General features: G+C 72.5%; 51 protein-coding genes and 1 pseudogene (2 of these 52 cut by a window edge). 16 read left to right on the top strand and 36 right to left on the bottom strand.

All coding sequences use genetic code 11. The annotated features are described in order from the left end of the window. Nucleotides 1-453: pseudogene (locus IEZ08_RS07205) on the top strand (Clp protease N-terminal domain-containing protein) (its annotated part extends 190 nt beyond the left edge of the window); the annotation flags it as partial. Between the two features lie 102 nt (nt 454-555). Here IEZ08_RS07205 and IEZ08_RS07210 read toward each other — a convergent pair. Next, nucleotides 556-1,590: a GNAT family N-acetyltransferase gene (locus IEZ08_RS07210; protein WP_068924147.1), complete on the bottom strand. Its 1,035-nt coding sequence runs from the start codon at nt 1,588-1,590 to the stop codon at nt 556-558. A 167-nt stretch (nt 1,591-1,757) separates the two neighbouring features. On the opposite strand from IEZ08_RS07210, the gene IEZ08_RS07215 reads away from it, so the two are divergent. Both IEZ08_RS07215 and IEZ08_RS07220 read left to right on the top strand, forming a co-directional pair. Further along, on the top strand, nt 1,758-3,158 hold the full coding sequence (locus tag IEZ08_RS07215) for an NAD(P)/FAD-dependent oxidoreductase (RefSeq protein WP_068924148.1): 1,401 nt from the start codon (nt 1,758-1,760) through the stop codon (nt 3,156-3,158). A 62-nt stretch (nt 3,159-3,220) separates the two neighbouring features. Beyond that, the gene (locus tag IEZ08_RS07220; RefSeq protein WP_229802963.1) at nt 3,221-4,846 is read left to right on the top strand and encodes an amidohydrolase; all 1,626 of its coding nucleotides are present in this window, start codon (nt 3,221-3,223) and stop codon (nt 4,844-4,846) included. Nucleotides 4,847-5,214: 368 nt separating this feature from the next. Here IEZ08_RS07220 and IEZ08_RS07225 read toward each other — a convergent pair whose 3' ends face one another. The 3 genes from IEZ08_RS07225 to IEZ08_RS07235 form a co-directional block, all read right to left on the bottom strand. After that, nucleotides 5,215-5,607, bottom strand: coding sequence for a spore germination protein GerW family protein (locus IEZ08_RS07225; protein ID WP_229802964.1), 393 nt, complete (start codon nt 5,605-5,607; stop codon nt 5,215-5,217). Nucleotides 5,608-5,722: 115 nt separating this feature from the next. After that, nucleotides 5,723-6,178: a hypothetical protein gene (locus tag IEZ08_RS07230; protein WP_068924149.1), complete on the bottom strand. Its 456-nt coding sequence runs from the start codon at nt 6,176-6,178 to the stop codon at nt 5,723-5,725. Nucleotide 6,179: 1 nt separating this feature from the next. Then, nucleotides 6,180-8,831 (bottom strand): molybdopterin oxidoreductase family protein, encoded by a 2,652-nt coding sequence (locus IEZ08_RS07235; protein ID WP_189241877.1) that lies wholly within the window; start codon nt 8,829-8,831, stop codon nt 6,180-6,182. A gap of 163 nt (nt 8,832-8,994) precedes the next feature. On the opposite strand from IEZ08_RS07235, the gene IEZ08_RS07240 reads away from it, so the two are divergent. Continuing rightward, nucleotides 8,995-9,192 carry a DUF2795 domain-containing protein gene (locus IEZ08_RS07240; protein ID WP_068924150.1) on the top strand — a complete coding sequence of 66 codons (198 nt, stop codon included), beginning with the start codon at nt 8,995-8,997 and terminating at the stop codon, nt 9,190-9,192. A 139-nt stretch (nt 9,193-9,331) separates the two neighbouring features. Here the strand turns inward: IEZ08_RS07240 and IEZ08_RS07245 are convergent, their stop codons facing one another. Both IEZ08_RS07245 and IEZ08_RS07250 read right to left on the bottom strand, forming a co-directional pair. Continuing rightward, nucleotides 9,332-10,450, bottom strand: coding sequence for a winged helix DNA-binding domain-containing protein (locus IEZ08_RS07245; protein ID WP_141704105.1), 1,119 nt, complete (start codon nt 10,448-10,450; stop codon nt 9,332-9,334). A 93-nt stretch (nt 10,451-10,543) separates the two neighbouring features. After that, on the bottom strand, nt 10,544-11,716 hold the full coding sequence (locus IEZ08_RS07250) for an FAD-dependent monooxygenase (RefSeq protein WP_068924152.1): 1,173 nt from the start codon (nt 11,714-11,716) through the stop codon (nt 10,544-10,546). Between the two features lie 92 nt (nt 11,717-11,808). On the opposite strand from IEZ08_RS07250, the gene IEZ08_RS07255 reads away from it, so the two are divergent. Both IEZ08_RS07255 and IEZ08_RS07260 read left to right on the top strand, forming a co-directional pair. Next, a complete protein-coding gene (locus IEZ08_RS07255) occupies nt 11,809-12,570 on the top strand; it encodes a TetR/AcrR family transcriptional regulator (RefSeq protein ID WP_068924153.1) in 762 nt (253 codons plus the stop codon). Beyond that, nucleotides 12,567-13,001, top strand: coding sequence for a protein-tyrosine phosphatase family protein (locus tag IEZ08_RS07260; protein WP_068924154.1), 435 nt, complete (start codon nt 12,567-12,569; stop codon nt 12,999-13,001). The genes IEZ08_RS07255 and IEZ08_RS07260 overlap by 4 nt, the downstream gene beginning before the upstream one ends. Nucleotides 13,002-13,111: 110 nt before the next feature. Here the strand turns inward: IEZ08_RS07260 and IEZ08_RS07265 are convergent, their stop codons facing one another. The 5 genes from IEZ08_RS07265 to IEZ08_RS07285 all read right to left on the bottom strand — a co-directional run bounded on the left by IEZ08_RS07265 (nt 13,112) and on the right by IEZ08_RS07285 (nt 18,300). Continuing rightward, nucleotides 13,112-13,498, bottom strand: a complete 387-nt coding sequence (locus tag IEZ08_RS07265) for a RidA family protein (protein ID WP_068924155.1) — start codon at nt 13,496-13,498, stop codon at nt 13,112-13,114. A gap of 188 nt (nt 13,499-13,686) precedes the next feature. After that, nucleotides 13,687-14,508 (bottom strand): NBR1-Ig-like domain-containing protein, encoded by an 822-nt coding sequence (locus tag IEZ08_RS07270; RefSeq protein WP_176728533.1) that lies wholly within the window; start codon nt 14,506-14,508, stop codon nt 13,687-13,689. Nucleotides 14,509-14,790: 282 nt separating this feature from the next. Further along, a complete protein-coding gene (locus tag IEZ08_RS07275; protein ID WP_141704107.1) occupies nt 14,791-15,132 on the bottom strand; it encodes a hypothetical protein in 342 nt (113 codons plus the stop codon). Nucleotides 15,133-15,277: 145 nt separating this feature from the next. Continuing rightward, nucleotides 15,278-15,625 carry a hypothetical protein gene (locus IEZ08_RS07280; RefSeq protein ID WP_068924157.1) on the bottom strand — a complete coding sequence of 116 codons (348 nt, stop codon included), beginning with the start codon at nt 15,623-15,625 and terminating at the stop codon, nt 15,278-15,280. A gap of 203 nt (nt 15,626-15,828) precedes the next feature. Beyond that, nucleotides 15,829-18,300 (bottom strand): ATP-binding protein, encoded by a 2,472-nt coding sequence (locus tag IEZ08_RS07285; protein WP_189241879.1) that lies wholly within the window; start codon nt 18,298-18,300, stop codon nt 15,829-15,831. A 286-nt stretch (nt 18,301-18,586) separates the two neighbouring features. Here IEZ08_RS07285 and IEZ08_RS07290 point away from each other — a divergent pair, with 286 nt between their 5' ends. The 3 genes from IEZ08_RS07290 (at nt 18,587) to IEZ08_RS07300 (ending at nt 22,317) form a co-directional block, all read left to right on the top strand. Further along, a complete protein-coding gene (locus tag IEZ08_RS07290) occupies nt 18,587-18,952 on the top strand; it encodes a DsrE family protein (protein WP_068924159.1) in 366 nt (121 codons plus the stop codon). Nucleotides 18,953-19,056: 104 nt separating this feature from the next. Next, entirely contained in the window at nt 19,057-21,042 is a 1,986-nt protein-coding gene (locus IEZ08_RS07295) for a hypothetical protein (protein WP_229802965.1), read from the top strand. 120 nt (nt 21,043-21,162) lie between these two features. Next, nucleotides 21,163-22,317 (top strand): ADP-ribosylglycohydrolase family protein, encoded by a 1,155-nt coding sequence (locus tag IEZ08_RS07300; protein ID WP_068924161.1) that lies wholly within the window; start codon nt 21,163-21,165, stop codon nt 22,315-22,317. Nucleotides 22,318-22,346: 29 nt separating this feature from the next. Here the strand turns inward: IEZ08_RS07300 and IEZ08_RS07305 are convergent, their stop codons facing one another. After that, complete coding sequence (locus IEZ08_RS07305) at nt 22,347-23,399, bottom strand: zinc-binding dehydrogenase (protein ID WP_068924162.1); 1,053 nt, start codon at nt 23,397-23,399, stop codon at nt 22,347-22,349. Nucleotides 23,400-23,672: 273 nt separating this feature from the next. Here IEZ08_RS07305 and IEZ08_RS07310 point away from each other — a divergent pair, with 273 nt between their 5' ends. Beyond that, a complete protein-coding gene (locus IEZ08_RS07310) occupies nt 23,673-23,924 on the top strand; it encodes a hypothetical protein (RefSeq protein ID WP_068924163.1) in 252 nt (83 codons plus the stop codon). Nucleotides 23,925-23,977: 53 nt separating this feature from the next. Here IEZ08_RS07310 and IEZ08_RS07315 read toward each other — a convergent pair whose 3' ends face one another. Beyond that, the gene (locus tag IEZ08_RS07315; RefSeq protein WP_068924164.1) at nt 23,978-24,184 is read right to left on the bottom strand and encodes an EF-hand domain-containing protein; all 207 of its coding nucleotides are present in this window, start codon (nt 24,182-24,184) and stop codon (nt 23,978-23,980) included. Between the two features lie 210 nt (nt 24,185-24,394). Between IEZ08_RS07315 and IEZ08_RS07320 the strand changes: the two genes are divergently transcribed. The 3 genes from IEZ08_RS07320 (at nt 24,395) to IEZ08_RS07330 (ending at nt 27,808) form a co-directional block, all read left to right on the top strand. Continuing rightward, a complete protein-coding gene (locus IEZ08_RS07320) occupies nt 24,395-25,933 on the top strand; it encodes an N-acyl-D-amino-acid deacylase family protein (RefSeq protein ID WP_189241880.1) in 1,539 nt (512 codons plus the stop codon). Further along, the gene (locus tag IEZ08_RS07325) at nt 25,930-26,721 is read left to right on the top strand and encodes an IclR family transcriptional regulator (protein WP_068924166.1); all 792 of its coding nucleotides are present in this window, start codon (nt 25,930-25,932) and stop codon (nt 26,719-26,721) included. The genes IEZ08_RS07320 and IEZ08_RS07325 overlap by 4 nt, the downstream gene beginning before the upstream one ends. Nucleotides 26,722-26,800: 79 nt before the next feature. Continuing rightward, nucleotides 26,801-27,808: a sugar kinase gene (locus IEZ08_RS07330; RefSeq protein ID WP_189241881.1), complete on the top strand. Its 1,008-nt coding sequence runs from the start codon at nt 26,801-26,803 to the stop codon at nt 27,806-27,808. Nucleotides 27,809-27,944: 136 nt separating this feature from the next. Here IEZ08_RS07330 and IEZ08_RS07335 read toward each other — a convergent pair whose 3' ends face one another. From IEZ08_RS07335 to gap, 5 genes are all read right to left on the bottom strand, one after another. After that, nucleotides 27,945-28,292 carry an RNA polymerase-binding protein RbpA gene (locus IEZ08_RS07335; RefSeq protein ID WP_084780255.1) on the bottom strand — a complete coding sequence of 116 codons (348 nt, stop codon included), beginning with the start codon at nt 28,290-28,292 and terminating at the stop codon, nt 27,945-27,947. A 96-nt stretch (nt 28,293-28,388) separates the two neighbouring features. Beyond that, complete coding sequence (gene secG, locus IEZ08_RS07340) at nt 28,389-28,619, bottom strand: preprotein translocase subunit SecG (RefSeq protein ID WP_068924168.1); 231 nt, start codon at nt 28,617-28,619, stop codon at nt 28,389-28,391. 139 nt (nt 28,620-28,758) lie between these two features. After that, nucleotides 28,759-29,544, bottom strand: a complete 786-nt coding sequence (gene tpiA / locus IEZ08_RS39370; protein WP_068924169.1) for a triose-phosphate isomerase — start codon at nt 29,542-29,544, stop codon at nt 28,759-28,761. Nucleotides 29,545-29,547: 3 nt separating this feature from the next. Continuing rightward, nucleotides 29,548-30,735: a phosphoglycerate kinase gene (locus IEZ08_RS39375; RefSeq protein ID WP_068924170.1), complete on the bottom strand. Its 1,188-nt coding sequence runs from the start codon at nt 30,733-30,735 to the stop codon at nt 29,548-29,550. Then, nucleotides 30,735-31,739 (bottom strand): type I glyceraldehyde-3-phosphate dehydrogenase, encoded by a 1,005-nt coding sequence (gap, locus tag IEZ08_RS07350; RefSeq protein ID WP_189241882.1) that lies wholly within the window; start codon nt 31,737-31,739, stop codon nt 30,735-30,737. The genes IEZ08_RS39375 and gap overlap by 1 nt, the downstream gene beginning before the upstream one ends. 269 nt (nt 31,740-32,008) lie before the next feature. Here gap and IEZ08_RS07355 point away from each other — a divergent pair, with 269 nt between their 5' ends. Then, complete coding sequence (locus IEZ08_RS07355) at nt 32,009-32,512, top strand: hypothetical protein (protein WP_068924172.1); 504 nt, start codon at nt 32,009-32,011, stop codon at nt 32,510-32,512. Nucleotides 32,513-32,608: 96 nt separating this feature from the next. Here IEZ08_RS07355 and whiA read toward each other — a convergent pair whose 3' ends face one another. From whiA to uvrA, 7 genes are all read right to left on the bottom strand, one after another. Further along, entirely contained in the window at nt 32,609-33,589 is a 981-nt protein-coding gene (gene whiA / locus IEZ08_RS07360; protein ID WP_068924173.1) for a DNA-binding protein WhiA, read from the bottom strand. 92 nt (nt 33,590-33,681) lie between these two features. Continuing rightward, on the bottom strand, nt 33,682-34,668 hold the full coding sequence (locus IEZ08_RS07365) for a gluconeogenesis factor YvcK family protein (protein ID WP_189241899.1): 987 nt from the start codon (nt 34,666-34,668) through the stop codon (nt 33,682-33,684). A gap of 20 nt (nt 34,669-34,688) precedes the next feature. Beyond that, nucleotides 34,689-35,561, bottom strand: coding sequence for an RNase adapter RapZ (gene rapZ, locus IEZ08_RS07370; protein WP_068924174.1), 873 nt, complete (start codon nt 35,559-35,561; stop codon nt 34,689-34,691). A 64-nt stretch (nt 35,562-35,625) separates the two neighbouring features. Continuing rightward, nucleotides 35,626-37,587, bottom strand: a complete 1,962-nt coding sequence (gene uvrC / locus IEZ08_RS07375; RefSeq protein ID WP_189241883.1) for an excinuclease ABC subunit UvrC — start codon at nt 37,585-37,587, stop codon at nt 35,626-35,628. Between the two features lie 114 nt (nt 37,588-37,701). Further along, nucleotides 37,702-38,169, bottom strand: coding sequence for a Rieske (2Fe-2S) protein (locus IEZ08_RS07380; RefSeq protein WP_068924176.1), 468 nt, complete (start codon nt 38,167-38,169; stop codon nt 37,702-37,704). 183 nt (nt 38,170-38,352) lie between these two features. After that, on the bottom strand, nt 38,353-38,793 hold the full coding sequence (locus tag IEZ08_RS07385; protein WP_189241884.1) for a Rieske (2Fe-2S) protein: 441 nt from the start codon (nt 38,791-38,793) through the stop codon (nt 38,353-38,355). A 118-nt stretch (nt 38,794-38,911) separates the two neighbouring features. Next, nucleotides 38,912-41,752: an excinuclease ABC subunit UvrA gene (gene uvrA / locus IEZ08_RS07390; protein ID WP_068924177.1), complete on the bottom strand. Its 2,841-nt coding sequence runs from the start codon at nt 41,750-41,752 to the stop codon at nt 38,912-38,914. 384 nt (nt 41,753-42,136) lie between these two features. Here uvrA and IEZ08_RS07395 point away from each other — a divergent pair, with 384 nt between their 5' ends. Together IEZ08_RS07395 and IEZ08_RS07400 are read left to right on the top strand one after the other, a co-directional pair. Next, entirely contained in the window at nt 42,137-42,940 is an 804-nt protein-coding gene (locus tag IEZ08_RS07395; protein ID WP_189241885.1) for a maleylpyruvate isomerase family mycothiol-dependent enzyme, read from the top strand. Beyond that, entirely contained in the window at nt 42,937-43,578 is a 642-nt protein-coding gene (locus IEZ08_RS07400; RefSeq protein ID WP_068924179.1) for an MBL fold metallo-hydrolase, read from the top strand. The genes IEZ08_RS07395 and IEZ08_RS07400 overlap by 4 nt, the downstream gene beginning before the upstream one ends. Before the next feature lie 136 nt (nt 43,579-43,714). Here IEZ08_RS07400 and pssA read toward each other — a convergent pair whose 3' ends face one another. The 11 genes from pssA to IEZ08_RS07455 form a co-directional block, all read right to left on the bottom strand. Beyond that, complete coding sequence (pssA, locus tag IEZ08_RS07405; protein WP_068924180.1) at nt 43,715-44,545, bottom strand: CDP-diacylglycerol--serine O-phosphatidyltransferase; 831 nt, start codon at nt 44,543-44,545, stop codon at nt 43,715-43,717. Further along, entirely contained in the window at nt 44,532-45,179 is a 648-nt protein-coding gene (locus IEZ08_RS07410; protein WP_068924181.1) for a phosphatidylserine decarboxylase, read from the bottom strand. Before IEZ08_RS07410 ends, pssA begins: the two co-directional genes overlap by 14 nt. Before the next feature lie 128 nt (nt 45,180-45,307). Then, nucleotides 45,308-46,297, bottom strand: a complete 990-nt coding sequence (locus IEZ08_RS07415; RefSeq protein ID WP_068924182.1) for a TerC family protein — start codon at nt 46,295-46,297, stop codon at nt 45,308-45,310. 254 nt (nt 46,298-46,551) lie between these two features. Then, nucleotides 46,552-47,787: a glycosyltransferase family 4 protein gene (locus IEZ08_RS07420; protein ID WP_068928900.1), complete on the bottom strand. Its 1,236-nt coding sequence runs from the start codon at nt 47,785-47,787 to the stop codon at nt 46,552-46,554. A 76-nt stretch (nt 47,788-47,863) separates the two neighbouring features. Continuing rightward, nucleotides 47,864-49,636: a murein biosynthesis integral membrane protein MurJ gene (murJ, locus tag IEZ08_RS07425; RefSeq protein WP_189241886.1), complete on the bottom strand. Its 1,773-nt coding sequence runs from the start codon at nt 49,634-49,636 to the stop codon at nt 47,864-47,866. Next, nucleotides 49,636-50,499 (bottom strand): hypothetical protein, encoded by an 864-nt coding sequence (locus tag IEZ08_RS07430; protein WP_189241887.1) that lies wholly within the window; start codon nt 50,497-50,499, stop codon nt 49,636-49,638. Before IEZ08_RS07430 ends, murJ begins: the two co-directional genes overlap by 1 nt. A 5-nt stretch (nt 50,500-50,504) precedes the next feature. Continuing rightward, nucleotides 50,505-51,530 (bottom strand): copper transporter, encoded by a 1,026-nt coding sequence (locus IEZ08_RS07435; protein WP_189241888.1) that lies wholly within the window; start codon nt 51,528-51,530, stop codon nt 50,505-50,507. Continuing rightward, entirely contained in the window at nt 51,527-52,729 is a 1,203-nt protein-coding gene (gene steA / locus IEZ08_RS07440; protein ID WP_068928901.1) for a putative cytokinetic ring protein SteA, read from the bottom strand. The genes IEZ08_RS07435 and steA overlap by 4 nt, the downstream gene beginning before the upstream one ends. A gap of 103 nt (nt 52,730-52,832) precedes the next feature. Continuing rightward, complete coding sequence (recN, locus tag IEZ08_RS07445; RefSeq protein ID WP_068924184.1) at nt 52,833-54,542, bottom strand: DNA repair protein RecN; 1,710 nt, start codon at nt 54,540-54,542, stop codon at nt 52,833-52,835. Between the two features lie 136 nt (nt 54,543-54,678). After that, entirely contained in the window at nt 54,679-55,584 is a 906-nt protein-coding gene (locus IEZ08_RS07450) for an NAD kinase (RefSeq protein ID WP_068924185.1), read from the bottom strand. Between the two features lie 26 nt (nt 55,585-55,610). Further along, on the bottom strand, nt 55,611-56,303 hold the 3' portion of the coding sequence (locus IEZ08_RS07455; protein WP_068924186.1) for a TlyA family RNA methyltransferase. 126 nt of this gene lie beyond the right edge of the window; the window shows 693 of its 819 coding nt (coding positions 127-819); its start codon lies beyond the right edge, outside the window — the gene reads right to left on this strand; the stop codon is at nt 55,611-55,613.

The following is a 56,303-nucleotide window of genomic DNA, read 5'->3' on the forward strand; positions in this document are numbered from 1 at the left end:
AGGAGATCATCGGCCAGGGGTCCAGCCCGCCGGGCGACCACATCCCGTTCACCCCGCGCGCCAAGAAGGTGCTGGAGCTGTCGTTGCGGGAGGCGCTCCACCTGCACCACACCTACATCGGCACCGAGCACATCCTGCTCGGCCTGGTCCGCGAGGAGGAGGGCGTCGCGGCCCAGGTGCTCACCCGGCAGGGGGTGGGGCTGGAGGCCGTACGGGCCCAGGTGATCGACCTGCTCCGGAGCGAGCGCCGGGAGCGGGCCTCGGCCGGGCAGGAGGCGTTCGTCTCCGTGAGGTCGTCGCTCGCCACGCGGCTGGAGCGGATCCAGGAGAGCCTGGACCGGATCGAGCGGCGCCTGGACGCCATGGGCGCCCCGCCGGACCCGGGCGCGCCGGGTGAGGACCCTCCGGAGAAGGAGTGATCCCGGAAGTACCCGCACCGGAGTGCCCGAGGGCCCGGAGGATTCCGGAACGAGGGTCTCCGGAAACGAGCGAAACGAGTGATCCGCCGATCCGGGAGCCCCTGAGCTCTCCCGGATCGGCGGAGCGAGTGATGGGTCAGCTCGGGGACGCCGCCGCCATCACGCCTATCGCCAGCCTGGCTTCCACCACGCCGGGGTCCTCGGTGTAGCTCAGGGTCGCGCCGAGCGAGAGCAGCAGTCTGCGCATGCGCGCGTTGTCCGAGAGCAGGGTCGCCTTCACCTCGGCGAAGCCCAGGTCGCGGGCCTCGGCGATGATCATCCTGGCCAGCGCCGTGCCCAGCCCCATGCCCTGCCAGCGGTCCTCGACGAGGAAGGCCATCTCGGCGATCCCCGGGTCGGGGGTGAACATCAGGTTGGCCAGCGCGATCACCTGCCCGTCGTACCCGGCGACCAGGGAGTGGCCGCGGGTGCGGTCGCAGAGCCGGTCGAAGACGCGGTCCGGCAGCGCGGGCATCGACGTGAAGTAGCGGAAGCGGCGGGTCCCGGGTGAGCAGCGGTCGTGCAGATCGCGCACGGCCTCGCGGTAGAGCCGGGTGAGCGGCCTGACCTGCGTCTCGGTGCCGTCGGGCAGTTTGACCGCGCGCTCGGTGGAGCCCGCCGGGTCGGCCGGGGGCTGCGCCAGCCGGACGAACGAGGCGGCCCGGGCGGCCTCGGTCAGCGTGAAGGGCAGCTCGGCCCGGCGCAGCCGGATCGCCCGGCGGGGGGCGACGGGCACGGTCAGCAGGGTCGGGTCGGGCAGGTCGCTCATGTCGGAACCGTAGACCCAGCGGGCGTCGTCGGCGCGCAGCAGCTCCTTCAGAAGCTCGGGCAGCCGCCAGGGCGTGGTCCGCAGCCGGGAGGCGAGCAGCAGGACGCGGGTGGGCTCGTCGGTCAGCTCGTGCGCGGTGGCCGGGACGACCTGCACCCGGCGCCCGCCGGCCGCCTCCAGCGCCTCGCGTACGGCCTCCGGGCCGGCCGGGATCTCCGCGACGAACTCGTCCACGGTGCCGTCGGTGTCCGGCTGGACACTCAGGCCGAGGATGTTGCCGCCCTTCTCAGCGAGCGCGGCGGCCAGCGACGCCAGCCGTCCCGGTCGCTCGTCCACCGTCGTACGAATCCTGAGGAATCCCATCAGAACGCTCCCTCCGTCACGGACAAACCTGCCAGGACGCTGTTACAGCACCGCTACGTGAGGATGAGGCCGCCGTTACGTCCGCAAAGATCACTCATGACGCGGTTGTACAACGGTTTTCGTGGGACACTATGGCCGAATTGACGGATATAGCAGGATATGTGGGCATGAGTACGCGTGTTCCCCTGTCCGACGGCTTTGTTAACGGAGACGTCTCCTTCTGGTTCCGCTCGTCCGGCCTCCCCCCGGCGGGCGTCCCCCTCGACGGCGATCTCGAGACCGATGTGGTGATCGTCGGCGCCGGGTACACCGGCCTGTGGACCGCGTACTACCTGAAGAAGGCCGCCCCGGCCCTGCGCGTCGTGGTGCTGGAGAAGGAGTTCGCCGGGTACGGCGCGTCCGGGCGCAACGGCGGCTGGCTGGTCGGCGAGCTGGCCGGGACCCCCGAGCGCTACGCGAAGACCCACGGGGTGGAGGCGGCCAGGCGTTTCCAGCGGGTGATGTTCGAGGCGATCGACGAGGTCGTCGCCGTCGCCGGAAACGAGGGGATCGACGCCGACATCGTCAAGGGCGGCGTCACCACGGTCGCCACCAACGCCGCCCAGGACCGGCGGCTGCGCGGGGTGGTGTCCCACGCCCGCCGCTGGGGCTGGACCGAGGACGACCTGCGGCTGCTGGAGCCCGCCGAGCGGGAGGAGCGCCTGCGGGTCAGCGGGGCGGTGAACGCGGCCTGGAGCCCGCACTGCGCCCGGGTCCAGCCGGCCAAGCTGGTGCGGGGGCTGGCGGAGGCCGTACGGAAGCTGGGGGTGGAGATCTACGAGCGGACCCCGGTCACCGAGATCGCCCCGCGCACGGCGCGCACGCCGTACGGAACGGTCCGGGCGGAGCACGTCATCCGCGCCACCGAGGGCTTCACCGCCGGGCTGCGGCAGTACCACCGCGCCTGGCTCCCGATGAACAGCTCCATGATCGTCACCGAGCCGCTGGGCGAGCTGTGGGACGCCATCGGCTGGGAGGGCTGCGAGCTGCTGGGCGACATGGCCCACTACTACATGTACGCCCAGCGGACCGCCGACGGCCGCATCGCCTTCGGCGGTCGCGGCAAGCCCTACCTGTACGGCTCCCGCCTGGACGACCGGGGCCGCACGCACGAGTGGACGATCGAGGCGCTGTGGGACCTGCTGACCGGGATGTTCCCGGCGGCCCGGGAGTCCCGGGTCGCGCACGCGTGGTCCGGGGTGCTGGGCGTGCCGCGCGACTGGTGCGCCACCGTGCACCTGGACCCCGCCACCGGGATCGGCTGGGCGGGCGGCTACACCGGCCACGGGGTGACCACCGCCAACCTCGCCGGCCGTACCCTGCGCGACCTGATCCTGGGCGAGGACACCGAGCTGACCTCGCTGCCCTGGGTGGGCAGGAAGGTGCGCAACTGGGAGGTCGAGCCGCTGCGCTGGATCGGCGTGCACACCATGTACGACCTGTACCGCCGGGCCGACGCCCGGGAGAGGGCCGGACTCGGCCGCACCTCGGTGCTGGCCCGGCTGGCCGACTCCATCACCGGCCGCTGATCGGCCATCGGACTCAGACATCGGGCTCAGATACCGGGCTCAGATACCGGACAATGGAGACTATGACCATGGGCATGACGGACCTGCTGTTCCGCGGCGGACGGGCGTTCCTGGCCGCCGGCGCCTTCGCCGAGGCCGTACTGGTCCGCGACGGCCGGATCGCCGCCGCCGGCGCCGAGGCCGACGTGGCACGGCTGGCCGCCCCCGGCTGCGAGACCGTGGACCTGAACGGCGGCCTGCTGATCCCGGGCGTCACCGACGCCCACATGCACCCGGTCCAGGCCGGGCTGGAGCGGGCCAAGTGCGACCTGTCGGAGGTCTACGGGCTGGACGCGTACATCGCGAGAATCCACGAGTACGCGGCATCCCACCCGGGCCACGAGTGGATCGACGGCGGCGGCTGGGACATGTCCGCCTTCCCCGGCGGCCTCCCGCACCGCTCCCAGCTCGACTCCCTCGACCGGCCCGTCTACCTGATCCAGCGCGACCACCACGCCGCCTGGGTCAACACCCGGGCCCTGGAGCTCGCCGGGATCACCCGGGACACCCCGGACCCGGCCGACGGCCGGATCGAGCGCGACGCCGACGGCACCCCGAGCGGGGTGCTGCACGAGGGCGCGATGGACCTGGTGGGCCTGCTCACCCCGCGCCCGACCGAGCGGGACCTGATGGACGCGCTGATGGACGCCCAGCGGCACCTGTTCTCCCTGGGCATCACCGGCTGGCAGGACGCCATCGTCGGCTCCTACGCGGGCTCGGACGACCAGCTGCCCACCTACGTCGCGGCGGCGGCCTCGGGGAGGCTGAAGGCCCGGGTCGTGGGCGCGCTCTGGTGGGACCGGGCGCGCGGCGCCGAGCAGATCCCCGAGCTGATCGAACGCCGGAAGTCCGCCGAAGGACTGGAGACCTTCCGCGCCACCTCGGTCAAGATCATGCAGGACGGCATCACCGAGAACTTCACCGCCGCGGTGATCGAGCCCTACTGCCGCTGCGGCGGGACCGGGCTGTCCTATGTGGACCCCGTCCTGCTGAAGGAGTACGTCGCCGAGCTGGACCGCCACGGTTTCCAGGTGCACTTCCACGCCATCGGCGAGCGGGCCGTCCGCGAGACGCTCGACAGCCTGGAGGGCACCGACCCCGCCAACCGGCACCACATCGCGCACCTGCAGATCGTCGAGCCGTCCGACGTGCCGCGCTTCGCCCGGCTCGGAGTGACCGCCAACCTGCAGCCGCTGTGGGCCACCCACCACGCCCAGATGGACGAGCTGACCATCCCGTTCCTGGGCGAGGAGCGCTCGGCGTGGCAGTACCCGTTCGCGGACCTGCTGCGGGCGGGCACCCGCTTCTGCGCGGGCAGCGACTGGCCGGTGTCGAACGCCGACCCGATCCAGGGCATGCACGTCGCGGTCAACCGCACCGAACCGGGCGGTTCCGTGCACGCGGACTACCCGACGGCCCAGACGCCGTTCCTGCCGGGACAGCGCCTGGACCTGGACACGGCGCTGACGGCGTACACCGCCGGTTCCGCCTGGATCAACCACGACGACGAGGCGGGCGCCATCGCCGCCGGCAACCGCGCCGACCTCGTCGTCCTGGACCGCGACCCGTTCGCCGAGCCGCAGGCCGACATCTGGCGGGCGAAGGTCGCCATGACCTTCGTCGGCGGGGAGCCGGTCTACCAGGCGTGACGGCGAAGGTGCCGGCGAACATCGAGACGACCATCGCCGGCGCCGTGGAGGAGCAGAGCGCCACCACCGGGGAGATGAGCCGCAACGTCGCGGAGGCGGCCGCCGGCTCCGCCGACATCGCGTACACGATCGGCGAGGTCACCGGAGCGGTGCAGGCCACCACCGCCGGCAGCGGCGCGACCGAGCAGGCCGCCCGGGAGCTGTCCGTCCTTGCGGGCGAGTTCGAGTCGCTGGTGGGGCGCTTCCGGTTCTGCTCTGTGAGTCCCCTTCCCCGATCTGCCTCATGCCCGGGGAAGGGGGACTCGCGGAATCTCCCGGTGCGGGACGCGGATCCGCGGGACCGACCCGGCCCTCCCGGCCCGCCCGGCTCAGCCGCGCCGCCTCCTGCGCCTGCGGAGGGTCATCCGCACGATCGCGCGGGCGGTGAGCAGCAGCACGATGCCCACGATCTGGCCGCCCAGGACGATCCGGTTGACGTCGACCGCGGGCTGCCAGCGGACGTCGCCGTCCTTGATGACGAACACCCCGGCCGGGGTCGCGCTGAAGCCGTACCCTCCGCCGGACCCCTCCCCGGGGCGTTCGCCGCCCTCCTGCTTGCCCCTGCCGCCTCCCCCGCCGCTGGCGACCTTGGCGACCGGGACGACCGTCACTCCCTCACGGGTGATCGGCTCACCGAAGACGCGGCTGACCACGGCGTCGTCCTTCGCCTTGTCGATCACGTCCATGATGTCCATCGCGACTCCCTCGGGTGTCTCCGGCATGGTGTCCCCCTCCGCTGCACACGCTAACCAACGGTTCACCCGCCGGACAGACGTGCGCGGAACAAAAGATCGAACAGGCGGGCCGGCAGGACATGTCAGCGGGCCGCGACGCGGGTCAGGCCACGACCAGCGCCTGCGGGGCCGCCTGCTTCATCCGGCTGCTCAGCCACTCCATCTGCGTGGCGGTCTCGCCCTCGCAGCGGCCGACGACCTCCAGCAGCCCGGTGTCCCTGGCGCCCTGCGCGGCCTGCCCGATCAGCGTCCAGGCCATGTCGCACTCGGCGGCCATCAGGTACAGGTCGTGCAGGTCGCGCAGGAGGCCGATGGGGCCCGAGCGGGTCCCGGAGAAGAGCGCGGAGTGCAGCCGCTCCGGCTCGTCCACGGCCTCCTCGGAGTAGCGCCGGACGAACGGGTCCAGCAGCCGGACGTGCTCGGTGCACTGCGCGGCCAGCCGCTCGCAGACGTGGTGGATGTCGGGCTCGTCGGCGTGGGCCCGTCCCACCTCGCAGAACGCGCCGGCCAGCTCGTTCTGGGAACGGTGCAGCAGCCCCAGGTAGTGGGCCAGATGCATGTCAGTCCTCCTCGAACCACCGTGTCGCCTGGGATCTCTCCGATGTCTCGGACCGGCTCCGGGTCCAGGGCCGTTCCCCGGCCGCTCCCGGGCCTTCCCACGGCCCGGACCGGTCCGCCCGCTCCGCGTGCCCGTCCGCCTCGATCCACTCCCGCGCCTCGGCCTGCGGCCCGCCGGCCGTGACGGGCACCCGCGGATCGTGCGGGGAGGCGGCGCCGGTGGTGGGCGCGCTGGAGAGCGTGCCCCCCGCGTCGGCCGCCTTGCTCACCCGGACCGCCGAGATCTTGTAGTACGGCTGCTTGGACACCGGGTCCCAGCCGGTGGCGGTCAGCTCGTTGGCGGCGCGCGGCGTCCCGTCCCCCGGGCCGGAGCCGTCGCGGTCCCAGTAGCCGTAGTGGAACGGGACGAACACCACGCCCGGCCGCGTCCCGCACACCCGTGCCCTGGCCTCCAGCGCCCCGCGGGGTGACTCGACGCGCACCACGTCGCCCTCGGCCACACCCAGCGCGGAGGCGTCACCCGGGCTGAGCTCCACCCAGGGGTCCGGCGCGGCGGCGTTCAGCTGGGCGGCCCGGCCGGTCTTGGTGCGGGTGTGGAAGTGGTAGACGGTGCGGCCGGTGGTCAGCAGCATCGGGTGGTCCCCGCCCGCGGTCTCGGGCGGCGGCTGGTACGGCGCCGCGTGCAGGAAGGCCCGTCCCCGGGGCTCCCCGGCGCGGTACTGCTCCTCGGTGCGCCCGGCACCGGTGAGCAGGTCGTGGCCGTAGGTCTCGCAGTAGTCCGGGTCGGTGTTGAACCGCCCCCCGGCGTACAGGCGCTCGGTCCCGCGCGGCGATCCCGGGGTGCAGGGCCACTGGACGCCGCCGCGGCGCAGCATGCCGTAGGTGATGCCGGTGTAGTCGCACGGGCGCCCCGCCGAGCAGGCCTTCCACGCCTCGAACGCCGACTCCGGGTCGTGCCATTTGATCAGCGGCGCGCCGTCCTTGTCGCGGAAGTCCATCCGGCGCGCGTAGTCGAGGAAGATGTCCAGGTCGGAGCGGGCCTGTCCGGGCGGGTCGACCGCCTTCTCGGAGAGGTGGACCGTACGGTCGGCGTTGGTGAAGGTCCCCCGCTTCTCCCCCCAGGTGGCGGCGGGCAGGACCACGTCGGCCAGCTGGGCGGTCTCGGTCGGGAAGATGTCCTGGACGACCACGAACAGGTCCTCCTTGGCCAGGGTGCGGCGGATCCGGGCCAGGTCCGGCAGGGAGACCGCCGGGTTGGTCGCCGAGATCCACAGCAGCTTGACCGAGCCCTGCTCGGCGTAGCGGAAGATCTGCATGGCGTGGGTCGGCGGCGCCCAGTGCGGGATGACCGAGGGCTCGACGTTCCACAGCTCGGCCAGCTGGCGGATGTGTTCGGGGTTGTCCCAGTTGCGCAGGCCCGGCAGGTCGCCGTCGGCCCCGGCCTCGCGGGTGTTCTGCGCGGTGGGCTGGCCGTTCATCTGCAGCACGCCCGCGCCCGGGCGGCCGATCATGCCGCGCAGCAGGTGGATGTTGTTGACCTGGCAGGCCGCGGCGGTCGCCTGGTGCGACTGGTAGAAGCCCTGCAGCACGGTCGAGAGCAGCCGATCGCAGGATCCGAGGATCTCCACGGCCTGCTCGATCCGGCTCGCGGGCACGTCGCAGATCTCCGCCGCCCACCGGGGCGTGCAGTCCGCCACGGTCCGCCGGAGCTCCTCGAAGCCGGTCGTGCGGGAGCGGACGTACCTCTCGTCGTACCGGCCCTCGCCGATCAGCACGTGGAGCAGGGCGTTCATCAGCGCCATGTTCGTGCCGGGCCGTACGGCCAGGTGCACGTCGGCCTCCCGCGCCACCGGCGTCTCCCGCGGATCGACGACGATCATCGCCGGCGGCCTCGGCCCGCGGCGGCGGTCGAGCATGCGCGCCCACAGCACGGTCTGCGTCTCGGCCGCGTTGTGCCCCCACAGCGCGATCGCGTCGCAGTGGTCGACGTCGGTGTAGGAGCCGGGCTGCCCGTCGGTGCCGAAGCTCAGTTTGAGCGCGGCGGCGGCCGTCGCCGTGCACAGGCGGGTGTTGCCGTCCATGTGGGGCGTGCCGATGCCCGCCTTGCCGATCACGCCGAGCGTGTAGTACTCCTCCAGGAGCAGCTGGCCGCTGGTGTAGAAGGCGAAGTTCCCCCACCCGCCCGGCCCGTCGAGCAGCGCCTTGGAGCGCGTCACGATCAGGTCCATCGCGGTGTCCCAGTCGGTCTCGGCCAGTTCCCCGCCGCGGCCCCGGATCAGGGGGCGGGTCAGCCGGTCGGGGCTGTTGTTCGCCTGCCAGCCGTACAGGTCCTTGGGACCGAGCCGCCCGTGGTTGACCCGGTCGGCGGCCCGGCCGCGCACGCCCACGATGCGGCCGCCGGAGACGGCGATGTCCATCGCGTCGCCGTTGGAGTGCAGGATCGACGCCGACGGCACCCAGGCGTCGACGTCGTCCTCGGTGACCCCCTCGGCCAGGAAGGTGTCCACCCGAACCGGCCAGGGGCTGCGGCGGCCGAGATCGCCGGGCAGGATGTCCCTGAGGCGGCCGGGCAGGGCCGCGGCGAACCGTTCCACGGCGGCGGGCGGGCCGTACGGCGTGCGGCTCCCCCACGGGTCGGCGATCCGGTCCGGCATGTCGGCTGCTCCTTCCCGGCGGGCTTCCCCACAGATCTCCCGCGGGCTTCCCGGCGCGTGTACGGCGCCGACCGGCGGCCTACCCTGCCGGGATTCCTTCACACGCGCCCGGTGGATAGGTCGCGACGAGGCGGGTATGCGGGCCGCCGGGAGGAAAACAACCATGGCCAAGACACTGAATCCGATAGAGCTCCAGAAGCACCTGTCCGGCGTCGACTACCCGGCCAGCCGCGACGAGCTGGTGGACACGGCCCGCGAGCAGGGCGCCGACGAGGACATCATCAGGGCGCTGGAGAGCATTCCCGACCGGGAGTACGACGGCCCCAACGCCGTCAGCAAGGCCGCCGCCGGGAACGGCTAACGGAAGATCGCACGGTGTGCCGCGCGGGGCCGGGCCCCGCGCGGCCTTCCCGTGTGCCGGCCACCGTCGCGCCGACGGGGCGAGGACTCCTTGCGCGTCCTCGCGCAAGGCCTGTGCCGGTTCCGGCGCGGGGCACGGGTCAGGAGTCTTCGACGCGCACGCCGAGGGCGGCGGCCTCCGGTTCCAGGAAGCGCAGGAGTTCCTCGCCCTCCGACGTCAGGGCGGAGACCGCCTGCTTCGGGAGCGGCTCGAAGGCGGTCATCCGCAGGACGGCGGCCCCGCGCTTGAGCTCCGTCCGCCAGGTGCCGCGCACCCGGCCGTCCCAGAGGAACGTGGCGCGCACCCGCAGGTTCTTGGTGGTGACCTGCCCGCGGTACTCCTCGTCCATCAGGCGGGTACGGTCGGCGTGCGCGAGGACGAGGTTGTCGAAGTCGGGCAGGAAGCGCGCGGGGGCGGGGACGTCCTCGTCCGGGCGTGGGGCGTCGGGCAGGTCGAACAGCTCCCGGCCCTTCTCGTCGCGGAAGACGGCCAGCTTCGGGCGCAGGCCGTCCAGTACGGCGCGCAGCCCCTTCAGACCCGACCAGGTCTGCGCGTCGGCGGCGGTGGCCGGGCCGTAGGCCGCCAGGTAGCGCAGCACCAGTTCCTCCACTTCCTGCAGTTCCTTCACCGGATCACCCGTCGGCTCCCCGTTCTCCTTCCCCAGCCAGCTCTCCGCCAGGGTGAAGTCCGCCGCCTGGGGGAAGGACCAGCGGTCCTCGGTCGGGACCATGACCAGCGGCAGCCGGGTCCGTACGGCATAACCCAGCGCCCGGTCGTCGGCCTCGGGGAACCTCTCCTGGAGCAGGGCGCGCAGCGCGGTGAAGTCACGCGGTCCCTGCGCGAGGATCTCGCGGGCGACCGGGAGGAGCGCCTCCAGGTCCAGCCCGGCGGTCAGCGAGCCGCGCCCGCTCAGGGCGGAGGCGAGCACGGGGTCCAGCGCGGGGCGGAACCTCGTGTAGTCGGCCGCGCTCACCAGGTGCAGCGTGGCCCGCATCATCATGGCCCGGACGACGGACCGGTCGTGCGCCGCCCGGTGCAGGTCCTCCCGGCGAAAGCCCTCGACCCGGGTCCACAGCCCGGTGAAAGGGTGCCTGGCCTCCTGCGCCTGCATGCCGGCGAGCCGTTCCACCGCGGTCACGACGTCGGTCTTCTCCCGGGCGAGCAACATCTGCCGGGCCAGCGTCGCGCGGTTGAGCCGCCGTGCCGTCAAGGTCTCCATGCGATCCATCATGTCGGTCGTACCTGACAGCCGACGGCAGGTATGACGGGCGGGACCGTGCGTTCCATCCCGCGAGACCACGCCTCGGGAACGTCACGTCCCCGGGTGGGAGGGGGCCGGTGACCCGCCGAGGGCGTTTCTCAGCCGTACGGCGGCGGCCACCGCGGGCCACAGGCGGGTGGCCAGGTTCCGCGTCAGGATGCCGCCTCGTGTCGCGGGGACCATGAGTGCCGCGGCCCGCCCGATGTTCCGCTGCTTGGGGTCCACCAGGCGCCGGTGCGCGGCCTCGTACCGGCGGAAGGCCGTCCGCGGGTCGTCCGGGGCGGCGGCCAGTTCCCCGGCGAGGGTGAACGCCCCCGCCATGGCCAGGGTGGAGCCGTCCCCGAACAGCGACACGCAGGATGCGGCGTCGCCGAGGAGCGCGACCCGGCCGTTCCACCAGCGGGGCAGGCGCACCTGGCTGACCGAGTCGAAGTAGAGCTCCTCGGCGGCGCGCACGCGTTCCAGCAGCTCGGGCGCCCGCCAGGACACGCCGGCGAATGCCCTGGTCAGCAGCCGTTTGTGCTGGTCGGTGTCGCGGTGGTCGAAGCCGGGCTCGGCCGCGCTGCGGTAGAGGAAGAAGGCGATGTCACCGCCGGGCGAGGGGCTGACGGCGACCGCCCTGCCGGGTGTGTTGTGCATGAGGACGTCGCGTCCGGCCCCGTGCCCGCCGCCGATCGGGGCCGTCGCGACGTAGAGGCCCATGTGCCGGACGAGCCCGTTCTCCTGCCCGAACGCCAGCCGCCGCGTCGTCGAGTGCAGGCCGTCGGCCCCGATCACCAGACCGAAACGGCGCGGCCCGGCGCGCTCGAAGGTGACCTCGACCCCCTGCCCGTCCTGGTCGAGTGTCGCGACGGAGTCGCCGAAGAGGTACTCGGCACGGTCGCGGCCCGCCTCGTACAGGATCGAGGCGAGGTCGCCGCGCGGCAGTTCGACCTCGCCGGCCCGCTGCGCGGCGCGCATGTCCATCCGGCCGAGGCGCCTGCCCGCCGCGTCGACGAAGGCGAGTCCCGTCGTGCCGGTGGCGGTCTCGCGCAGCCGGGGCAGGACGCCCATCCGCCGGGCGACCTCCACCGCGGGCCCTCTGACGTCCACCGGGTTCCCGCTGGAACGCTGTCTCGCGGCACGTTCGACGACGGTGACGTGGAAGCCGTACTCGGCCAGCCAGTAGGCCAGCACGGGCCCGCCGACGCCGGCTCCGGAGATCAGCACTGTCCGCTCGCTCATACGACACCCCTCGCTAACCGGATGATTTTCCTCCGCTTATGTACGCTATCCTAAGCGGAGGGAAATCGTCCAGTTGTCCGATCGAGGTGCCAGTGGGTAAGGAGAAGTCCCAGGAGACGGCGGGACTGCGCGCCGACGCGCGGCGCAACCGGGATCTGATCGTCGCGGCCGCCCGGCGGCTCCTCCTGGAGCAGGGCGCCGACGTGCCGATGGAGGAGGTGGCGCGCCGGGCGGGCGTCGGGATCGGTACCCTGTACCGCCGCTTCCCCGACCGGGACGCCCTGCTGCACGCCGTCGGCGAGGAGAGCCTCCGCCGCCTGCTGGATCTGGCGGAGACCGCCTGGCGCGAGGAGCCCGACGCCTGGCACGCGCTCCGCCGCTTCCTGCGCACCAGCGGCGAGCTGCGGCTGGGCGCCCTGCCGGCGAAACTCGAACCGCACCTGTTCCAGCGCCTCCGGACCGGCCGCGACCTGCACGAGCTACGGCAGAGGGTGATCGCTCTCGTCCTGCGGATGACCGAGCGGGCACAGGCGGACGGCGCGCTGCGCGCCGACATCGGCCCCGGCGACATCGCCCTGCTGATGACGCTGAACGTCTACACGCCACCGGGCGCTCCCGACGAGCAGGCGATGGCCCGCGTGATGGAGATCATGCTGGATGGCCTGCGCGCCGGCCCGGCGGCTCCGGCGCCCCCCCTTCCAGGAGCCCCGTTCACCGGCGACGACCTGCGCCGCCACACCGCCGTGGCACCCACCGCGGAACCCACCGCGGAACCCGCCGCCGAGCCCGATCCCTCGCCCGAGAGCGAACATCATCGCGGGCCGTCCGGCGGAAACATAGATTGCCCACCATGAGCAGCACCTGGGATCCGCAGGCGCCGGGCGTAGTGCGCCTGCCGTCGGGCCGCCTCGTCCGCGGACGCGGCCTGGCGCGCCCCCTGCCGGACGGCCCCGAACCGGAGTTCGCCCTCTACCTGCTCGGCCGCCCGCCGGAGGCCGTCACCTGGACGGCCCGCTGGGTCCGGTGGCCGGACTTCCGCCTCCCGGCGGACCGGGCCGACGCGGCCGACGCGCTGCGCGAGGCGTGGCGGCGGGCCGAGGCCGAACGGGTCGAGGTCGCCTGCGCGGGCGGGAAGGGCCGTACCGGCACGGCGCTGGCCTGCCTGGCGGTCCTCGACGGCGTCCCGGCCGCGCAGGCCGTGCGCTACGTCCGGGAGCACTACGACCCCCGGGCGGTGGAGACGCCCTGGCAGAAGCGGTACGTCCGCCGCTTCCCTCCCGCCTGAGACCCGAGGCCCACGGCGCAGAGCGGCGGCCCGAGGCGCCGGGCGAAGAGCGGCGGCCCGCACGATTCGGCCGCGCCGGCCGGGCCTGAGCGACCGGCCGGCCCCGGCGCTCAGGCCGCCGCCACCACCTCGATCTCCACCAGCCAATCGTCCGCGAGCGTCTGCGCCACGATGGCCGTCGTGGGCACCCGCCGCCCGCCCAGGGCCGCCACCCGGGCCGCGGCGTTCGCTCCGGCGTAGGAGGGATCACGCAGGTAACTCGTGAGCCGCACGATGTTGTCCGTGCTCATCCCCGCCTCCGCGAGGATCGCCCGGAGATTCCCCCAGATGAGCTCCAGCTGCCCTTCGAGCGTCGCCGCCGGGACAGCGCCGCAATCCAGTCCCATGGTCCCCGCGACGAACAGGAACCGGGACGGACTCCGTACCTCGATCGCGTGCACGTAGTCATCGGTGGCGGCGTAGACACCCTCGGCAGGGTTGTGAACGATCATCTCCATGGGGTCACCTTCACCCCCCCGCAGGGCCCGCCTCAAGCGCCAATCCGGCGCGATTGGCCCTCACCGCGACGACGGGATCCCCGACATCAGGTTCGGATGAGGTTTCGCCGGGGAGGGGGTCCAGGTTCACCGTCCGGTGTCTCCGAAACGCGCCGGTCTGCTCCCGGGCGAACTCACGAGGTCCCGCGTCATTCCACGCTGACGTCCAGGAAGATCGGTTTCTTCCCGGCGAACAGCGGGGTCCCGTCCTCACTGGTCATCTTCCAGAAGATCTTGCATCTGGCCGGAGCGGCGGCGGCGCGGACGCGCACCGCTATGTCGACCGCCTGACCGGGGGCGGTCGACTCGATCGCGACCCGCTCGGGGGCGCGGCACGGCGTGTCGTTGATCCGGGTGAGATACCGTCCCTCCCAGGGGACGGTCCCGGCGTTGCGGATCCGCCACACCTTGGTGAAGTGCGTCTTCCTGCGCACCGTGCTGCCGTCCGGGTAGGTGACGTCCCCCTCGAAGACCGAGTCGTCACGCGGCTCCGCCCATGTCGACGATTCGTGCGGCGCGGCCCGCTCCCCCGCGCTCTCGCCGTCGAACGGCGAGAACAGGGTGACCAGCGCGCCGGCGCCGCCCGCGAGGACGGCGGACACCATGCTCAGGATGACCGGCCTGCCGACGCGGAACGGCCGCGCGGCCGGGGCGGGCCCGTTCCCCACCGGCTCGTTCCCGGCCGGGACGCTCTCCGCCGTGGAGGAGATCGGCTGGCTCTCGCTCCTGGCCTGCTCCCAGTACGCCCGCCACTCCCGCTCGGTCTCCCGCTCGTCCCGCCCCAGCCGGCCGACCGCGAGGACCCGGACGAACTCCCACGTCGTCTCCCAGCTCGGGAGCGTCTGCCCCCGGGCGGCCGCCGCCAGCGACGACTTCGAGGCCGCCGCTCCCAGCCGGGAGGACATCTCCGCGAAAGACGGGTCGCCCGCGCGCTCCTTGAGCTCCCAGAGCCGGTGCGCGAGCAGCGCCACCGGGCCGGACTCCGGATCGGGCCGGGCGGGCCGCCGTCCCCGGCGTGGCCCCGGCTTCTCCGGGAGCGAATCTGGTGACCTGTGCACATCCGGTGACTCCGGCATCCCCCACCCGTTCCGGTCGGCACCGCCATCCGTCCGCACCTGCGGATCCGGCGCGACCATCTGCGGCAACACGCTTCCGAACCGGATAGATTACCGGAAGTCATCGGGATGTTGATCAATACGGCGGAGGGGTACGGCGCACGCCGCGCCGTACCCCTCAGGACCGATCGCGCGGGATCAGGCGCGGCCCCCGTCGGTGATGGACACGATCGAGGCGGTCTGGAACTTCTTGTGACCCTTCCCGTCGGCCCCGACGACCGCCGTGTACGACTTGGTGGTCCAGCCCAGACTGTACTTGATCTTCAGCTTGCGCTTGTTGTCGCACCGGTTGTGCCAGTACACCGTCACGGAGGTGTTGCCGTCCCCCCACGACCAGGCGAAGCAGCCGGCGACGCCGCGGTGGACGTCCGCCGACGCGGGGGCCGCGACGCCGACGCCGAGACCGGCGGCGGTGAGGGAGGCGGCCACGACGACGGCGACGCGGGTGCGCAGGTTCGTCCCGCGAGAACGCACAGACATGAAGGTCTCCTTATCCGGTGAAGGTGGTCGTCCGAAGTGATCATCCGAAGTGATCGTCCGAATGCGGTCGGCTGCATGCGCCCGCCGTACCGGGACGGCGCAGCGGCCCGTCCGGCCGGCCGGCGGATTCACGCCGGCGCAGGCGCTAGCAGCTGGCGGGCAGCGTCACCTTGTTGGGCATGCTGTGATCGATCTTCTTGCTGCCCTTGCTCTTGGCGCCGACGGTGAAGCACTTGTAGAAGATCGTGCCGTTCTCCCGGACGAACTGCAGCTTGACGGCCCGCTTCTGGTTGCAGTGGTTGTTGTAGTACACGGTGGTGGTCACGTTGCCGTCGCCCCAGGAGACGTTGATCTTCTCTCCGCGGGGCGACGCGCACGCGGCGGACTTGCGGTGGACGTCGGCAGAGGTCTGCGCGGTTCCGGCGAGGGCGGCGGACGGGACGCACAGCACGGCGAGAGCGGCCGCGGCGGGCACCAGTTTCTTGTAGTTCATGTGGCTTCCTTCGTTTTCTGACATGGCTCCGCCAGCCGATGACTGGCATGGGGGAGGGCGCGGTCGCGGCGGGGAGCCGCGGGCGCCGGGATCTCCGCCAGCTTGCCCGCCGTCCCCCGTCCAGCCAAGAGATCTCTGTCCAGAGCTGCGGCTTTGGACATTGGACAAATGGGAAGCCGCCCCGGACCTCGCCGGGAACCAGGTCAGTCGTTCTGGAGGAGGCCCATCCCGGGCGGGAACCCGGCGCTCTCCGCCTGCCCGGCCGGGGACGCGCGGTACCCGGCGGCGAAGGCGGAGTCGAAGCCCTCCGGCCCGAGCCTGTCGCGCAGCGCGGCGGGCAGCCCGAGATCGGGGACCAGGACGTCCCGGGACGCGGGGTCGAGCCGCTCGGCGGCGCCGAGCAGGGCGGCGGCGCGCTCGAAACGGCCGGTCGCGTGATCGGCCCCGGCGAGCAGGCGCAGGCCGAGCGCGGTGATGCGCACGTCACCGAGGCCGACGGCGATCCGGGTGCCCTCGGTGAAGTGCCGCCACGCGCCTTCGTGGTCGCCGTGGGCGGACGCGGCGCGGCCCAGGCCGAGCAGGCAGCGGACCGCGCAGCGCAGGTCGCCGATCCGCCGGAACTCGGCGAGCAGGCCGATGAGGCGGGCCCGCGTGATGACGTGCTCCCCCCGGTGCTGGTCGAAGGTGGCCTGGTGGAGCTCCGCGTGCAGCCGTTCGTGGTCGTTGCCGCCGGTCCGGGCCAGGTGCGCGGATTCGGCCAGCCAGCCGGGCACGTCGTCCAGGCGGGTCCGGCTCTCGATCGCCCGGATGGCCATCTGGTTGAGGCAGTTGGCGCGCTTGACGTGGTCGCCGAGGCGGCCGAACAGCTCCGCGGCGTGGGCCAGCCGGGCCATGGTGGCGTCGACGTCCCCGGCGAACACGTAGCCGGACAGCGCCATGGCGCGGTGCCAGTCGTCGCCCAGCCGAGCGAAGGTCTCCGCCGCCCGGGTCAGGTGCCCGGGCGAGTCCGCGCGCCGCTCGCCGTACCGCATCGTCCAGCCGAGGGCGAGCAGCGCGAGCGCCCGGTCGTGGTCGGTGCCGCCGGCCGCCATCCGGTACGCCCGCTCGGCGCACTCCCGCGCGCGTTCCGCGTCCTGGTAGCACAGCACGACGGCACAGGCGATCGCGGCCCGGAAACCCAGGTCACCGTCCGGCAGGGGCCGTTGGAGCAGCCTGTCGAGCCAGTCGAATATCTCGCCGTTGCACCCGACGTCCTCCCACGCCGTACCGATGCCGGCGATGAACTCCCAGGCCGCCGTGGTGTCGTCCCGGTCGAGGGCCCAGCGCAGCGCGGCTCTCAGGTCCGCCGAGCGGTGGTCGATCCAGCGCAGCGCGGCGGCCTGGTTCCGGCCGCGCAGGTCCGGCGCTCCGGCCACGGCACGGCGCAGATGGTGGCGGGCGTGCTGCTCACGCGCCGTCTCCGCGGCGCCGCGCGCGAGCAGCCGCCGGTACGCGAACTGCCGGACGCTGTCCAGCAGGCGGTATTCGGTGGTCTCGTCCCGGCGCCGGGAGGAGACCAGCGACCGGTCCAGCAGCCGGGAGAAGATCCGGATCAGGTCGGCCGAGTCCAGCGGCGGGTAGGCGAGGACCTGGGCCGCGGTGTCGTAGTCGAACGCGCCCGGGAACACCGAGCAACGCTCCAGCAGCAGCCGTTCGTCCTCGCCCAGCAGCTCGTAGCTCCAGGTGAGGGCCTCCTCCAGGGTACGGTGCCGGTTCGGGGAGCCGCGCGCCCCGTCGGTCAGCAGGGTGAAGCGGTCGTCCAGCCGGGTCAGCAGCTCGGCGGGCGTGAAGAACCGGGTCCGGGCGGCGGCGAGTTCGATGGCCAGCGGCAGCCCGTCCAGCCGGTCGCAGATCATCGCGACCTGCCGGGCGTTGCCGGCGGTGATCTCGAAGCCCGGTGAGGCCGTGGCCGCCCGGTCGGCGAAGAGCCGGCCGGCGCCGGAGTCCAGCACGGCGGCCGGGCCGCCGAGTTCGGCGGGCAGCGGCAGCGGCGGGATCTCGTAGACGACCTCCCCCGCCAGGTGCAGCGCCTCGTGGCTGGTGGCCAGCACGTGCAGGTGATCGGTGACGGCCAGCAGATCGGCCAGGAGCGCCGCCGCGGGGCCGGTCACGTGCTCGCAGTTGTCCACCACGAGCCAGTGCCGGCCCTCGGCGAGGGTCTCGCGGATCAGGGCGCGCAGCCGGGGTTCTTCTCCCGCGACCCTCAGGGCGTCGGCGAACGCCCGTTCCACCGGGTCGCCGGGGGCCACGGGTGCGAGATCGACCAGGACGGCCGGGGGCAGCGTGGTCACCGTGTGGGCCAGGTGCAGCGCCAGGCGGGTCTTGCCGGTGCCGGCGGGGCCGGTCAGCGTCACCAGCCGGTGCGTCCCGAGCAGCCGGCGCAGGTCGCCGATCTCGCGGGTCCGGCCCACGAACGACGACAGCGGCCTGGGCAGGACGCCGCGGGGCTCGCGACCGGCGCGGAAGCGGGCCGCCGCGTCGACCAGGGCCAGCCGGTTGCTCCCGCCGAGCTTGCGCAGCAGCGACGACACGTGGCTCTCCACGGTCCGTTCCGACAGCCGCAGCCTGGCGGCGATCTCCTGGTTCTGCAGGCGGTCGCCCACCAGCCACAGGACCTCCACCTCACGCGGTGTCACGCCGGACTACCGCAGATCGGGGAAAACGTCCGAGCCCATGAACCCGAGTATGTCGCCATCCGGACGGATGTACATGTCCGGTACTGAGCGTGTTCTCCGTAGGAGATTTCCGTACTGAGCACGGATGTGAGGGACATACGGCGCGCGATGGAATGACGGCGTTCGTCACAGGGCTTCCCGCACGCCGGAAACACATGATCCGCAACGGACCGGCGTGCACCTGTGACGCGGGCGACGTGCTTGGCACGTTCCACGGAATCCGGCGAAACGAGTGAAGGAGAAACCCATGGCAGGCAAGGCTGTCATCAGTCTGACCACCGGCATGGAGGACCCCGAGCGGGTCACGGTGGCGTTCCTGGTCGCGCTCGGCGCGGCCGAGCAGGGCCGGCCGACGCTGATGTTCCTCACCAAGGAGGCCACCCGGCTGGCCCTGGAGGGCGTCGCGACCGGAGTCGCGTGCGACGGCTGCCCGCCGCTGGCGGACCTGCTGGCGCGGTACGTCAAGGCGGGCGGGACCTACCTGGTCTGCCCCCTCTGCTTCGACTCCCGCAAGCTCGACAAGAGCGGGCTGATCGAGGGAGCGGAACTGGGCGGCACCGTGCCGATGTGGCAGTGGATCGGCGACGAGGGGGCCACCACCTTCAGTTATTGAGGCCGTTAAGCGGTTGTCAAGCCGGCGCATACCGGGGCGGCGCATCGTTGGAGGCTGCAGCCGGGCAGGGGAACCAGGGGCCCGGCGCAGCTGGGGGGATGTCTGTGACCACCGCGTACCACCTGGAAGAACGCCCGGACGCCCACGGGGACGTCGAGTCGTCTCTCACGGCGGCCGAACGCGCCCTGTACGCCGAGGGCGACCTGCACACCGCCCGATGGTGGTTCGACCTGGCCTACAGCGCGGCCGAGCAACTGGGCGACGGCCCGGCGATGGCACGGGCCGCCCTGGGACTGGGCGGGGTGTGGGTGCACGAGCACCGCACCGCCGCGGAGGCCGCCACGGTGCGGGCGCGCCAGCGCCGCGCCCTGGCGGCCGTCGCCCCGGACACGCCTCTGGCGGTACGGCTGCGCGTCAGGCTGTGCGCCGAGGAGGACTACCGCCGCGGCACGCACGGCACCGTCCTGCGGGCGCTGGCCGAGGCCAGGAGCAGCGGTGACGCGGTGGCGACGGCGGAGGCGCTGAGCCTGGCCCACCACTGCCTGATGGATCCCCGCCACCGCGAGCTCCGGCTGGAGCTGGCGCAGGATCTGATCGGCCAGGCGGCCTGGACCGGCCGCCGGAGTGACCTGCTCATGGGGCTGCTGTGGCGCGGCGTCGATCTGTTCCTGGCCGGTGACGCGCACGCCGAACGGTCCCTGCGCGAGCTGCGCGAACTGCTGGCGGTGGAGGACCATCTGGCGGTCGGGTTCGTGGTGGACGCGATCGAGGTCATGCTCGCCATCCGCGCGGGGCGCCTCGCCCACGCCGAGACGCTGGCGGCCTCCTGCGCCGAACGGGGTCACACCGCCGGCGACGACGACGCCGTCGGCTGGTACGGCGCCCAGATCGCCGTGATCCGCTGGTACCAGGGCCGTATCGGCGAGCTCGTCCCGGCCCTGGAGAAACTGGTGCGCACGCCCGCGCTGGGCTCGGCCGACTACGCGTATTTCGCGGTCCTGGCGGTGGCCGCCGCCGCCGCCGGAGACCGGCATCTGGCCCGGGGGATGCTGGCCCGGCTGCGCGGAACCGGGCTGGCGGACCTGCCCCGCGGCAAGAGCTGGCTGGCGGCGATGCACGGCGTGGTGGAGGCGGCCCGGCTGCTCGACGACGCCGACACCGCCGCCCAGGCCTACGACCTGCTCACGCCGTTCGCCGATCTCCCGATGATCGCCAGCCTGGGTGTGGCCTGTTTCGGCTCCACCCACCTGGCCCTGGGCACGGCCGCGCTCACCGCCGGCCGGATCGACCGCGCCGTGGAGCACTTCGGGCAGGCCGTCGAGGCCAACCTGGCGCTGGGCCACTGGCCGGCCGTGGCCCTGTCCCGCTGGCGGCTGGGCCACGCGCTGATGTCGCGGCGCGGGGCACGGGACGAGGCGGCGCGCGGGGAACTGGCCCTGGCCGAGCGGGAGGCCGACCGGCTGGGCATGGTGCTGCCCGCGTGGACGGCGCCCCATACGGTAGGGCCGGGCGCCGGATCGAGCGCTGGACCGGCCGTCGGACCGGCCACCGGACCGGCCACCGTGGTGTGCCGCCGCCATGGCCGCCAGTGGCGGCTGGAGCTGGCCGGCCGGAGCGTCCTGGTCGACGACAGCGTGGGCATGCGGCACCTGGCGGTCCTGATCGCCAACCCGGGCCGGGAGATCCGCGCCGCCGACCTGGCCGCGGGCCCGGCCCTCCCCGCCGAGGAGTCCTCCCGCGACGAGTCCGTCTCGGCCCAGCCGCTCCTGGACGAGCAGGCCAGGCACGCCTACCGGGAGCGGCTGGCCCAGCTGGAGGCGGAGATCGAGGAGTTCGAGTCGCTCAACGACATCCGCCGTGCCGAGGCCCTGCGCGCCGAGCGCGACTGGCTGATCACCGAACTGGCCGCCGCCACCGGCCTGGGCGGGCGGACGCGCCGGTTCACCGACGGCCAGGAACGGGCCAGGATCGCGGTGGGCAAGGCCGTCCGGCGCGCGCTGACCCGCATCGCCGCGTCCGATCCGGTGATCGGCGAGGAGTTGCGCGCCACCGTCCACACCGGCCTGCGCTGCTCCTACCACCCCCGGTGACCTCCCCGTACGGTCTGCCCGGCCGTCAGAGCCCCGGCGGCCGCGCGGACGGAACGGGCGGGGGACGCGATCGCCTGGTAGAACCGACCCACCTGATCGACCGTCCGGAAAGGACCCCTCATGGCCGGATCCCTCTCCCCCGCCGTGCCGTACGGCTCCCGCGTCCGGGGCTGCCTGATCGGCGGGGCCGTCGGTGACGCGCTCGGCAACCCCGTGGAGTTCATGTCGCTGAGTGAGATCCGCTCACGTTTCGGCCCGTCAGGGCTCACGGAGATGATCGAGACCGAGATCACCGACGACACCCAGATGACGCTGTTCACCGCCGAGGGCCTGACCCGTGCCCGGCTGCACGGCGGTGACGCCCTGACCGCCGTGCGGGACGCCTACCTGCGCTGGCTCGACACCCAGATGCACCGGGCGCCGCTCCCCGAGGACGGCGGTTTCCGCACCGGCTGGCTGCGTGCCCAGCAATGGCTGTACGCCCGCCGCGCGCCAGGCAACGCCTGCCTGTCCGGCCTGGACTCCGGCATCGTCCCTCCCCCGCCCGCGTCTCCCCTGGACCGCGGGCCCGTCAACCCCGGGTCCAAGGGGTGCGGCACGGTGATGCGCGCGGCCCCGTTCGGTCTCCTCCCGGACACGCATGGCCCGGACCCGGCCGCGCGGAGCGGCGACGGGACGGCCCCGGAGCCCGGACCGGTCGGCGACCCCGTCGCGCTGGCCGTCGCCACCGCCCGTATCACCCACGGCCATCCCACCGCCGCGATCTCTTCCGGTGCCCTGGCGCGTCTCATCGGTCGGCTCGTCTGCGGCGACCCCCTGCCCAGGGCCGTCGCGATGACCGAGGGCTGGTTGTCCGCCTTCGACGGCCAGGACGCCGAGCAGCGGGAGACCGGTCTGGCCCTGCGTACCGCCCGGCGGCTCGCCGCCAAGGGCGATCCCGCCCCGGAGAAGGTGGAGAGCCTGGGCGGCGGCTGGGTCGCCGAGGAGGCCCTGGCCATCGCCGTCTACTGCGCCCTGGCCGAGCCCGATCCCCGCCGGGCCCTGCTGCTGGCGGTCAACCACTCCGGCGACGCCGACTCCACCGGCGCGATCTGCGGGAACATCCTCGGCGCGGCGTACGGCGAGCACGCCCTGCCCGGCGACTGGGCGCGCGCGGTCGAGGGACGCGACACCGTCCTCCGGGTCGCCGACGACTTCACCGCCGCCTTCACCGCCGCCTTCACCGCCGATTCCGCCCCGGCCGGCGACCTCGCCGCCCGCTACCCGTCGAACTGACGGACCGAGGCGGGGCGGATCAGGGCGGATCAGGGCGTGAGGATCAGGCGGACGGGGTTGCCCTCCTTGCGGTCCAGGCGTTCCACCGCCGCGGCGGCCTCGGCCAGGGGCAGGGTGCCGCTGATGGACCGGCCCAGGTCGAGACGGTGGTGACGGGTCAGGTCGACGAGCTGGGTGACGTGCTCGGGCGCGGACCCGTAGTGGCCGAGGATCTGCTGGCCGAAGTAGGAGAACGGGATGCTCTGGGTGATCGTCAGCGGGGCGGGGGTCAGGCCGACCAGCACGAGCCGCCCGCCCGGGGCCAGACACGAGACGGCCTGCTCCCGTACGGCGGGCGCCCCGGCCATGTCGAGGGCCAGCTCCAGTCCCCGCCCGCCGGTGGCCTCCAGGAGCCGGTCCCGCAGGTCGGGCGCGGCGGAGTCCAGGGCGAGGTCGGCGCCCAGGGCGAGGGCGCGCTCGCGGGCGGCCCCGATCGGATCGACCGCGATGATCGGGGCGGCCCCGACCAGGTGGAGCAGCTGGACGGCGTGCGCGCCCAGCCCTCCGACGCCCCAGACCCCGGCCGGGCGCGCGGGCGCCGCCCTGCCGGTGGAGACGATCGCGGCCCAGGGGGTGGAGACGGCGTCGGGGATGATGGCCGCCTGCTCGAACGGCAGGCCGTCGGGGATGGCGACGAGGGTGTGCGGGGCGGCCAGGGCGTACTCGGCCCAGCCCCCGTCGTAGTCGACGCCGCGGGTGAGGACCTGCAGGCACGGCTCGACGAACCGGACGCAGTTCGCACAGCGCCCGCAGCGTTCCCCGGCCTGGAGCAGCACCCGCTGCCCGGCCGTCCAGGACGCGGGGACGTCCGGGCCGAGGGCGTCGATGACCCCGGAGACCTCGTGGCCGAGGGTGACCTTGTCGGAGGCGAGGAAGAGCGGGTTCAGGGTGCCGTCGATCAGGTGGACGTCCGACAGGCACACGCCTGCCGCCCTCACCTTGATCCTCACCTGGCCCGGACCGGGCTCGGGGACGGGGACTTCCTCGACGGCGAAGGTCTTGTTCCGGACGTCGAGCCGCCCGGCGAGCATGGTGTCGGTCATCGGACCTTCCTGGTACGCGAGTGGAACCGGCGACGGTGGGCCACCGGTCTCCCCTTACCCGCAGGTCGCCGGAAGGAGCACGGCGCCTCATGATCGGGCCATGGCGGCACATGGCGGCACATCGCGGCGCGTGACGGCACCCTGTCCGCCCGGTGCCCACCGCATCCATCCGGTCTCACGGTTCCGCCGTCGATATCCGGGCAGGAAGCGAGGGACCAGACCGTGTCCGTACATACGACACGGACAGGGACACGACAGATAAGGGGGCGGTCCATGCCTCTCGTCAACCGAGATTGCGTCCGGAAGCTGCTGGAGTCCTCGGACCCCGGCGCCACTCTGGTGTTCGTCCGTGGCGACTGCGTGGTCCTGCCGGAGCAGGAGATCGACGACGCCCACCGGGGGCTGGTCGTCATGAGCCGCAAGGATCTGACCAGGCTCCTTCCCGGCGGCGGCACGATCACCGAGCAGCAGCTCGACACACTGGCCGACCGGCTCGACAACATCGTCCGGGATCTGGGCGCCTGACCGCGGCCGCCGGGGTCCGGGCCCGCCGACGGTCGCGGACCCGGACCCGGGGGTCAGTCCTGCGCCATCATCCTGACGAACTCCTCGAAGGAGAACCGTCCGTCGCCGTCGGCGTCGGCGTCCCGGCGCAGCGAGCCGATCGCCTCCGCGGGGAGGTCCGGGAAGTGCCGGACGAGCTCCTTCTCCGTGATGAAGCCGTCACCGTCGCCGTCGATGGCGGTGAACGTCTCCCGCAGCTCGGTCAGCCGCTCCTGCGACATGTGCCCTGCCTTCCGTAGTACGAGTCGGCAGACAACATACGGGATGCCGGAACCGGCGGGGAGTCTGGTCCGGATCCGGTCATGTTCCGAAATCCGCCGCATACGACGGATGAGACGGTGCTTTGAGGGCTCACAGTGGAGTTTTGTGCAATGCACAATGTTGTTCTGCACATGTGACAAGCGATCCCGGTTCCGTCTACGTTGACCGGCGTGTTCGACGTGCTCATCCATGGCGGCCGGGTGGTCGACGGCACCGGCGCCGCGCCGTACCCCGCCGACGTCGGCGTCCGCGACGGCCGTGTCGCGGCGGTCGGCGACCTGTCCCCGGCCGATGTCACCGGCGCGGTCCGCGTCGACGCCGCCGGCAGGCTGGTGGTCCCCGGTTTCATCGACGTCCACGTGCACGGCGACGCCACCGTGCTGGACCCGGGCATCCAGCTGGCGGCGTTGCGGCAGGGCGTCACCACGTTCGTGCTCGGGCAGGACGGGCTGTCCTTCGCGCCATCTTCGCCGCAGACGCTGCGCTTCGTCACCCGCTACTTCTCCGCGATCAACGGTGCCCATCCGGGATTGGACGGCGGACCGGTGAGCGTGGCGGAGCTGCTGGCCACCTACGACCGGACCACCGCCCTCAACACCGTCTACCTGGTCCCGCACGGCACGGTCCGGCACGCCGCCGCGGCCGACCCGGCCGCGATGCTGCGCATGGTGGAGCGGGGCCTGGAGGAGGGCGCGGCGGGGCTGTCCAGCGGCCTGGAGTACATCCCCGGCCGGTACGGCGACGCCGACGAGCTCGCCGCGCTGTGCGTGCCCGTCGCGCGGGCCGGCCTGCCGTACGTCACCCACATGCGCGGCTACGAGGAGAGGGCGGCCGCGGGCATGGCCGAGGCCCGGCTGATCGCCGAGAGGTCCGGGGCGGCGCTGCACGTCTCGCACTACCACGGCCCCGGCGCGGAGCTGGCGGGGATGATCGACGACGCCCTCGCGGCGGGCCTGGACGTCACCTTCGACAGCTACCCGTACCTCAGCGGGTTCAGCATCCTGGCGATGGTCGCCCTCCCGCGTGACCTCGACGACCCGGATCTCGACCGCATCGTGGAACGCCTGCACGATCCGGAGGTACGGCGCCGCCTGGCCCGCGAGACCGACCCCGCCCTCTGGCACCGCGCCGTGCTGGCGCACGTGCCCGATCCCGGTCTGTCCTGGGCCGAGGGCCGGAGCATCGCCGCGGCCGCGGCCGAGGCCGGGCGGGAGCCCGCCGCGTTCTGCGCGGACCTGCTGGTCGCGACGCGGCTGGCCGCGAGCTGCGTGTTCGCCCAGCCGCCGGGCAACGACGACGCCTCCATGCGCCTGCTGCTGCGCCACCCGGCCCAGCTGGGCGGCTCCGACGCCATCCACATCGGCGGCCACCCGCACCCGCGGGCCTTCGGGACATTCGCCCGTTTCCTCGGCCGCCACGTCCGCGAGCTGGGTGACTGGACCTGGCAGGAGGCGGTCGCGCACCTGGCCTCCGGCCCCGCCCGCCGCTTCGGCCTGGCGGACCGGGGCACGATCGGGCCGGGCACGGCGGCGGACCTGGTCGTGATCGATCCGGACCGGGTGACCGACACCGCCGACTACGCCCGGCCCCGTGTCCTGGCCCAGGGGATCGACGACGTGCTGGTCGGCGGCGTGCCCGTGCTGGCGGGCGGCGCCCTGACCGGCGCGCGGCCCGGACGTCCCCTGCGGCCCCGGGGAGCGCTGCGGTGAGCGCCCCGGAGTCCGGCCCCGGACGCAACCAGTCGGCCTCGCTCCGCCGGGCGCTGACCGTGCTGGAGTACGTGCGCGACCACACGAGCACCGGCCAGGGGTTGACGCTGTCCCGGCTGGCCGAGGCGCTCGGCCTGTCCAAGAGCACCGTGCTGCGGCTGGCCGTCCCCCTCGTCGAGGCCGGACTGCTGGACCGCGACCGCCGGAGCGGCGCCTACCGGCTCGGGCACGGCGCGCTCCGCCTCGGCCAGGCCTACCTGTCCACCCTCGATCTGCGCTCCGTGGCCGCGGAGGAGACCCGCGAGCTGATGCGCCAGGTCGACGAGACCGTGCACCTGGTCGTCTACGAGCCCCCGTACGTCGTCTACATCGACAAGGTCGAGAACGAGAGCAAGGTGCGCATGGCCTCCCGCGTCGGCAGCCGGGGACGCCTGTACTGCACCGCCGTCGGCAAGGCGATCCTCGCCTGGCAGCCGGAGGCGGTCGTGGAGGAGACCGTGGCCGCCGGGATGCCCGCCCTCACCCGGTACACGATCACCGATCCGGTACGGCTCCGCACCGAGCTGGCCCGGATCCGGCAGCGCGGTTACGCGGTCGACGACCGGGAGAACGAACCCGAGGTCCGCTGCGTGGCGGCGCCCATCTTCAACCACGACGACGCCGCCACCGCCGCCGTCTCCGTCTCGGGCCTGACCTCGCGGATCACCGCCGCGCGGGTGCGCGACCTGGGGCCGCTGGTGGCGCGGGCCGCCCTGGGCATCTCCAGGAAGCTGGGATCGTCCCGATGACCGCGTTCCCGCTCCCCCGTCCCTCCGGCCTTCCTTCCCGTCTTTTTCCGTCCCTTCCGACAGAACCGGAGCCCGTTCGATGACTGACCTGGTGACGCTCGGCGAGACCATGGCCCTGTTCACCGCCCGGCGCGTCGGCGCGCTCCGGCACGCGCGCGACTTCGACCTCGGCGTGGGCGGCGCGGAGTCGAACGTGGCGATCGGCGTCACCCGCCTGGGCCTGCGGGCCTGCTGGATCGGCCGGGTGGGGGCCGACGAGTTCGGCGAGCTGGTCCGTTCCACCCTGGCCGGGGAGCACGTGGACGTCTCCCGGGCCGTCGTCGACCCGGACGCGCCCACCGGGCTGATGGTCAAGGGCCGGCGCACCGCCGAGCTGGTGGACGTGCACTACTACCGGGCGGCGAGCGCGGGTTCCCGGCTCCGCCCGGCGGACCTGGACACCGGCCTGATCCGCTCGGCCCGGGTCCTGCACGTCACCGGGATCACCCCCGCGCTGTCGGCCACCGCGCTGGAGGCGGTCCGCGCCGCGGTGGCCGAGGCGCGCGCCGCCGGGGTGCCCGTCTCGATGGACGTCAACTACCGCCGTGCCCTGTGGGCGCCCGACCGTGCGGCCGCCGTGCTGGGTGAGATCGTCAAGAGCTGCGACGTGCTGTTCGTCACCGAGGCGGAGGGGCGGTTGCTGACCGGGGACGGCGATCCCGCCGTACCGGCTCCGGGCGGGGTCCCCGCGGCGCCGCCCGCGCCCGGCGGCCCCGCCGGGCTGGCCGCGGCCCTGGCCGCCCTGGGCCCCCGTCACGTGCTCGTCAAGCTCGGGGCGCACGGCGCGGTGGAGTTGTCGGAGGGCGAGGTACGGCACGGCGCGCCCTACCGGGTCACCGAGCTGGACCCGGTCGGCGCCGGGGACGCCTTCGCCGCCGGGTGGCTGGCCGGCTGGCTGGCCGGGGCGGACCCGGAGCGGCGGCTGGCCACGGCCTGCGCCGCCGGGGCGTTCGCGGTGACCGCGTGCGGCGACTGGGAGAGCCTCCCCCGGCGTGCGGATCTGGAGTCGCTGGTCCTGGGGGTCACGGGCGACGCGGTGCGCCGGTAGCCGTACCTCCGACGGGGCGCCCGTAACGGAGGACCCCGCAACGGAGAAGGACCCCCGTGACGTCACGGGGGTCCTTCCATGTCCGGGCGGATCGGCCCCGGGAGGGGGCCGGCCACAGCGGCCTTTAGTAGATCCTTTAGTAGATCGGGCGCGAGGAGGAGCGCAGCCGCTCCAGGGCCTCGGCCAGGATCTGGGCGCCGTCCTTGTCGCTGCGACGCTCCTTCACGTAGGCGAGGTGCGTCTTGTAGGGCTCGTTGCGCGGAGGCGCGGGCGGGTTGGCCTGGTCCTGACCGGCCGGGAGACCGCAGCGCGGGCAGTCCCAGAACTCGGGGACGGCCGCGTCGCTGGCGAAGCTGGGGCGCGTCTCATGCATGTTCGCGCACCAGAACGGGACCCTCACACGGGGAGCCGCCTCGCCACGCTCAGCCTCTCCCATCGGGCCGGCGCCGACGCGGCTGCCACGGATCGCGTTGCCACTACCCACGGATGAACTCCTCGCTCGATGGCCCCGCCGCTCGGGATACGGGGGGCTTAACCACTGTCACGCTTCCGGCGGGCCCGGATCGGGCCCGGCGCTTGCCTAGGGCCTAAGGAGCAGTCCCAGGGCGATGATGCACACGAACCAGACCACCCCGGTGATGATGGTGAGCCGGTCAAGGTTGCGCTCCACCACGGAGGAACCACCGAACGACGACGAGAACCCGCCACCGAACAGATCCGACAGACCGCCGCCCTTGCCCTTGTGGAGCAGGACGAGCAAGATCATCAGCATGCTCGACAGGATGAGGGCGATGGAGATTCCGATTGTCACCGTTGGACCTGTTTCCTTATTGCGCGCGACCCGCGTCCGGGGCGCGACCCCTTTTGTATGACGCCGTACGGCGTGACGATTCAAACTTGCTCTAAGAGGGTACGACCTGTTGTCAAGTCGTACCCTCCGAATGGCCCAGTCAGCCCGACATTTCGCCGAACCGGCAGATCTTGACGAACTCTCCCGGATCGAGGCTCGCGCCACCGACCAGGGCCCCGTCGACGTCCTCCTGGGCCATGATGCCGGAAATATTGTCCGACTTGACCGAGCCGCCGTAAAGGATGCGGACCTTGGCGGCCACCTCGCCGTCGTACAGCTCGGCGAGCCGGGCCCGCAGCGCCCCGCAGACCTCCTGCGCGTCGGCCGGGGTCGCCACCTCGCCGGTGCCGATCGCCCAGACCGGCTCGTAGGCCAGCACGATCGAGGCTACCTGCTCGGCGGGGATGTCGCGGAGCGCCCCGTCGAGCTGCGCGACGCTGTGCGCCACGTGACCGCCGGACCGACGGACCTCCAGGCCCTCCCCCACGCACAGGATCGGCGTGAGCGAGTTCCGGTGGGCGGCCTTCACCTTCGCGTTGACCAGCGCGTCGTCCTCGCGGTGGTACTGCCGCCGCTCGGAGTGGCCGATCACGACGAAGGTGCACCCGAGCTTGGCGAGCATGGCGCCGGAGATCTCCCCGGTGTACGCGCCGCCGTCGAAGGGCGACAGGTCCTGCGCGCCGTACACGATCCGCAGCCTGTCGCCGTCCACCAGCGTCTGCACGCTGCGCAGGTCGGTGTACGGCGGCAGCACGGCGACCTCGACCTTGTCGAAGTCCTTGTCGTTCAGCCCGAAGGCCAGCTTCTGGACGGTGGCGATGGCCTCCAGGTGATTGAGGTTCATCTTCCAGTTGCCGGCGATGAGGGGTTTGCGCCCTGCGGTCATCTGCTATCCCTCCAGCGCGGCGAGTCCGGGCAGGGTCTTGCCCTCCAGGTATTCGAGGCTGGCCCCGCCACCGGTGGAGATGTGCGAGAACCCGTCCTCGGGCAGGCCGAGGCGGCGCACGGCCGCGGCCGAGTCGCCACCGCCGACGACGGTGAACGCCTGCGCCCGGACCAACGCCTCGGCGACCGCGCGGGTTCCCCCGGAGAACGCCTCGAACTCGAAGACGCCCATCGGGCCGTTCCAGAACACGGTCTTGGCGTCGGCCAGCTTGCCCGCGAACAGCTCGCGGCTGCGCGGGCCGATGTCCAGCCCCTGCCGGTCGGCCGGGATCGCGGTGGCGTCGACCACCTCGTACTCGGCGTCCTCGGCGAACTCGACGGCCGCCAGCACGTCGACGGGGAGGACGAGCTCCACGCCGCGCTCGTCGGCCTCACGCAGGAAGCCGCGCACCTGGTCGAGCTGGTCCTCCTGGAGCAGCGACTGACCCACCTCGAAGCCCTGGGCCTTCAGGAAGGTGTAGGCCATGCCGCCGCCGATGAGCAGCCGGTCGACCTTGGTGAGCAGGTTGGCGATGACGCCGAGCTTGTCGGAGACCTTCGCGCCGCCGAGCACCACGGCGTACGGCCGGGCGGGGTCCTCGGTCAGGCGCCTGAGCACCTCGACTTCGGTGACGACCAGCCCGCCCGCCGCGTGCGGCAGGATCCTCGGCACGTCGTAGACGCTGGCGTGCCTGCGGTGCACCGCGCCGAAGCCGTCGCCGACGTACAGCTCGGCGAGGCCGGCCAGCTTCTGGGCGAACTCCCCGCGCAGGGCGTCGTCCTTGGACTCCTCGCCCGCCTCGAAGCGCAGGTTCTCCAGCAGGGCCACCTGGCCCTCGCCCAGGCCCGCCACGACGGACCGGGCCGACTCACCGACCACGTCGCCCGCGAAGGCCACATCGGCCTCCAGGAGCTCGCTCAGCCGGCGCGCCACCGGGGCCAGGGAGTACTTCGGGTTCACCGAGCCCTTCGGGCGGCCCAGGTGGGCGCAGACGATCACCTTGGCGCCGCGGCCGGCCAGGTCCCTGATGGTCGGCAGCGAGGCGCGGATGCGGCCGTCGTCGGTGATGACGTCCCCCTCCAGGGGGACGTTGAGGTCGGCGCGCACGAGCACGCGCCGGCCCTTCACGTCGAGCTGGGACAGGTCCTTCATCAGAGGTTGGCACCCACGAGCTCGATGAGGTCGCCCAGGCGGTTGGAGTAACCCCACTCGTTGTCGTACCAGCCGACGACCTTGACCTGGTTGCCGATGACCTTGGTCAGCGGGGCGTCGAAGATGCAGGAGGCCGGGTCGGTGACGATGTCGGCCGAGACGATCGGGTCCTCGTTGTAGCTGAGGAAGCCCTTGAGCGGGCCCTCGGCGGCGGCCTTGAGCGCGGCGTTGACCTCCTCGACGGTGGTCTCGCGGCCGACCTCGACGGTGAGGTCGGTGGCCGAGCCGGTGGGGATCGGCACGCGCAGCGCGTAGCCGTCCAGCTTGCCCTTGAGCTCGGGCAGGACCAGGCCGATCGCCTTGGCGGCGCCGGTGGAGGTCGGGACGATGTTCAGCGCGGCGGCGCGGGCGCGGCGCAGGTCCTTGTGCGGGGCGTCCTGCAGGTTCTGGTCCTGCGTGTAGGCGTGGATGGTGGTCATCAGGCCCTTGGTGATGCCGAAGGTGTCGTGGATGACCTTGGCCATCGGCGCCAGGCAGTTGGTGGTGCAGGAGGCGTTGGAGATGACCGTGTGGTTGGCCGGGTCGTACTGGTCATGGTTGACGCCCATGACGATGGTGACGTCCTCGTTCTTGGCCGGAGCCGAGATGATGACCTTCTTGGCGCCGTTCTCGGCGTGGACACGGGCCTTCTCGGCGTCGGTGAAGAAACCGGTGGACTCCACGACGACGTCCACGCCCAGGTCGCCCCAGGGCAGCTTGGCGGGGTCGCGCTCGGCGAAGGCCTTGATCGCCTTGCCGTCCACGATGATCTCGTCGGCGGTGCTCTTCACCTCGTACGGCAGGCGGCCGAGGATGCTGTCGTACTTGAGCAGGTGGGCGAGCGTGGCGTTGTCGGTCAGGTCGTTGACCGCAACGATCTCGATGTCCTTGCCGCTGGCAGCGACCGCGCGCCAGAAGTTGCGGCCGATGCGGCCGAATCCGTTGACGCCTACGCGGATGCTCACGGTGCCGATCTCCTCGTACGTCGGTGCGCCGGCCGGGTGGACCGGCGACTTGGGCGGGCTGATACCTCATCACGAACCCTAGCGGAACCCGATTGGTTTAGACCATTGGTGGTCCCCCCTTGGCCCGGGCCCGCATTTCGCATGAATTCCGGGCCCTTACCGGACTTTTCCAGTAGAGTCCCGCACTCGTCATAACCGTGCGGCGATCGCCGGACAGTGCCGATCGCCGCACGGACCCCTCAACCGCACAGAAAGCCGCGATGACAGACATGACCCCCCAACCCCGTAGCGGCCTGGTACCCGGCATCGTCGTCGGGCTCCTCGCCGCCGTCCTGGGCGCCGCCGCCTACGGCGCGTTCATCACCGTCACCGAGCTCGAACTGGGCCTCGTCGCCGTCGGCGTCGGCGTCCTGGTCGGCCTGGCCATGATGGCCGTCAAGCCGACCAGCCCGGTGCTGCCCGCGCTGGCCGCCCTGTTCTCCCTCGCCGGAGCCGCCCTGGGGACCTTCCTCGGCGGCGTCGGCCTGGTGGTGAAGGCCGCCGGTGACACCGTCTCCTACGGCCAGGCTGTGAGCCTGGTCGCCGAGGTCTTCCCCGAGGCCATTCAGGAGGACCCCAAGACCCTGTTGTTCTGGGTGATCGCCGCCGCCGCCGGCTTCGCCTTCGTGAACAAGCGCGTCAAGGCCGCCCGCGAGGCCCTGGCCTCCGCCTCCTTCCCGCAGCAGGAGAGCGGGCAGCCGGTGGACAACTTCAAGCCCAACAGCCAGGGCTGAGCGGTACGGCAGCCGCCGGCGGCCGGGCCCGGCCGACTCCGTCTCCGCCGGGCCCGGCCGCGGCCTGCGGCATACGGGCGGCGGCCCGGTCACCGTCTACGAGGTGAGCATGTCCACCGTGAGGTTGGCCTCGGTGTTGGGGATGCCGATGTCCTGGGCGCGCTTGTCGGCCATGGCCAGCAGGCGGCGGATGCGCCCGGCGATGGCGTCCTTGGTCAGCGGCGGGTCGGCGAGCTGGCCGAGCTCCTCCAGCGAGGCCTGCTTGTGCTCCACCCGGAGCCGTCCGGCGATCACCAGGTGCTCGGGGGCGTCGTCGCCGAGGATCTCCAGGGCGCGCTGGACCCGGGCTCCGGCGGCGACCGCGGCGCGGGCCGAGCGGCGGAGGTTGGCGTCGTCGAAGTTGGCCAGGCGGTTGGCCGTGGCGCGCACCTCGCGGCGCATGCGGCGCTCCTCCCAGGCCAGCACGCTGTCGTGGGCGCCCAGCCGGGTCAGCAGCGCGCTGATCGCGTCGCCGTCGCGGACCACGACCCGGTCGACGCCGCGCACCTCGCGGGCCTTGGCGTGGATCTTCAGGCGCCGGGCGGACCCGACGAGCGCGAGCGCCGCCTCCGGCCCCGGGCAGGTGATCTCCAGCGACATGGACCGGCCGGGCTCGGTCAGGGAGCCGTGCGCCAGGAACGCGCCCCGCCAGGCGGCCTCGGCGTCGCAGGTCGCGCCCGCGACCACCTGACGCGGCAGGCCCCGGACCGGGCGGCCGTGGTTGTCGATCAGGCCGGTCTGGCGTGCCAGGGCCTCCCCGTCGCGGTAGACCCGCACCAGGTAGCGGGAGCCCTTGCGCAGCCCCGCCGGAGCCAGGACCAGCACCTCGGCCCGGTGCCCGAACACCTCGCCGATGTCCTTGATGAGCCGGCGGGCCGTGACGTTGGTGTCCAGCTCCGCCTCGATCACGATCCGCCCGCCCACGAGGTGCAGTCCGCTCGCGAACCGCAGCAGCGTCGAGACCTCGGCCTTACGGCAGCAGGGCTTGAGGACCGGGAGCCTGCTCAGCTCGTCCTTCACCACACCTGTCATCGCCATGCGCGTTCGTCCTCCCCCATGTGAACCCCTGCGGCCCGGGATACACCAGGCTCACAGAAGTTTCTCGCACTCGCGAGCCGCACCGGCCAGGATCACCGCTTCTCGTGGAAAATCTCGTTCAGGACCGAGGCAAGACGTCGTGGATCGTGCCTCGGAGAGCCGTCCGGGACCGCGACGTCGGCCAGGACGAGCCTGCCTCCCATCCCGGTCACGGCCTTCTCCAGCCCGTCGGGATCGTCGACCACGCCGGTGTCGGCCAGCACGACGTCGATCTCCAGGCCGGGCGCGTGCCGGCACAGCACCTCCAGGTGCTGCTGGGGGGAGAAGTCGTCGGTCTCCCCCGCCTGGGGTGCCAGGTTCAGCGTGACCAGGCGCCGGGCGCGGGTGGTGTGCAGGGCCTCGGCGAGCTGGGGCACCTTCAGGTGCGGCAGCACGCTGGTGAACCACGACCCGGGGCCGAAGACGACCCACTCGGCGTCCAGGACCGCCCGGACCGCCTCGGGACAGGCCGGGGGGTCCTCGGGAACGAGCGAGATGGCCTGGACCCGGCCGGGGGTGAGGGCGCAGGCCACCTGGCCGCGCACCGTGCTCACCTCGCCGTCCAGCTCGACCTCGGCGGCGATGTCGAGCGGGACCGAGGACATCGGCAGCACCCGGCCGTGCGCGCCGAGCAGCCGTCCCAGCCAGTCGAGCCCGGCGACGGTGTCGCCGAGCTTCTCCCACAGCGCCACGATGAGCAGGTTGCCGACCGCGTGGCCGTGCAGCTCACCCTCGCTGAGGAAGCGGTGCTGGACGACCTCGCTCCAGGTCCTCCCCCACTCGTCGTCACCGCACAGCGCGGCCAGCGCCATGCGCAGGTCGCCGGGGGGCACCACGCCCAGCTCGCGGCGGAGCCGGCCGCTCGACCCCCCGTCGTCGGCCACGGTGACCACCGCCGTCAGCTCGCCGGTGACCCGGCGCAGCGCGGACAGCGAGGCGTACAGCCCGTGCCCGCCGCCGAGCGCGACGACCCTGGGCCCCTCGCCCGGCCGCGGTGAACCGCCGCGGACGGCCGTCCCCCCGCTCTTCGCGCCACCCACTCCCGCGTTCGCCGCCCCGCTCACTCCCTGCCCACATCCCGATGGCTGACCTGCACGTCCATGCCGCCCCGGTCGCGCAGGCGGGCGGCGATCTGCTCGGCCATGGCCACGCTGCGGTGCTTGCCTCCCGTGCAGCCGACGGCGAGCGTGGCGTATCCCTTGCCCTCCCGGGTGTATCCGGCGGCGATGATGCCGAGCACCTCCTCATAGGCGTCGAGGAGCTCCTTGGCGCCCGTCTGGTTGAGGACGTAGTCGCGCACGGGGGCGTCGAGCCCGTTCATCGGACGCAGCTCCGGGACCCAGTGCGGGTTGGGCAGGAACCGGCAGTCGACGACCAGATCGGCATCGACCGGCAGACCGTACTTGAAACCGAAGGAGACCACGTTGACCCGCAGGCCCGGGCGGTTCTCCCCGCCGAAGAAGGCGACGATCTTGCCGCGGAGCTCGTGGACGTTCAGGTTCGAGGTGTCGATGACCAGATCGGCGTTGGCCCGGACCTCGCGCAGGATGCCGCGCTCACGGGCGATGCCGTCGACCAGGCGGCCGTCCCCCTGCAGCGGGTGGGGCCGCCGGACGTTCTCGAACCTGCGGACCAGTTCCTCGTCGCTGGCCTCCAGGAACACCACCCGTACGGCGACGCCGCGCCCGTCCAGCTCCTCGATCGCGGCGTTGAGGTCGGTGGTGAAGGCCAGGCTGCGCACATCGACCACCGCGGCCACCTTGTCGGCGGCGAGCTTGACCCGGCCGGCCTCCTCGGCCATCGCGAACAGCAGCCCCGGCGGCAGGTTGTCGATGACGAACCAGCCCAGATCCTCCAGGGCCTTGGCCGCCGTGCTCCGCCCCGCACCGGACATACCGGTGACGACGACGAACGCGGGCTCCCTCTCACTCACGCCGCCTCCTCCGTCGGCCGCGTTCGCGACACTGCTGTGCCCATGGCTCGCTCGCTCCGCTCGCTCACGCTGGGTTCTCCCCCTTCAACGCCGACACGATCGTCTCGGCCGTTGCGGGGCCGATCCCGGGAACCTGGCATATCTCGGCCGCGGTCGCCTCGCGCAGCCGCTTCACCGATCCGAAATGCTTGATCAGAGCCTGCCTCCGGGCCGGACCGAGCCCGGGCACGTCGTCCAGGGCACTCTCCCGCACGCTCTTGGAGCGTTTGGAACGATGGTAGGCGATCGCGAAGCGATGCGCTTCGTCACGGACCCGCTGCAGGAGGTAAAGGGCCTCGCTGGAGCGGGGAAGGATGACCGGGAGGTCCTCACCGGGCAGCCACACCTCCTCCAGCCGCTTGGCCAGCCCGCAGACCGCGACGTCGTCCACTCCCAGCTCGTCCAGGGCCCGCTGGGCGGCCGCCGCCTGGGCCGGGCCGCCGTCCACGACGATCAGCTGGGGTGAGTAGGCGAACTTGCGCGGCCGTCCCGTCTCCGGATCGATGCCCGGCCCGGTGGATCCCGGAGCCCCCTCCCCCTCCCCCGCCTCCGCGCCGAGCTCCGCGAGCTCTCCGGTGGCCACGCGCTCCTCCAGGTGACGCTTGAACCGGCGGGAGATCACCTCGTGGATGGACGCGACGTCGCCCTCGGTGGAGCGGATGGAGAACCTGCGGTACTCGCTCTTGCGGGCCAGGCCGTCCTCGAACACCACCATCGACGCCACCACGTTGGTGCCCTGCAGGTGGGAGACGTCGTAGCACTCGATGCGCAGCGGCGCCCGGTCCAGATCCAGCGCGTCGGCGAGCTCCTGCAGCGCCTTGCTCCTGGAGGTCAGGTCACTGGACCGCTTGAGCTTGTGCTGGGCCAGGGATTCCTTGGCGTTGCGCTCGACGGTCTCCATCAGCGATCGTTTGTCGCCCCGCTGCGGCACGCGGATCTCCACCCGCGCCCCGCGCTGCTCGCCGAGAAGCTCGGCGACGGCGCCCGCGTCGGGCGGGAGCACCGGCACCAGCACCTCCCTGGGCAGCGTCTCGGGGGCGGCCTCGCCGTACATCTGCAGCAGGAAGTGCTCGACCAGCGCGGCGGGGCCGGCCTCCTCGACCTTGTCGACCACCCAGCCCTGCTGGCCGCGGATCCGCCCGCCGCGCACGTAGAACACCTGGACGGCCGCCTCCAGGGCGTCCTCGGCCAGCGCGATCACGTCGCAGTCGGTGTTGTCGCCCAGCACCACGGCCTGCTTCTCCAGCGCCCGCCGCAGCGCCTCGACGTCGTCGCGGAGCCGGGCCGCCCGCTCGTACTCCTGCTCGGCGGCGGCCTGGCGCATCTCGCCCTCCAGCCGCTTGATGAACCGGCCGGTGTTGCCCGCCATGAAGTCGCAGAAGTCCTCGGCGAGCGCGCGGTGCTCGGCCGCGGTGACGCGGGAGACGCACGGCGCCGAGCACTTGTCGATGTAACCCAGCAGGCAGGGCCGCCCGATCTGCGCGGCCCGCCGGAACACCCCGGCCGAGCAGCTCCTGATCGGGAACACCCGCAGCAGCAGGTCGACGGTCTCCCTGATCGCCCAGGCGTGCGAGTAGGGGCCGAAGTAGCGGGTGCCCTCGCGCTTGGCGCCGCGCAGCACCTGCACGCGGGGGAACTCCTCGCCCATGGTGACCGCGAGGTAGGGATACGACTTGTCGTCGCGGTACTTGACGTTGAACCGCGGGTCGTACTCCTTGATCCAGGAGTATTCGAGCTGGAGCGCCTCGACCTCGGTGCCGACGACCGTCCAGTCGACGGCAACGGCGGTCGTGAGCATGGTCTGGGTGCGCGGGTGCAGCCCCGCGAAGTCGGCGAAGTAGGAGTTGAGCCGCTGGCGCAGGCTCTTGGCCTTGCCGACATAGATGACCCGGCCCTCGGGGTCCTTGAACCGGTAGACGCCGGGAGACTCGGGGATCGACCCCGGACTCGGCCGGAAGCTCGCCGGGCCGCCTGCAGATCTCGCCACGGAAGAAGCCTATCGGCCTTCGCCGACAGTATCCCGGCCCGTGTTCGCGCTCCCCGGCCCCCGGACGCCGTGCCGCCGGGAGCCCTCGCCCCGGCGGTACGGCGTCCGCGGCGATCAGGCCAGGGTGATCGACTCGCCGTCGACCTTGATGGTCTTCTCCGGGAGGGGCTTCTTGGCCGGGCCGTCGGTGACGGACCCGTCGGCGATGCTGAACTTGCTGCCGTGGCAGGGGCAGTTGATGGTGCCGCCCTCGACCGCGTCGACGTCGCATCCCTGGTGGGTGCAGACGGAGCTGAAGCACTTGAACTCCCCCGCCGTCGGCTGGGTCACCACGACCTTCTCGGCCTTGAAGACCTTGCCGCCGCCCTCGGGGATGTCACCGGTCTTGGCCAGGGCGTTGGCCGCGGAGTCCCCGCTGCCGGACCCCGAGGCGGTCTCGGGCGCGGACGAGGGGGCGGGCTCGGCGGAGGTCGTCTCCTCCGCGGCCGGCTGGCCGTACCCCGAGCAGGCCGTCAGCGCGGCGGCGAGCCCCACACCGCCCGCACCGAGCATCACCGCACGCCGTGTCGTCGTCTCTGACATGGTCACCCTCCCAGGAGCCTCTTTCTGTTCGGTACGGCTCGCGTCCCGATGACGGTTCAGCATGCCGCACCGAGCGTCAGGAGACTGTGAAGATTTACACCCTCGGCTCATTCGTGTCCGGCTTTTAAGTAGTCCTAGGTTATGCCCTAGAAACTCCCTTAATGCCCGACTTTTCCTGACCCCTCAGAGCATGACGATGCCGTCGCCCTCGACCTTCAGCGGGAACTCCACCAGCGGGGCCCCCGCCGGCCCCTTGAGGCACTTGCCGGAGGTGGCGTCGAACTCGCTGCCGTGACAGGGGCAGCGGATGAGCCCGTCGGCCGGGCGGCTGACCGCGCAGCCCCGGTGCGGGCAGCTGGCGCTGAACGCCTTGAACACCCCCGAGGTCGGCTGGGCGATCACGATCTTCCACTTGTGGATCACCGTGCCGCCGCCCACCGGCACGTCGGCGACCTTGGCGATGACCTGGCCCTTGACGCCGGGCGGCACGCTGGCCGGGGCGGGCTCGCCCGTACCGCATCCGGCCAGCGCCGCGCCGCACGCCACCGCGCCCGCGGCGCCGATCACGTTCCTTCGCGTGGGCGTACTTCTTGCGGGCATGGTGAAACCGTCGCTGTCGCTCATCGCGGCCCTTCTCGCAATGTCCCCCGTGAAACCGGGCTCGGCGTCAAGAGTATTGACGGGTGAGCCCGGTCCCGAATCCGGGCGGTCCGCGGGGCCGCGGGACCGCCTCGGACCTCGATCAGGTGCCGAGGATCTTGCGCAGGAAGCGGCCGGTGTGGCTGGCCTCCACCAGCGCGACCTCCTCGGGCGTGCCGGTGGCGACCACGGTGCCGCCCCGGGAACCGCCCTCGGGACCCATGTCGATGATCCAGTCGGCGGTCTTGATCACATCGAGGTTGTGCTCGATGACGATGACCGTGTTCCCGCCGTCCACGAGCTTGCCGAGCACGCCCAGCAACCGGCGGATGTCCTCGAAGTGCAGACCGGTGGTCGGCTCGTCCAGGACGTAGATCGTCCGCCCGGTGGAGCGGCGCTGCAGCTCCGAGGCGAGCTTGACGCGCTGGGCCTCGCCGCCGGACAGGGTCGTGGCGGGCTGGCCGAGCCGGACGTAGCCCAGGCCGACGTCGTTCAGCGTCTTGAGGTAGCGCTTGATCGAGGGGATGGCGTCGAAGAAGTCGAGCGCCTCCTCGATCGGCATGTCGAGCACCTCGGAGATCGTCTTGCCCTTGTAGTGGACCTCCAGGGTCTCCCGGTTGTAGCGCGCGCCGTGGCAGACCTCGCACGGCACGTACACGTCGGGCAGGAAGTTCATCTCGATCTTGATGGTGCCGTCGCCGGAGCACGCCTCGCAGCGCCCGCCCTTGACGTTGAAGCTGAAGCGGCCCTTGGCGTAGCCGCGGACCTTCGCCTCGGTGGTCTGCGCGAACAGGTCGCGGACCTTGTCGAAGACACCGGTGTAGGTCGCCGGGTTCGAGCGGGGGGTGCGGCCGATGGGCGACTGGTCGACGTGCACGACCTTGTCGACCAGGTCGATGCCGTTGATGCGCGAGTGCCGGCCGGGCACCGTGCGCGCGCCGTTGAGGTCCTTGGCCAGGGAGTTGTAGAGGATGTCGTTGACCAGGGTGGACTTGCCGGACCCGGAGACACCGGTGACCGCGGTGAACACCCCGAGGGGGAACTCCACGTCCACGCCCTTGAGGTTGTGCTCGCGGGCGCCCTTGACCGTGATCTGCCGCTTGCGGTCGCGCTTGCGGCGCTCGGCGGGGATCGCGATGGTCTTGCGCCCGGACAGGTAGGCGCCGGTCATCGACTCCTCGCAGGCCAGCAGCTCCGGGACCGTGCCGGAGACGACGACCTGGCCGCCGTGCTCGCCCGCGCCGGGACCGATGTCGACCACCCAGTCGGCGGCGGCGATGGTGTCCTCGTCGTGCTCGACCACGATGAGCGTGTTGCCCATGTCGCGCAGCCGGATCAGCGTCTCCAGCAGCCGCTGGTTGTCGCGCTGGTGCAGGCCGATGGACGGCTCGTCGAGCACGTAGAGCACGCCGACCAGGCCCGACCCGATCTGGGTGGCCAGCCGGATGCGCTGCGCCTCACCGCCCGCGAGGGTGCCCGCCGCCCGGTCCATGGTGAGGTAGTCGAGGCCGACGTCGAGCAGGAAGCCCATCCGGGCGTTGATCTCCTTGACCACCCGCTCGGCGATCTGCATGTCGCGGTCGGACAGCTTCAGCCCGGCCAGGAACGTCGCGCACTCGCCGATCGACATGGACGAGACCTCGGCGATGGAGCGCCCGTCCACCGTGACGGCCAGCGAGACCGGCTTGAGCCTGGCCCCCTTGCACGCCGGGCAGGGGATCTCCCGCATGTAGCCTTCGAACTTCTCCCGCATGCCGTCGCTCTCGGACTCGGCGTGCCGGCGCTGCACCCAGGGGATCACCCCCTCGAAGGTGGTGTAGTAGGAGCGCTGGCGGCCGTAGCGGTTGCTGTAGCGGACGTGCACCTGCTCGTCGTGGCCGTGCAGCAGCGCCTTCTGCGCCTGCTTCGACAGCCGCTCCCAGGGGGTGTCGAGGTTGAACCCCATGGCCTTGCCCAGGGCCTCGACCAGGCGCTCGAAGTAGTCGCTGGTGTGGCCTCCCGACCAGGGGGCCAGGGCGCCCTCGCCCAGGGTCGCCTCCGGGTCGGGCACGACCAGCTCCGGATCGACCTCCATCCGGGTGCCCAGACCGGTGCACTCCGGGCAGGCGCCGAAGGGCGAGTTGAAGGAGAACGACCGCGGTTCCAGCTCCTCGAACGACAGGTCGTCGTAGGGGCAGTAGAGATGCTCGGAGTAGAAGCGCTCGCGGTTCGGGTCGCCCTCCGGGAGGTCGACGAACTCCAGCGTGATCGTGCCGCCCGACAGCTGCAGGGCGGTCTCCACCGAGCCGGTCAGGCGGCTGCGCGCGCTCTCCTTGACCGCGAGCCGGTCGACGATGACCTCGATGTCGTGCTTCTCGTACTTCTTCAGCTTCGGCGGATCGTCCAGCCGGACCACCACGCCGTCGACCCGGGCCCGGGCGTACCCCTTGGCCTGGAGCTGCCCGAACAGCTCGGTGTATTCGCCCTTGCGGCCCCGGATCACCGGGGCGAGCACCTGGAAGCGGGTGCCCTCCTGCAGCTCCATGACCCGGTCGACGATCTGCTCCGGGCTCTGCCGGGCGATCGCGCGGCCGCACTGCGGGCAGTGGGGCTTGCCGATGCGTGCCCAGAGCAGGCGCAGGTAGTCGTAGACCTCGGTGATCGTCCCGACGGTCGAACGGGGGTTACGGCTGGTCGACTTCTGGTCGATCGACACCGCGGGCGACAGGCCCTCGATGAAGTCGACGTCGGGCTTGTCCATCTGCCCGAGGAACTGCCGCGCGTAGGCGGAGAGGGATTCGACATAGCGCCGCTGGCCCTCGGCGAAGATGGTGTCGAAGGCCAGGCTGGACTTGCCCGATCCGGACAGTCCGGTGAAGACGATCAGCGAGTCTCGCGGCAGGTCCAGCGAGACGTCCTTGAGATTGTGTTCACGTGCGCCACGCACGATGAGACGGTCAGCCACAGCAGTCCCGACGTCGGTTAGAGGGTTGGAAGCGGTCGCGGGAAGACTAGCGACGGGGTCCGACAATTTCGCGGAGCACCGTCCGCGGACGGACTTCTCCGTCTCCTCACGAGGACGGCGTCTCCCACCTGTTCCAGAGTACGGCCTCCCCCGGACCCGGCGGGTCGCTTCTCACCCGATCTGTCCCGCCGTGACACCCGGCGGATCGTTTCCCGCCCGGGCCGTCCCGCCGTGACACCAGGCGGGGGCGTCTCCCCTTCACATCGCCCCGCCGTACGGCCCCGCCGCGGGAACTTCCCCTTTCCTTCCGCCGGCGCTCCTGGCCGGCCGAACTTCCCCGTTCCCTCCCTGGAACGGCCTCCGCCGCGGTGGTGGAGTAGGAGAATGGATGTCCTAGACGCGCTCCAGTCCGAACTCGCCGCCTCGACCGACCGCCTCCTCGCCACCGTGGCCGGGCTGTCCGACGCCGATCTGGCGGCGCCCTCCCGGCTGCCCGGCTGGACCCGCGGCCACCTGGTCACCCACGTCGCCCGCAACGCCGACAGCCTGGTCAACCTCACGGAATGGGCCAGAACGGGCGTCGAGACCCCGCAGTACGCCAGCGTGGAGAGCCGCGACGCCGCCATCGCGGCGGGAGCCGCACGGCCCGTCAAGCAACAGCTCGCCGACCTGGAGGAGAGCGCGGCACGGCTCGCGGCGGCCTTCCGCGGCCTGCCCCCGCAGGCGTGGTCGGCGATGGTCGGCGGGATGCGACCGCCCCCGCACCCCGCCTGGTATCTGCTGGTCCGGCGGCTACGCGAGACCGAGTTCCACCACGTGGACCTCGGCGCCGGATACGACTGCTCCGCCTGGCCGGACGCCTTCGTCCGGCGCGAACTGCACGACACGATGGTCTGCTGGCCCCGCGAGCTGAGCCCGGTCAGCGAGATCGTGGTGGAGGAGGTCAAGGACGACCACAAGCACCGCCAGGTCTGGCGCGGGCTCGGTTCCGGGCCCGTCGTCCAGGGAGACGCGCGGACGTTGCTGGCCTGGCTGAGCGGACGCTCGGCCGGGGCGGGCCTTAGGGTGATGCGGGAGGGGGCCACGGGCAACGAGCCAGCCGCCGGGCCGCTACCCGCGCCGCCGCCGTGGCTGACCATGACCGCCGCCCCCGGCCTTCCCGCGACACCTCCGGAGGACTATCCATGAGCTACACCGGCGACGTGCAGGTCGGCGGCCCCGCCGACGTCCGCGAGCTGCCCGCCGTGACGATCTCGAAGCTGGCGGTCGGGCCGTTCGACAACAACGCCTACCTGATCCGGTGCAACGACACCGGCGACGGGCTGCTGATCGACGCCGCCGCCGAGGCCGACCGGCTGCTGGACCTCATCGGCGGCATGCCGATCGGCAGGATCGTCACGACCCACCAGCACGGCGACCACTGGCAGGCCCTGGAGGAGGTCGCCCGGGCCACCGGCGCCCTGGTGATCGCCCATCCGCTGGACGCCCCGGCGCTGCCCGTCCCCGTCGGCCTGACGGTCGAGCACGGCGACAAGGTCACCGTCGGCGTGGTCGACCTGGAGGTCATCCACCTGCGCGGGCACACGCCCGGTTCCATCGCCCTGCACTACAACGGCCACCTGTTCACCGGCGACTCGCTCTTCCCCGGCGGGGTCGGCAACACCAACAAGGACCCCGAGCGCTTCGCCCAGCTGTTCGCGGACGTGTCCGAGCGGATCTTCGACCGCTTCCCCGACGAGACCTGGGTCTACCCGGGCCACGGCAGGGACACCACGCTCGGCGCCGAGCGCCCGTCCCTGCCGGAGTGGCGGGAGCGCGGCTGGTAGAGGCGTCCGGCCGGACGCCCGCCCGGCCCACGGGCGGCACCCCGGGACACAGGCGGCACGCCGGGGCACGGGAACGGGATCGGCCCGGCCGGATCACTCCGGCCGGGCCGATCCCGTCGTGTCGCCACCGGGCGCGTCAGCCGACGCGCCCGGTCTCCTTGCGCTCCTTGCGCTTCTCGTGCTTGAACATCAGGATGCGCAGCGGGATCGCGGCCACGATCGCCACCTGCATGACGGCGCCCACCTGGATGAGCCGGTCGCCCCCGGCCAGGCCCGCGGCCCAGATGGTCAGGCAGGCGACGTTGATCATCATCCAGGCGAGCACGCCGGCGGCCAGGTTGCCCTTGGGCTTGGGGTACTCGATCCGGCTGACCATCAGGTAGGCGATGCCGAAGATGGGCAGCACGGCCCAGATCGACGGCGGGAACAGCAGGACGATCGAGACCACGGTCATGGCGCCCATCGGGATGGGCAGGCCCATGAAGTCGCCGCTCTTGGTCTTCACGCAGGCGAAGCGCGCGAGCCGGATGACCCCGGCCAGCAGCACCGACGCCGCCGCGACCATCACCAGGACGAACGGCACCTTCGGGTTGAAGCCCGCCCAGATGACGACCATGAACGCGGGGGCGAAGCCGAAGCTGATCACGTCCGCGAGGTTGTCGAGCTCCGCGCCCATCGCCGAGGCGCGGAACTTACGGGCCACCAGGCCGTCGAACAGGTCGCACGTCGCGCCGAGCAGCAGCAGCACCACCGCGGTCCCGAAGAACCGGGGGTCGGCCGAGAACTTGCCGGTCTGCTGGAGGGAGGTGATGGCCGACCAGGCCAGGACGCAGACGGCGAGGAAGCCGCAGAGCGCGTTGCCCAGGGACAGGGAGTCGGCGGCCGAGAGCCGGAACGCCTTGCCGACGGGTCCTCTGGGCTCGTCGTCCGCCTCTTCCAGAGGCCAGCCCGCGTCAGCCGTGGTCAAGGCCGGTCACCCCCGCGACGGTCTTCTGGCCGACGGACACCGCGGGGGTGACGCCTTCCGGCAGGTAGACGTCCACCCGCGAGCCGAACCGGATCAGCCCGATGCGTTCGGCCCTGTCCACCTTGGCGCCCGCCCGCACGTAGGGCACGATGCGGCGGGCGACCGCGCCCGCGATCTGGACGAACTCGATGTCGCCGAGCGCGGTGTCCAGGTGCCACACGACCCGCTCGTTCAGGTCGCTGTCCTTGTTGAAGGCCGGCACGAACCCCCCGGGGACGTGCTCCACCGAGGTGACCGTACCGGCCAGCGGCGCGCGGTTGACGTGCACGTTGAGCGGGCTCATGAAGATCGCAACCCGGGTACGGCCGTCCGGCCACGGATCGATGCTCTGCACCACGCCGTCGGCGGGCGACAGGATCCGCGCGTCGCCCGGCACGCGCTCCGGATCGCGGAAGAACCAGAGCATGGCGCCGGTGAGCGCGGACAGCGGGACCGCCGCCAGCGCCCAGCGGGGGTCGCGGCGGCTGAGCAGCGAGGTGGCGGCGGTCGCGGCCACCGTCGGCAACAGCCACGGGGAGACGCCACGCGCCAACCGGACGCGGCCTGGCCGATGGCTTACTGAATCGTGGGACACAGGGAACCTTTTGTGATGTCTTGCGGCTATAGACCGGTATGTCTACCCGCCCTGGGGGAGGATGCTACCGATCCCACTGCCCTTTTACGGCGCAACGAGACAAGCAAAGCGCCTCCCCTGCCAATCCGCTAGCCCTGCTTGGCCTCCGCGGAGGTGGTGATTTCGTTGCCTTTGCGGGTGTCACGCCGGGACTTGACGAGGCTCAGCACAGTGGTGATCACCATGGTGACGCCGATGACGGACAGCGAGACCGCGATCGGGATCTCAGGCGCCCAGGAGACGTGGCTGGAGTGCAGCGCCTCGAGGATCAGCTTAACCCCGATGAACCCGAGGATGAACGCCAGGCCGTAGCTGAGGTAGACCAGGCGCTGGAGCAGGCCGCCCAGCAGGAAGTAGAGCTGGCGCAGGCCCATCAGCGCGAACGCGTTGGCGGTGAAGACGATGAACGGGTCGGTGGTGAGACCGAAGATCGCCGGGATCGAGTCGAGCGCGAAGAGCAGGTCGGTGGTGCCGATGGCGATCATGACGATCAGCATCGGGGTGACGAACCGCTTGCCGTTGATCTTGACGGTGACCTTGGATCCCACGTAGTCGTCGGTGTGCGGCAGCGCCCGGCGGGCCCAGCGCAGGACCGCGTTCTCGGGGACGTCGTCCTCCTGGCCGTGCTGGCGGACGAGCTGCACCGCGGTGTAGATCAGGAAGAGCCCGAAGACGTAGAACAGCCAGCTGAAGTTCGCCAGGGCGGCGGCCCCGACGGCGATGAAGATGCCGCGCATGACCAGGGCCATCAGGATGCCGACCAGCAGGACCTTGTGCTGGTACATCCTGGGCACCGCGAAGCGGGTCATGATGATGTAGAAGACGAAGAGGTTGTCGACGCTCAGGCTGTATTCGGTGATGTAGCCGGCGAAGAACTCACCTGCCGAGGTCGGTCCCGCGGTGGCCCACAACACGATGCCGAAGACGACGGCGAGCGTGACATAGAAGCCGACCCAGAAGCTGGCCTGCCGCATCGAGAACTCCCGGGGCTCGCCCCGGTCGACGATCCACAGGTCGAAGGCGAGAACCAGGAGCAGACCGACGATGACGGCGGCCCATGCCCAGGCAGGTATGATCATGGTTTGACAACCCTCCGGCGCGCATGACTGAATGCCGGAGGTCTCTCCCGCCCAGCGAAGATCGCGTGCGGACCGACAGCCCCGGGGGCCTCGTGGATTGAGGCGGCACCGTGATGACGAGACTGTCGCGAAGGGATACTCCCCCCCTAACCAAGCCAGTATAGGGATTGAGCTTGGCGGCGCCTAATTCAACCCGCGGGAGCCCCCGCTTGTTCCCGTCTTCGGCCGACGTCGTCAAACTTCCGCAAATCCCCCTAGATCAGCTTTTCTCGGAGGTCAGTCCCCGGAGTGCCCGCCCGATCGAGTCCGGCGTAGACCGCCAGGACGGCCTCCAGCGCCTCCCGCTCCCCGGGCAGTTCCCCGCCCCGCCTGCCGGCCTCCCGCGCCAGCTCCCGGGCGAACTCGTCGTCGGTGAGAATCCTGCGGACCGCCTCGCTCATGGCGGCGGCGTCGCCGTACGGCACCAGCACCCCGCCGCGTCCCACCATCGGGGGGATGCCCCCGACGGCGGTGGCCACGACCGGCGTCCCGGAGCGCAGCGCCTCCTGCACGCTCAGCGGCTGCCCCTCCCAGCGGCTCGGCACCACCAGCGCCCGCGCCACCGCCAGCAGGTCACCGACGTCACGCCGGTCGCCCAGCAGCCGCACCGGCAGCCCCTCCGCGTCGATCCGCCGCTGCAGCTCCCCCCGGAGTGGCCCGTCCCCCGCGACGAGGAACAGCGCCCTCCTCTCCGGCGCCGAACCGGGGGCGAAGGAGGCCGCCGCATCGAGGAGGGTCTCCAGGCCCTTCTGCTGGGCGAGCCGGGCCACGGTCAGCAGGATCGGCCGATCCGCGCCCCCGGGTTCCCCGCGCTCCGCCGGCTCCGGCTCTGCCGACTCCCCGGATTCCGGGGATTCCCCGGGTTCCGCCGGCCCCACGGCCTCCACGGAGCTCAGCAGCTCCGCGCGGACCTCCTCCGGGCTCCGCCCCGACGCGGCCAGTTCGGGCGCGGGAACGACGGCGGCCTCGACGTGCCCGGCGCCCAGGGCGGTCATCCGGTCGCCGAGATCGGGCGAGACGACCAGGATCCGGTCGGCGCGGCGGGCGACGATCCGCTCCAGGACCCCGTAGATCGCACCGACGACTCCCCCCGCCGTGGCGGCGTTGTGCAGGGTCACCACCAGCCCGGTCCGGGTCCCGGTCAGGGCGAGGGCCGCCAGCGCCCCGGCACGCAGCCCGTGCGCGTGTACGGCGTCCGCCCCGCGCAGCCCTCGCAGCACCCGGACCGCCCGCAGGTCACCGCCCGGACGCGGCCGGTCGGAGATGGGGACGGGGACGAACCGGGCGCCGTGCCGGGTGAAGCCGAAGGTCTCCTCGGTGCTCGGCGGCCCGGCCACCACCACGCGGTGTCCGCGCCGTACCAGCCCGGCGGCCAGCATGGCCACGTGCCGCCCGACCCCGCCCGCGCTGGTCCCCAGCACGAACGCCACCCGCGGTCCGGTCTCCGCCATCCGTGGTCCCTTCCCCGCCTCCGGCGATCCGGTCTCCGCCATCCGTGGTCCCTTCCCCGCCTCCGGCGGTCCCGTCTCAGCCACCGGTGACTCCATCCCTGTCCGCGGCCCCGTCCCCGCCCGTGCTCCCGCCCCCGGCGTCTGCGGCCTCGGCCCCGCCCCGCGCCTTCCCGGCGTCCGCGGCCCCGCCGTTCCCTGTGCCGCCGCCCCGGCGCAGCGGGACCCGCCGCAGCAGCACGCGGGCGTCCGGCCCGTCGAGCACCGCGGCCACCGCCGAGAACGCCACCGCTCCCACCACGGCGGCGCCCGCCCCGACCGGCACGCACATCAACTTGGACACCTCGCCGAAGGCCGTCACGACGGCCAGCCCGGCCCCGTACGCGGCGGCCCCACCGGCCGCGGAGGCGAGCAGCGCCCGCCAGACCCCCGCCAGGGCCCCCCTCCCCCGGGCCCGCAGCACCGCCAGGACCAGCAGGATGCCGCCCACGGTCATCCCGACCGTGCTGCCCAGCGCCAGCCGCCCCACCACGCCCTCCGGGCTCCCGGTGGCCGACGCGAGCACGATCTGCGCTCCCAGCGCCACACCCCATCCCGCCACGGAGGCCAGGGCCGCCGAACGTCCCCGGCCGCAGGCGTACAGCACCCGGGCGAGGTGCGTCATCAGCGCGTATCCGACCAGCCCCGGGGCGAACAGCGTGACGCCCGCGGCCATCTCCGCGGGGACGCCGCCGTCGGTGCCCTCCAGGAACACGCGCGCCACGGGGGTGGCGACCGCCGCCATCACCCCCGCCGCCAGTCCCATGGCCAGCAGGACCACCCGCGTGGTCGAGGCGGCCAGGCCGTCGAAGCCCTCCCGGTCCCCCTCGGCCGCGCGGGTGGACAGCGTGGGGAAGGAAGTGGTCGCGATCGGGACCGCCAGCACCGCGAAGGGCAGCTGGTACAGCGCCCAGGCGTAGGTGTAGACGCCGACGGCTCCGTCCCCGCCGATGTCGTTGGTCAGCATGACCACCGTGGTCAGCGCGATCTGCTGGGCGACGAGGACGGCGAGGCCCGCCACGGCGAGCTGCCGGGCCCGCGCTCCCACCCCCGGCGGGAAGGACAGCGACGGACGGAGCCGGAGGCGGAGCCGGGACACCGGGCCGATCACGGTCACGACCATGGCGGCGGCGGCGACCGTCGCCCCGAGGGACAGGATCAGCTCCCCGGTGTCGGTCAGCGCGCCCAGGTCACCGGCCGCCTCGCCGTTCGCCGCCTCGAAGGCCAGGTGGGAAGCGACGATCAGCAGGCTGGAGACCAGCGGGGCCAGGGCCGGGCCCAGGAACCTCCGGTGCGCCTGGAGCACGCCGTACAGGACCACGGCGAGCCCGAAGAAAATCATCCGGGGGGCGAAGACGACCAGCATGTCCGCCCCGACCCCGATCACCTGGGCGACGTCGCCGCACCGGCCGGTTCCCGTGGCACCGCCCATGTCGCCGACCAGCAGCGCGACGATCGGCCCGGCGAAGAGCGCGATCAGCAGGGTCAGCGGGACCAGAGCCAGCAGCGTCCAGGTGAGCAGCGCCGAGGTGATCCACCCCACCTCGTCCTTCGCCCGCGGGTCGTCGGCGGAACGCGAGGCCGCTGCGGCGAGCACCGGGACCGCCATCCCGGCCAGCGCGCCCCCCGCGACCAGCTCGAAGATGATGTTCGGTACGTAGTTGGCGGTGTTGTAGGCGGTGCTGAGGCAGGAGTTGGCGACGGTCTGCGACTGGACGTAGTACCGGCCGAAGCCGACGAGCCGGGCCGCGACGGTCACGATCCCGATGAGGAGCGCCGCTCCCGCGACCCCCTGACCGATCTTTTTGATCATCAGTGGGCGGGTGCCTGCTCCACGGGACGGCGGCCGAGCATGTCGATCCGGTTGAGCACGCGGTTGCCCGCGATGACCCGGGTGAAGCTGATCTTCTCGGAGGCGGCGGTCAGCGCGACCACGGTGCCGAGCACCGCCAGGCGGCCGGGACGGCCGAGAGTGGCGGTGGCGGCCAGGCCGAGCAGCGCGCCCAGCGCGTTGGCTCCGGCATCGCCCAGCATCGACCGCTCGCCCAGGTCCTCGGGCAGGAGCGCCGCCGCGGCGCCGAGGGTTCCGGCGACCAGCGCCGCCGGAACGGGGGCGTCCCGCAGGACCGCGGCGGCCAGCAGCGGCGCGCCGCCGAGCAGGCCGACCTTGATCGCGCGGCCGGGGCGCAGGTCGAAGAGGTTGGCCAGGTTCGCGCTCCCGGCGACCAGCGCGCCGTTGACCAGGGTGTCGGCCGGGCCGGGCGAGGTCAGGGCGGCGGCGGCCAGGCCGGTCGCGCCGATGCCGAGGATCTTCACGGCGCCGCTGGTGACCTGTCCCTTGGACAGCGCGCCCAGGTGACCGCGGAATCCCTTGGAGGTCGTCACGCCGTACAGGTCGTCGTAGGCGCCCAGGACCCCGCTGCCCGCCACGGCCAGCAGCGCGGCCGCGCGCGTCCCGGCGGGCAGGCCGGGGGCCGCCGCGGCCGCCGCGGCCGCGCCCGCGACCAGGGCCGGGCCTTCGAGCAGGGTGATCGGCTCGCCCCGGTGGTTGGTCCGGTTCCACGTCTCGGCGTCGCCGACCGGCGGCCTGCGGGTGAAGGCGGCGTAGGCGGCGCGGGCGGCCACCGCGCCGAGCGCGGCGCCGGCGAGAGCGCCGAGAAGGGCGCGACGGGCCATCGGAATCACCCTCCAGAGGTGGCCGTGGACGGCGGGGACGGAGTGGCCTCCGGCGACGGGGACAGGGTGGCCTCCGGCGACGGCGGGCTCGGCTCGAAGGCCGGAGCGCCCGGGCCGATGCCGTACTGACCGGTGTTCCCGGACAGTTGCTCCCGCAGAGCGTAGACCACCACGACCCGTCCCGCGGGCATATCGGCGGTGTCCACCCCGGAGACCTTCTCCGCCGCGGCGCCCTCGCGGAGGGCGGTGACGACGCCGCCGGTCGTGGCGGAGGACGCCGGACCGGCCAGCACGGTGCCCCGGGAGCCCTCGTCCAGGCCGAGCGCGAGCGAGACGAGCGCGCCCGCCTGGGTCGCGGCGTTCTCCCCGGCGTACGGGTCCGCGGGGGTGATCACCACGGCCGTGCCCGCCCTGGCGATGTGCTCGGTCTCGGCGGATCCGCCCGCGGTCACGGTGAGCAGTTCAGCGCGCTGGAAGGCGTCGATGACGCCGCCGGCGGCCGGGTTCTCCTTGCCCGCCTGGTCGGGGGCCACGGTCACGAGCGCGCTGGCGAGCACCGCGGCGGCCTTGTCGTAGGGGCCGTCCTCGGCGGGGAAGACCAGGTCGGCCGGCTTGATCCCGGTGGCCAGCCGGTCGATCAGGACGGACTGGGCGGGGTCCAGGTATTTGTCGGCGAGGGTGACCTGGGCGGTCACGGTCGCCCCGGCCTGCTCGAGCACCTGCCGTACGGCGTCGGTCATGCCCGCCGCGACGGCGGGGGCCTCCACGATCACGACGGTCTCCCCGGCCAGGCTGCCCCGGACGAGTTCGGGGGTGTGCGCGGCGACGAAGGACTCCTGGCCCGTCTTCGTGTCGAGCAGGACCTCGTTCTGGGCGCGGAGCTTGCCGTTCTCGTCGCCGAGCGCGCTGGCGACCGCCTCGGTGGCCTGCAGGGTCGGCTCCTCGAGCAGGGTCGTGCCCAGCACGATGCCGACCGAGAGCGCGACGAAGATCGCGATGATGGAGACGAGGTGATAACGGAAATCGATCACGAGAAGAGTCCGACCAACCAGAAGACGAAGGCGTTCCAGGCGTCACCCAGCCAGATGCTGCCCACCGGGGTGGAGAAGACCGCCACCCCCATGGTGACCAGGGCGGTGACGACGAGCACGAGCAGGGAGGGGGTGGAGATCCGGCTCCGGTAGAGCCGGCTGACGCCCTTGGCGTCGATGAGCTTGCTGCCCACCCGCAGGCGGGTCAGCCAGGTGCTGGCCGCGCCCGAGCGGCCCTTGTCGAGGAACTCCTCCAGGGTCCAGTGGGTGCCGACCGCGACGATCAGCTCGGCGCCCTTGTCGTCGGCCAGCAGCATCGCGATGTCCTCGCTGGTGCCCGTCGACGGGAAGAGCACCGCGGTGAGACCGAGCTGCTCCACCCGCTCCAGCCCCGGCGCGCGGCCGTCCCGGTAGGCGTGCACGATCAGCTCGGCGCCGCAGGTCAGCGCCTTGGTGGAGACCGAGTCGAAGTCCCCCACGATCACGTCGGGCGTGTAACCGGCCTCCAGCAGGGCGTCGGCGCCGCCGTCCACCGCGATCATGACCGGGCGGTACTCCCGGATGTAGGGGCGCAGGGCGGCGATGTCCTCCTTGTAGTGGTAGCCGCGCACCACGATGAGAACGTGCCTGCCCTCCATGGCGGTACGGACGTCGGGCACGCCGACCCCGTCGATGAGCAGGTCGCTCTCGCGCCGGACGTACTCCATCGTGTTGATGGCGAACGCCTCGATCTGCACGGCCAGCCCGGCGCGCGCCTCGGCCATCGCCGCCCCGATGGTGTCGGCCGTCTGCGCCTCGCCCTTGCCGACGATCTCGTCACCGAGGTAGACGACGCCTTCGTGCAGGCGGACCAGGTCACCGTCCCGGACACGCTCGAACAGCTCGGGGGTGGCGTTGTCGACGAACGGCACGCCGGCCTCGACGATGATCTGCGGCCCCAGGTTGGGGTAGCGTCCGCTGATGCCCGCGGCAACGTTGACAACGCCCGCCGCGCCACACGCGACAAGCGCCTCCGCGCTCACCCGGTCGACGTCGACGTGATCGATAATCGCGATCTCTCCGGGCTTGAGGCGCTTGGTCAGCCTCTTGGTCCGCCGGTCGATCCTCGCCACTGCCGTCACCCCGGGAAGGTCGTCGACCTTCCTGCGGCGGAGGTAACCCGTGAGCCTGCGGTGAAGCTCGTCAGTCGGCACCTTCATCATGACCATCCTGCCAGAGGAAACGAGCAGGTGAGCCAAGTACCCGGACGTGTGTCAACCTTGTCACAGTAGATCGTCTGGCCGGAGCGGAAACCCGGAGCGCTCATCCCTTGTCGGCGGCGGCTATCGCGAGGAGTTCCTCGGCGTGCGCCCGGCCGAGCTCGGAGTCCTCCAGACCGGCCAGCATGCGGGAGAGCTCGCGGGTCCGGCCGTCCCTGTCGAGGGCGACCACGCCGCTGCGCACGACGCTGCCGTCGCTGTCCTTCTCCACCACCAGGTGCTGGTCGGCGAAGGCCGCGACCTGGGGCAGGTGGGTGACCACAATCACCTGCGCGGTACGGGCGAGACGGGCGAGCCGCCGCCCGATCTCGACCGCGGCCTTACCGCCGACGCCCGCGTCGACCTCGTCGAACACGAACGTCGGCACCGGGTCGGCACCGGCGAACACCACCTCGATGGCGAGCATGACACGGCTCAGCTCGCCTCCGGAGGCGCCCTTGTTCAGCGGCAGCGGCGGCGCGGCCGGGTGCGGGGACATGCGCAGCTCGACCTCGTCCAGGCCGTGCGGGCCGAACTCGGCGGCCTGGGTGATGACGACCACGACGCGGGCGTGCGGCATCGCCAGGGCGGTGAGCTCCTCGGTGACGGCCTGACCGAACCGCTCGGCCGCGGCCGTACGGACCCTCGTGAGCTCGGCGGCCAGCTCGGTGAGACGGCCGGTGAGCTCCTCGTGCTCGCGGGTGAGGTCGGCGATCCGGTCGTCGTCCCCCTCCAGCTCGGTCAGGCGGATCGCGGCCCGCTCGGCCCAGCCGAGCACCGCCGCGGTGTCCTCGCCGTACTTGCGGATGAGGTGGGTGAGCACGGACCGGCGCTCCTGCACGGCCGCCAGGCGCGCCGGGTCGGCCTCCACCGACTCGGAGTAGGCGGCCAGCTCGGTGGCGACGTCGGACAGCAGGTAACCGGCCTCGGCGAGCCGGTCGGCGATCCCGGCCAGCGCGGGGTCGACGTCGCGGACCGCCTCGACGGCGGCGCGGGCCTGCCCGACCAGGGAGACGGCGTCCTGGATCTGCTCGCCGGCCATCGGGTCGCCGAGCAGCGCCGCGTGGGCGGTCTCCGCCGCGCTCCTGAGCGCGTCGGCGTGGGAGAGCCGTTCCTCCTCCTCGCGGAGCGCGACGTCCTCGCCGGCCTTGGGATCGGTCTTCTCGACCTCCTCCAGCCCGAACCTGAGCAGATCGGCCTCCTGGGCGCGCTCCCTGGCCCGGGCGGTCAGCTCGTCCAGTTGCTCGGCGACCTGCCGGTGGCGCTTGTAGGCCTGCTCGTAGGCGCGCAGCGGCTTGACGAGGTCGTCGCCCGCATAGCGGTCGAGCGCGGCGCGCTGGCGGCCCGGCTGGAGCAGCCGCTGCTGGTCCATCTGCCCGTGCACGGCCACCAGGTCGTCGGCGAGGTAGGTGAGCGTGCCCACCGGGACGCTCCGCCCGCCCAGCCAGGCCCGGCTGCGGCCCTCGACGGAGACGGTGCGCGAGATGATCAGCTCGCCGTCCTCCAGCACCCCGCCGGTGTCCTCCACCTGCTGGGCCACCCGGCTGGCGGGGTCGATCACAAGTGTGCCCTCGACGGTGGCCCGGTCGGCGCCGGGACGGACCCGGGCGGGGTCGGCCCGGCCGCCGAACAGCAGCCCCAGACCGGTCACCACCATGGTCTTGCCCGCGCCGGTCTCACCCGTGACCACGGTGAATCCCGGTGATAGCTCCAGGACCGCCTCGTCGATCACGCCGAGTCCCTGGATGCGGACCTCCTCGACCCTGGGTCGCACGGGTCCCTCCTGTCACATCGAATCCACCCGAACACCAGTGCGGTTCGCGGGCACGATCCTACGCGCTCGAAGCCGCGACCGCCCGGACAGATTATGACCGCACCCGGTCGTCTCGCCCCCGGGCAGGACCATCAGACTACGGCCGCATCCGGCCGCGCCACCCCTGAACGGGGAGATCGAACTTGGCCACCAGCCGGTCGGTGAACGGCGCCCCGGTGTCCTCCACCCCGTGCAGCCGCGCAAGCCGTACGGGGAGCTCTCCCCTGCGGACCTCGACCCGCGCGCCCGCGGGCAGGTCGAACCGGCGGCGGCCGTCGCACCACAGCACCGCGCCCGCCGTCTGGGGCTGGATCTCCAGCGCCAGCGCGGAGCGGGGCGAGACCACCAGCGGCCGGGCGAACAGCGCGTGCGCGCTGATCGGCACCAGCAGCAGGGCCTCCACCTCGGGCCAGACCACGGGACCGCCCGCGGAGAACGCGTAGGCGGTGGAGCCGGTCGGCGTGGCGCAGATGACCCCGTCGCAGCCCCAGCGGGACAGCGGGCGCCCGTCGATCTCGGCGACCACTTCGAGCATGCGCTCCCGCTTCTCCACGGTCGCCTCGTTGAGCGCCCACGTGTCGGCCAGCAGCTGCCCGTTGAGGCGGGCGGTGACCTCGACGGTCATCCGCTCCTCCACGTCGTAGCGGCCCTCCACCACGCAGTCGACCGCGCTCGCCAGGTCCTCCACCTCCGCCTCGGCCAGGAAGCCGACATGCCCGAGGTTGACGCCGAGCAACGGCACCCCGGCCGGGCGGGCCAGTTCCGCGGCGCGCAGCAGGCTGCCGTCCCCGCCGAGCACGATCATCATCTCGGCGTCCTGGACGGCGGCCAGTCCCGCGGGAACCGTGTGGGCCCCCGCACAGGCCACGGCCTCCGCCTCCGCGCTGAGCACACGGACGGCCACGCCGGCCTCCACGAGACGGCTGATCACCAGCCGAGCGCTGTCGACTGCCGCCTTCCGCCCGGTGTGGGCGGTGACCAGCACGGTGCGCCTGGTTGTCATGTTCCACTCTTTCGGGGGGATCGCCACTATTGGGGGCCTTCGGCCACCGCTCGTCCGATCTCGGTCGCGACATCCGGAACCGGCGGGGCGCCCTCTCCCTTGCCCAGCCAGATCACGTACTCGACGTTGCCCGACGGGCCCGGCAGAGGGCTCGCGGTGACGCCCCGCACGGTCAGGCCGAGCGACTGCGCGGCCTCCGCCACATCCTGCACCGCCTCGGCGCGCAACGCGGGGTCTCTGACGACCCCGCCCGCGCCGACGCGTTCCCTCCCCACCTCGAACTGCGGCTTGACCAGCATCGCGAAGTCGGACTCCGGAGCCGCGCAGGCGATCAGAGCGGGGAGTACGAGCCGCAGGGAGATGAACGACAGGTCGCCGACGATCAGCGTGGGAGGCTCACCGACCATGCCGGGGGTCAGGTCCCTGACGTTGACCCGTTCCATGACGGTGACCCGCTCGTCGGTCCGCAGCGACCAGGCGAGCTGGCCGTACCCCACGTCGACGGCGAGCACGTGCGCCGCGCCGTTGCGCAGCAGCACGTCGGTGAAGCCGCCGGTGGAGGCCCCGGCGTCCAGGCAGCGCCGCCCCTCGACGGTCAGGCCCCTCGGGCCGAACGCCTCCAGGGCGCCGACGAGTTTGTGCGCCCCCCGCGAGACGTAGTCGGGACCCTCCGCCGCCTCGGCGACCGTGATCGCCGAGGCGGTGTCGACCTGGGTGGC

Source organism: Planobispora rosea (assembly GCF_014648175.1).
GTDB classification, from domain to species: Bacteria; Actinomycetota; Actinomycetes; order Streptosporangiales; family Streptosporangiaceae; genus Planobispora; species Planobispora rosea.

Bases quoted from the DNA above. Each gene is read 5' to 3' on its own strand.
- IEZ08_RS07210 (WP_068924147.1), bottom strand. From the start codon at position 1,590: ATGGGATTCCTCAGGATTCGTACGACGGTGGACGAGCGACCGGGACGG.
- IEZ08_RS07215 (WP_068924148.1), top strand. From the start codon at position 1,758: ATGAGTACGCGTGTTCCCCTGTCCGACGGCTTTGTTAACGGAGACGTC.
- IEZ08_RS07220 (WP_229802963.1), top strand. From the start codon at position 3,221: ATGACCATGGGCATGACGGACCTGCTGTTCCGCGGCGGACGGGCGTTC.
- IEZ08_RS07225 (WP_229802964.1), bottom strand. From the start codon at position 5,607: ATGCCGGAGACACCCGAGGGAGTCGCGATGGACATCATGGACGTGATC.
- IEZ08_RS07230 (WP_068924149.1), bottom strand. From the start codon at position 6,178: ATGCATCTGGCCCACTACCTGGGGCTGCTGCACCGTTCCCAGAACGAG.
- IEZ08_RS07235 (WP_189241877.1), bottom strand. From the start codon at position 8,831: ATGCCGGACCGGATCGCCGACCCGTGGGGGAGCCGCACGCCGTACGGC.
- IEZ08_RS07240 (WP_068924150.1), top strand. From the start codon at position 8,995: ATGGCCAAGACACTGAATCCGATAGAGCTCCAGAAGCACCTGTCCGGC.
- IEZ08_RS07245 (WP_141704105.1), bottom strand. From the start codon at position 10,450: ATGGAGACCTTGACGGCACGGCGGCTCAACCGCGCGACGCTGGCCCGG.
- IEZ08_RS07250 (WP_068924152.1), bottom strand. From the start codon at position 11,716: ATGAGCGAGCGGACAGTGCTGATCTCCGGAGCCGGCGTCGGCGGGCCC.
- IEZ08_RS07260 (WP_068924154.1), top strand. From the start codon at position 12,567: ATGAGCAGCACCTGGGATCCGCAGGCGCCGGGCGTAGTGCGCCTGCCG.
- IEZ08_RS07265 (WP_068924155.1), bottom strand. From the start codon at position 13,498: ATGGAGATGATCGTTCACAACCCTGCCGAGGGTGTCTACGCCGCCACC.
- IEZ08_RS07275 (WP_141704107.1), bottom strand. From the start codon at position 15,132: ATGTCTGTGCGTTCTCGCGGGACGAACCTGCGCACCCGCGTCGCCGTC.
- IEZ08_RS07280 (WP_068924157.1), bottom strand. From the start codon at position 15,625: ATGAACTACAAGAAACTGGTGCCCGCCGCGGCCGCTCTCGCCGTGCTG.
- IEZ08_RS07290 (WP_068924159.1), top strand. From the start codon at position 18,587: ATGGCAGGCAAGGCTGTCATCAGTCTGACCACCGGCATGGAGGACCCC.
- IEZ08_RS07300 (WP_068924161.1), top strand. From the start codon at position 21,163: ATGGCCGGATCCCTCTCCCCCGCCGTGCCGTACGGCTCCCGCGTCCGG.
- IEZ08_RS07305 (WP_068924162.1), bottom strand. From the start codon at position 23,399: ATGACCGACACCATGCTCGCCGGGCGGCTCGACGTCCGGAACAAGACC.
- IEZ08_RS07310 (WP_068924163.1), top strand. From the start codon at position 23,673: ATGCCTCTCGTCAACCGAGATTGCGTCCGGAAGCTGCTGGAGTCCTCG.
- IEZ08_RS07315 (WP_068924164.1), bottom strand. From the start codon at position 24,184: ATGTCGCAGGAGCGGCTGACCGAGCTGCGGGAGACGTTCACCGCCATC.
- IEZ08_RS07330 (WP_189241881.1), top strand. From the start codon at position 26,801: ATGACTGACCTGGTGACGCTCGGCGAGACCATGGCCCTGTTCACCGCC.
- tpiA (WP_068924169.1), bottom strand. From the start codon at position 29,544: ATGACCGCAGGGCGCAAACCCCTCATCGCCGGCAACTGGAAGATGAAC.
- IEZ08_RS39375 (WP_068924170.1), bottom strand. From the start codon at position 30,735: ATGAAGGACCTGTCCCAGCTCGACGTGAAGGGCCGGCGCGTGCTCGTG.
- IEZ08_RS07355 (WP_068924172.1), top strand. From the start codon at position 32,009: ATGACCCCCCAACCCCGTAGCGGCCTGGTACCCGGCATCGTCGTCGGG.
- whiA (WP_068924173.1), bottom strand. From the start codon at position 33,589: ATGGCGATGACAGGTGTGGTGAAGGACGAGCTGAGCAGGCTCCCGGTC.
- IEZ08_RS07380 (WP_068924176.1), bottom strand. From the start codon at position 38,169: ATGTCAGAGACGACGACACGGCGTGCGGTGATGCTCGGTGCGGGCGGT.
- IEZ08_RS07385 (WP_189241884.1), bottom strand. From the start codon at position 38,793: ATGAGCGACAGCGACGGTTTCACCATGCCCGCAAGAAGTACGCCCACG.
- IEZ08_RS07395 (WP_189241885.1), top strand. From the start codon at position 42,137: ATGGATGTCCTAGACGCGCTCCAGTCCGAACTCGCCGCCTCGACCGAC.
- IEZ08_RS07400 (WP_068924179.1), top strand. From the start codon at position 42,937: ATGAGCTACACCGGCGACGTGCAGGTCGGCGGCCCCGCCGACGTCCGC.
- IEZ08_RS07415 (WP_068924182.1), bottom strand. From the start codon at position 46,297: ATGATCATACCTGCCTGGGCATGGGCCGCCGTCATCGTCGGTCTGCTC.
- IEZ08_RS07420 (WP_068928900.1), bottom strand. From the start codon at position 47,787: ATGGCGGAGACCGGACCGCGGGTGGCGTTCGTGCTGGGGACCAGCGCG.
- murJ (WP_189241886.1), bottom strand. From the start codon at position 49,636: ATGATCAAAAAGATCGGTCAGGGGGTCGCGGGAGCGGCGCTCCTCATC.
- IEZ08_RS07430 (WP_189241887.1), bottom strand. From the start codon at position 50,499: ATGGCCCGTCGCGCCCTTCTCGGCGCTCTCGCCGGCGCCGCGCTCGGC.
- steA (WP_068928901.1), bottom strand. From the start codon at position 52,729: ATGAAGGTGCCGACTGACGAGCTTCACCGCAGGCTCACGGGTTACCTC.
- IEZ08_RS07450 (WP_068924185.1), bottom strand. From the start codon at position 55,584: ATGACAACCAGGCGCACCGTGCTGGTCACCGCCCACACCGGGCGGAAG.